The 57,671-nt window shown below is 56.1% G+C and carries 49 protein-coding genes and 1 riboswitch (2 of these 50 cut by a window edge); of the genes, 29 read left to right on the top strand and 20 right to left on the bottom strand.

What is annotated here, in order from left to right; all coding sequences use genetic code 11:
- The 3 genes in view from DC3_RS02765 to ribD are tightly spaced (at most 1 nt apart) and all read right to left on the bottom strand, a layout consistent with a single transcriptional unit that may run on beyond the window.
- Window positions 1-668, bottom strand: partial view of a bifunctional 3,4-dihydroxy-2-butanone-4-phosphate synthase/GTP cyclohydrolase II gene (locus DC3_RS02765; RefSeq protein ID WP_146882103.1) — the 5' portion only. It extends 517 nt beyond the left edge of the window; only the first 668 of its 1,185 coding nucleotides appear in the window; it begins with the start codon at window positions 666-668; its stop codon lies off the left edge, out of view.
- Window positions 665-1,291 carry a riboflavin synthase gene (locus DC3_RS02760; RefSeq protein WP_146882101.1) on the bottom strand — a complete coding sequence of 209 codons (627 nt, stop codon included), beginning with the start codon at window positions 1,289-1,291 and terminating at the stop codon, window positions 665-667. Before DC3_RS02760 ends, DC3_RS02765 begins: the two co-directional genes overlap by 4 nt.
- 1 nt (window position 1,292) lies before the next feature.
- Complete coding sequence (gene ribD, locus DC3_RS02755) at window positions 1,293-2,390, bottom strand: bifunctional diaminohydroxyphosphoribosylaminopyrimidine deaminase/5-amino-6-(5-phosphoribosylamino)uracil reductase RibD (protein ID WP_246130518.1); 1,098 nt, start codon at window positions 2,388-2,390, stop codon at window positions 1,293-1,295.
- Between the two features lie 4 nt (window positions 2,391-2,394).
- Window positions 2,395-2,550: riboswitch (FMN riboswitch) on the bottom strand.
- Between the two features lie 189 nt (window positions 2,551-2,739).
- Between ribD and DC3_RS02750 the strand changes: the two genes are divergently transcribed.
- A complete protein-coding gene (locus DC3_RS02750; protein ID WP_246130517.1) occupies window positions 2,740-3,231 on the top strand; it encodes a P-loop nucleotide/nucleoside kinase family protein in 492 nt (163 codons plus the stop codon).
- Here the strand turns inward: DC3_RS02750 and DC3_RS02745 are convergent.
- Window positions 3,218-4,015 carry an alpha/beta fold hydrolase gene (locus DC3_RS02745; protein ID WP_146882099.1) on the bottom strand — a complete coding sequence of 266 codons (798 nt, stop codon included), beginning with the start codon at window positions 4,013-4,015 and terminating at the stop codon, window positions 3,218-3,220. The two genes, DC3_RS02750 and DC3_RS02745, sit on opposite strands and share 14 nt — an antisense overlap.
- A 45-nt stretch (window positions 4,016-4,060) precedes the next feature.
- On the opposite strand from DC3_RS02745, the gene DC3_RS02740 reads away from it, so the two are divergent.
- Both DC3_RS02740 and DC3_RS02735 read left to right on the top strand, forming a co-directional pair.
- Window positions 4,061-4,705, top strand: a complete 645-nt coding sequence (locus tag DC3_RS02740) for a helix-turn-helix domain-containing protein (RefSeq protein ID WP_146882097.1) — start codon at window positions 4,061-4,063, stop codon at window positions 4,703-4,705.
- Between the two features lie 101 nt (window positions 4,706-4,806).
- Window positions 4,807-6,378: a GAF and HD-GYP domain-containing protein gene (locus DC3_RS02735; RefSeq protein WP_146882095.1), complete on the top strand. Its 1,572-nt coding sequence runs from the start codon at window positions 4,807-4,809 to the stop codon at window positions 6,376-6,378.
- 25 nt (window positions 6,379-6,403) lie between these two features.
- Here DC3_RS02735 and DC3_RS02730 read toward each other — a convergent pair whose 3' ends face one another.
- Window positions 6,404-7,051 (bottom strand): hypothetical protein, encoded by a 648-nt coding sequence (locus DC3_RS02730; RefSeq protein ID WP_146882093.1) that lies wholly within the window; start codon window positions 7,049-7,051, stop codon window positions 6,404-6,406.
- Window positions 7,052-7,332: 281 nt separating this feature from the next.
- On the opposite strand from DC3_RS02730, the gene sufC reads away from it, so the two are divergent.
- The 12 genes from sufC (at window position 7,333) to DC3_RS02670 (ending at window position 22,120) form a co-directional block, all read left to right on the top strand.
- Window positions 7,333-8,088: a Fe-S cluster assembly ATPase SufC gene (sufC, locus tag DC3_RS02725; RefSeq protein WP_146882091.1), complete on the top strand. Its 756-nt coding sequence runs from the start codon at window positions 7,333-7,335 to the stop codon at window positions 8,086-8,088.
- 4 nt (window positions 8,089-8,092) lie between these two features.
- Entirely contained in the window at window positions 8,093-8,521 is a 429-nt protein-coding gene (locus tag DC3_RS02720) for a hypothetical protein (protein ID WP_146882089.1), read from the top strand.
- A 13-nt stretch (window positions 8,522-8,534) separates the two neighbouring features.
- Window positions 8,535-9,125 (top strand): NADPH-dependent FMN reductase, encoded by a 591-nt coding sequence (locus tag DC3_RS02715; RefSeq protein WP_146882087.1) that lies wholly within the window; start codon window positions 8,535-8,537, stop codon window positions 9,123-9,125.
- 33 nt (window positions 9,126-9,158) lie between these two features.
- A complete protein-coding gene (sufB, locus tag DC3_RS02710) occupies window positions 9,159-10,559 on the top strand; it encodes a Fe-S cluster assembly protein SufB (RefSeq protein ID WP_146882085.1) in 1,401 nt (466 codons plus the stop codon).
- Window positions 10,560-10,562: 3 nt separating this feature from the next.
- Window positions 10,563-11,075 (top strand): hypothetical protein, encoded by a 513-nt coding sequence (locus tag DC3_RS02705; RefSeq protein ID WP_146882084.1) that lies wholly within the window; start codon window positions 10,563-10,565, stop codon window positions 11,073-11,075.
- A gap of 16 nt (window positions 11,076-11,091) precedes the next feature.
- The gene (gene sufD, locus DC3_RS02700) at window positions 11,092-12,435 is read left to right on the top strand and encodes a Fe-S cluster assembly protein SufD (RefSeq protein WP_146882082.1); all 1,344 of its coding nucleotides are present in this window, start codon (window positions 11,092-11,094) and stop codon (window positions 12,433-12,435) included.
- Between the two features lie 455 nt (window positions 12,436-12,890).
- The gene (locus tag DC3_RS02695) at window positions 12,891-15,188 is read left to right on the top strand and encodes a glycosyl hydrolase family 18 protein (protein ID WP_146882080.1); all 2,298 of its coding nucleotides are present in this window, start codon (window positions 12,891-12,893) and stop codon (window positions 15,186-15,188) included.
- A 109-nt stretch (window positions 15,189-15,297) separates the two neighbouring features.
- Entirely contained in the window at window positions 15,298-17,277 is a 1,980-nt protein-coding gene (locus tag DC3_RS29665) for an Ig-like domain-containing protein (RefSeq protein WP_146882078.1), read from the top strand.
- A 52-nt stretch (window positions 17,278-17,329) separates the two neighbouring features.
- On the top strand, window positions 17,330-19,465 hold the full coding sequence (locus DC3_RS02685; RefSeq protein ID WP_146882076.1) for an Ig-like domain-containing protein: 2,136 nt from the start codon (window positions 17,330-17,332) through the stop codon (window positions 19,463-19,465).
- A 109-nt stretch (window positions 19,466-19,574) separates the two neighbouring features.
- Window positions 19,575-20,633, top strand: a complete 1,059-nt coding sequence (locus DC3_RS02680) for a family 10 glycosylhydrolase (RefSeq protein ID WP_146882074.1) — start codon at window positions 19,575-19,577, stop codon at window positions 20,631-20,633.
- Between the two features lie 37 nt (window positions 20,634-20,670).
- The gene (locus DC3_RS02675; protein WP_146882072.1) at window positions 20,671-20,976 is read left to right on the top strand and encodes a Rieske (2Fe-2S) protein; all 306 of its coding nucleotides are present in this window, start codon (window positions 20,671-20,673) and stop codon (window positions 20,974-20,976) included.
- Window positions 20,977-21,274: 298 nt separating this feature from the next.
- Window positions 21,275-22,120 (top strand): alpha/beta hydrolase, encoded by an 846-nt coding sequence (locus DC3_RS02670; protein WP_146882070.1) that lies wholly within the window; start codon window positions 21,275-21,277, stop codon window positions 22,118-22,120.
- 85 nt (window positions 22,121-22,205) lie between these two features.
- Here the strand turns inward: DC3_RS02670 and DC3_RS02665 are convergent, their stop codons facing one another.
- A complete protein-coding gene (locus DC3_RS02665; RefSeq protein WP_146882068.1) occupies window positions 22,206-23,963 on the bottom strand; it encodes a DEAD/DEAH box helicase in 1,758 nt (585 codons plus the stop codon).
- 114 nt (window positions 23,964-24,077) lie between these two features.
- Window positions 24,078-24,416 (bottom strand): winged helix-turn-helix transcriptional regulator, encoded by a 339-nt coding sequence (locus DC3_RS02660; protein ID WP_146882066.1) that lies wholly within the window; start codon window positions 24,414-24,416, stop codon window positions 24,078-24,080.
- 84 nt (window positions 24,417-24,500) lie between these two features.
- Between DC3_RS02660 and DC3_RS02655 the strand changes: the two genes are divergently transcribed.
- A complete protein-coding gene (locus tag DC3_RS02655) occupies window positions 24,501-25,118 on the top strand; it encodes a nitroreductase family protein (RefSeq protein WP_371863430.1) in 618 nt (205 codons plus the stop codon).
- Window positions 25,119-25,181: 63 nt separating this feature from the next.
- Here the strand turns inward: DC3_RS02655 and DC3_RS02650 are convergent, their stop codons facing one another.
- Window positions 25,182-26,066 (bottom strand): metal ABC transporter substrate-binding protein, encoded by an 885-nt coding sequence (locus tag DC3_RS02650; RefSeq protein ID WP_146882062.1) that lies wholly within the window; start codon window positions 26,064-26,066, stop codon window positions 25,182-25,184.
- 95 nt (window positions 26,067-26,161) lie between these two features.
- Window positions 26,162-26,977, bottom strand: a complete 816-nt coding sequence (locus tag DC3_RS02645) for a serine protease (protein ID WP_246130516.1) — start codon at window positions 26,975-26,977, stop codon at window positions 26,162-26,164.
- A gap of 295 nt (window positions 26,978-27,272) precedes the next feature.
- On the opposite strand from DC3_RS02645, the gene DC3_RS02640 reads away from it, so the two are divergent.
- Together DC3_RS02640 and DC3_RS02635 are read left to right on the top strand one after the other, a co-directional pair.
- Window positions 27,273-28,448, top strand: a complete 1,176-nt coding sequence (locus DC3_RS02640) for a glycoside hydrolase family 18 protein (protein WP_186815783.1) — start codon at window positions 27,273-27,275, stop codon at window positions 28,446-28,448.
- 223 nt (window positions 28,449-28,671) lie between these two features.
- Window positions 28,672-29,259: a hypothetical protein gene (locus tag DC3_RS02635; protein WP_146882058.1), complete on the top strand. Its 588-nt coding sequence runs from the start codon at window positions 28,672-28,674 to the stop codon at window positions 29,257-29,259.
- A gap of 153 nt (window positions 29,260-29,412) precedes the next feature.
- Here the strand turns inward: DC3_RS02635 and DC3_RS02630 are convergent, their stop codons facing one another.
- The 4 genes from DC3_RS02630 to DC3_RS02615 form a co-directional block, all read right to left on the bottom strand.
- Window positions 29,413-29,886, bottom strand: a complete 474-nt coding sequence (locus tag DC3_RS02630) for an SRPBCC family protein (RefSeq protein WP_146882056.1) — start codon at window positions 29,884-29,886, stop codon at window positions 29,413-29,415.
- 228 nt (window positions 29,887-30,114) lie between these two features.
- Window positions 30,115-31,020, bottom strand: a complete 906-nt coding sequence (gene sucD / locus DC3_RS02625) for a succinate--CoA ligase subunit alpha (protein ID WP_146882055.1) — start codon at window positions 31,018-31,020, stop codon at window positions 30,115-30,117.
- Window positions 31,017-32,270, bottom strand: coding sequence for an ADP-forming succinate--CoA ligase subunit beta (gene sucC / locus DC3_RS02620; protein WP_146882053.1), 1,254 nt, complete (start codon window positions 32,268-32,270; stop codon window positions 31,017-31,019). Before sucC ends, sucD begins: the two co-directional genes overlap by 4 nt.
- A 272-nt stretch (window positions 32,271-32,542) precedes the next feature.
- Entirely contained in the window at window positions 32,543-33,859 is a 1,317-nt protein-coding gene (locus DC3_RS02615) for a VWA domain-containing protein (RefSeq protein ID WP_146882051.1), read from the bottom strand.
- 91 nt (window positions 33,860-33,950) lie between these two features.
- On the opposite strand from DC3_RS02615, the gene DC3_RS02610 reads away from it, so the two are divergent.
- The 3 genes from DC3_RS02610 (at window position 33,951) to DC3_RS02600 (ending at window position 37,268) form a co-directional block, all read left to right on the top strand.
- A complete protein-coding gene (locus DC3_RS02610; RefSeq protein ID WP_146882049.1) occupies window positions 33,951-34,619 on the top strand; it encodes a VOC family protein in 669 nt (222 codons plus the stop codon).
- A 95-nt stretch (window positions 34,620-34,714) separates the two neighbouring features.
- Complete coding sequence (locus tag DC3_RS02605; protein WP_186815782.1) at window positions 34,715-36,766, top strand: ABC-F family ATP-binding cassette domain-containing protein; 2,052 nt, start codon at window positions 34,715-34,717, stop codon at window positions 36,764-36,766.
- A gap of 274 nt (window positions 36,767-37,040) precedes the next feature.
- Window positions 37,041-37,268, top strand: coding sequence for a hypothetical protein (locus tag DC3_RS02600; protein ID WP_146882045.1), 228 nt, complete (start codon window positions 37,041-37,043; stop codon window positions 37,266-37,268).
- Between the two features lie 44 nt (window positions 37,269-37,312).
- On the opposite strand, the gene DC3_RS02595 is transcribed toward DC3_RS02600, so the two are convergent.
- A complete protein-coding gene (locus tag DC3_RS02595; protein ID WP_146882481.1) occupies window positions 37,313-37,738 on the bottom strand; it encodes a secondary thiamine-phosphate synthase enzyme YjbQ in 426 nt (141 codons plus the stop codon).
- A gap of 81 nt (window positions 37,739-37,819) precedes the next feature.
- Here DC3_RS02595 and DC3_RS02590 point away from each other — a divergent pair, with 81 nt between their 5' ends.
- The 5 genes from DC3_RS02590 (at window position 37,820) to aceF (ending at window position 45,276) form a co-directional block, all read left to right on the top strand.
- The gene (locus tag DC3_RS02590; RefSeq protein WP_146882043.1) at window positions 37,820-38,458 is read left to right on the top strand and encodes a MerR family transcriptional regulator; all 639 of its coding nucleotides are present in this window, start codon (window positions 37,820-37,822) and stop codon (window positions 38,456-38,458) included.
- Between the two features lie 66 nt (window positions 38,459-38,524).
- Window positions 38,525-39,757, top strand: a complete 1,233-nt coding sequence (locus DC3_RS02585; RefSeq protein ID WP_146882041.1) for a vWA domain-containing protein — start codon at window positions 38,525-38,527, stop codon at window positions 39,755-39,757.
- 202 nt (window positions 39,758-39,959) lie between these two features.
- On the top strand, window positions 39,960-40,427 hold the full coding sequence (locus DC3_RS02580) for a hypothetical protein (protein ID WP_146882039.1): 468 nt from the start codon (window positions 39,960-39,962) through the stop codon (window positions 40,425-40,427).
- Between the two features lie 337 nt (window positions 40,428-40,764).
- Window positions 40,765-43,473, top strand: a complete 2,709-nt coding sequence (gene aceE / locus DC3_RS02575; RefSeq protein WP_146882038.1) for a pyruvate dehydrogenase (acetyl-transferring), homodimeric type — start codon at window positions 40,765-40,767, stop codon at window positions 43,471-43,473.
- Between the two features lie 102 nt (window positions 43,474-43,575).
- Entirely contained in the window at window positions 43,576-45,276 is a 1,701-nt protein-coding gene (aceF, locus tag DC3_RS02570; protein ID WP_146882037.1) for a dihydrolipoyllysine-residue acetyltransferase, read from the top strand.
- A gap of 92 nt (window positions 45,277-45,368) precedes the next feature.
- Here aceF and DC3_RS02565 read toward each other — a convergent pair whose 3' ends face one another.
- Genes DC3_RS02565 through DC3_RS02555 form a run of 3 tightly spaced genes read right to left on the bottom strand, consistent with a single transcriptional unit; the run spans window position 45,369 to window position 46,447 of the window.
- Entirely contained in the window at window positions 45,369-45,695 is a 327-nt protein-coding gene (locus DC3_RS02565) for a Fur family transcriptional regulator (RefSeq protein ID WP_307724731.1), read from the bottom strand.
- A 46-nt stretch (window positions 45,696-45,741) separates the two neighbouring features.
- Window positions 45,742-46,131, bottom strand: coding sequence for a hypothetical protein (locus tag DC3_RS02560; RefSeq protein ID WP_146882035.1), 390 nt, complete (start codon window positions 46,129-46,131; stop codon window positions 45,742-45,744).
- Entirely contained in the window at window positions 46,115-46,447 is a 333-nt protein-coding gene (locus DC3_RS02555; RefSeq protein ID WP_146882034.1) for a phage holin family protein, read from the bottom strand. The genes DC3_RS02560 and DC3_RS02555 overlap by 17 nt, the downstream gene beginning before the upstream one ends.
- A 150-nt stretch (window positions 46,448-46,597) precedes the next feature.
- On the opposite strand from DC3_RS02555, the gene DC3_RS02550 reads away from it, so the two are divergent.
- From DC3_RS02550 to DC3_RS02540, 3 genes are all read left to right on the top strand, one after another.
- Window positions 46,598-47,233, top strand: a complete 636-nt coding sequence (locus tag DC3_RS02550; RefSeq protein WP_186815781.1) for a class I SAM-dependent methyltransferase — start codon at window positions 46,598-46,600, stop codon at window positions 47,231-47,233.
- A gap of 65 nt (window positions 47,234-47,298) precedes the next feature.
- A complete protein-coding gene (locus DC3_RS02545; protein WP_146882032.1) occupies window positions 47,299-48,198 on the top strand; it encodes a phytoene/squalene synthase family protein in 900 nt (299 codons plus the stop codon).
- Between the two features lie 58 nt (window positions 48,199-48,256).
- Window positions 48,257-49,732 carry a phytoene desaturase gene (locus DC3_RS02540; RefSeq protein WP_146882031.1) on the top strand — a complete coding sequence of 492 codons (1,476 nt, stop codon included), beginning with the start codon at window positions 48,257-48,259 and terminating at the stop codon, window positions 49,730-49,732.
- A 158-nt stretch (window positions 49,733-49,890) separates the two neighbouring features.
- Here DC3_RS02540 and DC3_RS02535 read toward each other — a convergent pair whose 3' ends face one another.
- The 3 genes from DC3_RS02535 to DC3_RS02525 all read right to left on the bottom strand — a co-directional run.
- Window positions 49,891-51,357, bottom strand: a complete 1,467-nt coding sequence (locus tag DC3_RS02535; RefSeq protein WP_146882030.1) for a hypothetical protein — start codon at window positions 51,355-51,357, stop codon at window positions 49,891-49,893.
- On the bottom strand, window positions 51,354-51,983 hold the full coding sequence (locus DC3_RS02530) for an ATP-binding cassette domain-containing protein (RefSeq protein WP_146882029.1): 630 nt from the start codon (window positions 51,981-51,983) through the stop codon (window positions 51,354-51,356). Before DC3_RS02530 ends, DC3_RS02535 begins: the two co-directional genes overlap by 4 nt.
- 126 nt (window positions 51,984-52,109) lie before the next feature.
- On the bottom strand, window positions 52,110-57,671 hold the 3' portion of the coding sequence (locus DC3_RS02525) for a translocation/assembly module TamB domain-containing protein (protein WP_146882028.1). 5,310 nt of this gene lie beyond the right edge of the window; 5,562 of the gene's 10,872 nt are visible here — the last part of the coding sequence; its start codon lies off the right edge, out of view; it ends in the stop codon at window positions 52,110-52,112.

Here is a 57,671-nt window from a genome sequence, read left to right as displayed (position 1 = left end):
CCCACGATCTCGAATTCGCCGTAATCTGTGGGCAATTTGGCCCTCGCCCGTTCCAGCACGAAAGGCTCACGCCTCAGGCGGTACTCGATCAGGTCTGCAATGGTCCCGACCTTCAGGCCGTTCTCTTCTGCAAATTTGATCAGGTCTGGGAGGCGACTCATCTCGCCATCCTCGTTCATGATCTCGCAGATGACCCCTGCAGGTTTCAGGCCTGCCAGACGGGCCAGGTCCACTGCAGCCTCGGTGTGTCCTGCCCGTCTCAGGACTCCTCCGGGCTTGGAGATCAAGGGGAAGATGTGCCCCGGACGGCGGAAATCTTCAGGTTTTGATGCATCATCGAGCAATGCCAGAATCGTGTTGGACCTGTCTCTGGCACTGATTCCGGTGCTGTTTGAGGTGTGGTCGATGCTCACGGTGAAAGCCGTACCATTGGGATCGCTGTTCTTGCTGACCATCGGCAGCAGGTCCAGCCTGGAAGCCATTTCCGGGGTGATGGACACGCAGATCAGACCGCAGGCCTTGTGGGCCATGAAATTGATCATTTCGGGGGTGGCGAACTCTGCTGCGACCACCACATCCCCTTCGTTTTCGCGGTTTTCATCGTCGACCAGAACCACCGGGCGGCCTTCTCTGATGTCCTGAATGAGTTCGTGAATGGGGGAGATCACTTTGCACCTCCGACCAGCGTCAGGCGCTCGAGGTATTTGGCCAGCACGTCGTATTCCAGATTCACCAGATCTCCTGCTTTGATGCCTTTCAGGCTGGTCACCTCCAGGGTGTGGGGAATGATCCACAGGGTGAATTCGTTGGTGTTCAGATCATCAGAGCTTCCTGCGGGTCCTCCCACATCCACCACGGTCAGGCTCACCCCATTGACAGTGATGCTGCCCTTGGGAATCAGATAGCGGGCAAAGCTGTCTGGGACACGCACCTTGATGATGTAGGCTCCCGGCTGAACCTGCACGTCCAGCACTTCACCCACTCCATCCACATGCCCCGTCACCACATGCCCACCGAAGCGGCCACTGGCTGGCATGGCCCGTTCCAGATTCACAGTGTCTCCTGGGTTCCAGAGCGGAGCCGTTTTGTTGACACTCTCCTGCGAGAGTTCCACTTCAAAGCTTCTGTCATCCCAGCGAATGACGGTCAGGCAGGCCCCATTGCAACTGATGCTTTCCCCGAGGCCCAGGTCGCTCCACATCTGCTGTGGCTGAATCGTGATTTTCAGGTGTCCATCAAACCAATCTGCTCCGGTCACGGTGCCAGTCTGTTCCACAATTCCAGTAAACATGTCAATCAGCCTCCACTTGAGGGATGGGGTGGATGCGTGCACTCAGCAACACGTCCTTGCCCACCTGTTCGGTCTTCAGTTCCTGCACGTCCAGCAAGCCTTCCAGTTCGGTCCATAGGGAAGGTCTTCCAGTGCCCATGATTCTGGGGGCAATGAACACGAGCAGGTCGTCGATCAGGTCTGCTTTCAGAAAAGCACTGGCAAGGTCAGGCCCACCTTCCAGCAGCAGCGTGTTGATGCCCTGTTTGCCCAGTTCCTGCAGCACATCAGGCAGATGGGTCGTGCGAATGACCTTCAGGAAATCAGGGTATTCCTGCTGGCTTTCAGTCACCACAATGGCTCCGGGCCGCATGGCTTTTGCAGACAGGGGAACCCTGCCTGAGCGGTCGAAAATCACCGGAATGGGATCACGGGTTCCCGTGACGCCCTCCAGTCGGGTGGTCAGCAAGGGGTTATCGGACAGCACGGTGTTGCTGCCCACTGCGATGGCATCCATCTGGTTCCTGAGTTCATGCACCCGACGTTTTGCGTCCTGACCTGTGAGCCAGAGCTGCCTGCCGTTCTGGGAAGCCATCTTTCCATCCAGCGACTGGGCGTACTTGTACGTGACCCTGGGCCTTCCGTGCGTGATGCGGGTGCGAAATCCAGCCTGCTGCACGATTGCCTGATCCTGCAGCACACCCACATCCACCTGAATGCCAGCATCAAGCAGCTTCTGCACGCCTTTTCCAGCCACAAGTGGATTTGGGTCCAGCGCAGCAATCACCACCCGCTGGACTTTCGCGGCAATCAGGGCATCAGCACAGGGAGGTGTGCGTCCGTGGTGAGAGCAGGGTTCCAGCGTGACATACGCGGTGGCCCCTTCTGCCCGAAAACCGGCGTCTCGAAGGGCAAAGACCTCTGCGTGAGGTTCGCCTGCTTTTGGATGAAACCCTCTGCCGATCACATGATCGTCCTTGACGATCACACAACCCACTGGAGGATTGGGACTGGTTCGACCCAGGGCCTGGGCCGCCAGTGACAGAGCCTCCTGCATCAGGAGGGTGTCCTGTGAAAAAATCTTCTGGTACAGCATGGTCTTCCCAGCATGCGGGGGCATGTGGGATCTCCTTCTCTCATCCGGACTGTGACCGTCGGCGCTGGAGTCTCACCAGGCTCGGGCCTCGCGATGTGGATTGCAAGGCTTCGCAGGCTGCAGGTCCCCATCTCAGGGACCTTTCACTGCCGGTGGGGAATTTCACCCCGCCCCGAAGGATGAGAGCAGTTTACCTGAGTTGTCCGCTTTCAGTGAAGGGAACCAGCTCACTTTTCCAGCATTTGTCCAGAAATGGGGATTTCCCTGAATGGGGTGCAATTCATGCCCATTGTTTTTCTGGACAGCATGCAGGCCTGAAAAAGGGTCAGGCCGTGGCTTCACACAGAAGTGTACTTGTCTGAGGAACACGGTCATGATGAACTGGACTGACATGAGCACCCAGCCCACCCTGTATCTGATGTGTGGCCTTCCCGGAGCAGGGAAGACCACCCGAGCCAGAGAAATTGAGCAAACTGCCCCTGCCTTGCGCCTGACCCCTGATGAGTGGATGGTGCCTCTGTTTGGAGAGCAGCACAGCACCCCTGAACTGCTCAGAGCCAGAGACACCATCGAAGGCCTGTTGTTCGAACTGGCAGAACGTGCATTGAAACTGGGCATCAACGTGGTGGTCGATTATGGGGTCTGGTCCAGAACAGAGCGTGAAACCTTCAGGGCGAGGGCAAGGGCAGCAGGAGCAAAAACAGAATTGATCTATCTGGATGTGCCCATCGAAGAACTCAAAGCCAGGGTGGAGGCCAGAAACCGGAATCTGGATGGCAAGGTGTATCCGATCACAAAAGAGGAAATGGACCTGTGGGCCACCTGGTTTGAGAGGCCTGCCCCTGAGGAACTCATTCCAGACTGAGCCGCCCTGGATTTCCAGAGAGGGGTCGGATTTCGGGGTTTGACAGGACTTCTTTTGTTCTGAACCAGTGTTCCAGCACCTCCCTGAAAAGTTGGGGTTTCTGGGCAAACCACACGTGATGCCCCCCTGAGATTTCACCTCCCAGAGCCTGGGGCAGGTGTTGCTGGATGGCTTTTGCACTTTTGCGGTTGACTTCCACTTCTTTGCTGCCTGCCACGGCCAAAACTGGCACAGTGCAGGTTTTCAGTCCCTCTGAGAGCCTGAAGTTTGAAGCCTCTTTCATGATCTGCCTGAAGGCCTTTTTCGTCATGCTTTTCTGGTCCTTGAAAAAAGCTGCCCGGTGATGGGGAGGCACCTGCATGGCCCTGGCTGCAAGTGCCAGCATCATAGGGGTCTGGTTCAGGGGCAAGGACCATTCCATCACTGGAAAGAGCAAGGCCATGCTGCCCATTGGCAGGACGGTGCTTCCACTGACCACCACAGACAGAAAACGCTCAGGAGCCAGTTCCAGCATTTTCAGGGTCACAGCACCTCCCAGCGAATGCCCAACCAGATGAACTCTCCTTCCCTGAAACCGCTGCTGGAGCTGCCTGAGCAGGTCATGCGCGGTATGTTCAATGGTGAAATCAGGCTGGAACGTCCCGTAATCCGGGGTGAAAGCCTCCATCCAGGGGAGACCAGAGATCAGGTCCTGCCACATCCAGGAGGTGATGCCTGCTCCATGCAGAAACACCACAGGAATGGAGGCTGGGAAAGGATTTCTTTCAAGAGAAGAACCGTTCATGAATTCAAGTATTGAAGTAAGCTACATGAAATGACAGGTGAAAATTTGGATAGAACGCTGACCCTGCACCGTCAGGAGGCCGCAGATGCCCTGCTCAAACCTGAAACCCAGCGTCTGCTGGCCCCTTTTGTTCAGCAGCCCATGACTGCCCATGAAGCAGCAGAAATGCTGGGCATGGAAACCAACGCTCTGCTTTATCCCATAAAGAGGCTCACAGCTCTGGGCCTTCTGGAAGTGACAGAGCACAGACGGCGTGCAGGACGGCCCATGAAAGTGTACCGGGCCACAGCTCAGGTCTACTTTGTTCCTTTCGCTTCCACCAGTGAAGTCACCCTGGCCTCTTATCTGGGCGCTGCAGAAGAGCAGGTCAGCGCATTCATGCGGCACCAGATGGAACATCTGCTTTTGCAGCACCATCAGGACTGGGGGCTCCGGTTCGTTCCTGGCCCCACCGGACAGTTGCATGCCCGACTTGCCCTGAATGCCGAGACAGATCTGGACCTCCAGCCCGAAACGGCTGTGATGCTCAATTTCGTCCATCCCTACCTGCAACTGGACCACCAGGACGCGCTCAACCTGCAACAGGAAGTTCTGGAGGTCTTTCAGCGGTACACTCAGATCAGGGGAGCCCAGCGTTACGTCTGGCGGCTGGGATTGTTGCCTGTGGTTAACCCGGATGTTCAGATTTGATGACCGTTTGAACCCGGCACAGGCTTTGTCAGGGTAAGCAAGTGGTCAGGGCTTTTTCGGTACACTGTCCTCCAGCAGAAGTTTGGAGAGGGGAGAGGTTGATGCTGTCAAATCCGGTGGTGCTCCGTGCAGATGGAGAGGTGATGCAGGCACCCGCAGGCTGGACCCTTCCAGCGGATCTTGAAGCGTGGGTCAATGCCTTCCGGGAAGGCACCCAGTTGCAGGCCACACATGGCCTGTGGAAACTCTACCGCCTGATTGATCAGTCTGTGCTGCTGGTGCAGGACCAGGAGATGATGGAACGCTGGAACCGATTTCTGCAGGAGATCTTCCAGTACACCAGTGAATCCGAGATTCTGGACTGCACGGCCCGCTTCCTGCAGGAGGGCCTGCGTTTTACCCTGATGGACAGCCAGATCATTTCTCCGCTGTACACTGAGACCCTTGACCCTTCCAGAACTTTCTCTGTTGCTCTTGATGAACAGCGCACCCAGGTGTGGGAAATGCAGGGGGAACACTGGAGCCTGCTGCCCGAACTCTCGGAGCACATCAGCAAGGCCCTGTACCGCCAGCATGTCTTCCAGCGCTACCTGAACGCCCTGTATTACTTCCAGGAGTTGCAGGTCAGCATCACCGACCATCTGGAATGGCACGAAACCCTCAAACTGGTGCTGTACTACACCCGTGAAGCCCTGCAGGCAGATGCCGCCGTATTTTTCCTCTACGACAAGGGCACTGAGACCCTGGAACTCATCGACACCATTGGGCACCGCACCCCCACAGACTACGGGTACCGCATCCACCGCACTTACGGTCTTGCCGGAATTGTGCTCAAAGAAATGAAAACCCAGGTCATCAACCACCTGGACCCGGACAGTTTCGATCTTCCTTCAAAGGAGTTTCTTTTGAGAGAAGGATTCACCGGCTATGTGGGCACACCTTTGACGGTCAAAGGGGAACTGCTGGGCATTCTGGAGGTCTTTCACAGGGGCACCCTCAGACCCAACGCATGGTGGCTGTCCTTCTTTGAACTGCTCGCCTCCCATCTGGCGATTTCGGTGTACCAGCAGGCCCTGATGCGGGAACTCAGGCACACCAACCAGCAACTGATTCGCACCTATGACGCCACACTTGAAGGCTGGGTGCGGGCACTGGACCTCAGGGACAAGGAAACCGAGGGCCACTCCAAAAGGGTGATGGAAAGCAGCATGCGCCTCGCAAAGCACATGGGGATTGAAGGTCAGGACCTTGAGCACATCCGCAGAGGTGCTTTGCTCCACGACATCGGCAAACTGGGCATCCCCGATGAGATCCTGCACAAACCAGGGAAACTCACCAGCCATGAATTCGAGATCATCAAGCAGCATCCGGTCTGGGCGCATGCCATGCTGCGAGACATTGAGTACCTGCAAAAAGACCTCGACATTCCGTATTACCACCACGAAAAATGGGACGGCACAGGTTATCCCTTTGGCCTCGAAGGCGAGCAGATCCCACTGGCAGCCCGGATTTTCTCTGTGGTGGATGTGTGGGACGCCATGACCAGTGACCGCCCCTACCGCAAAGGCATGCCAGAAGAGGACGTGATGAAACACATCCAGAACCAGTCGGGGCGGCATTTTGATCCTCAGGTGGTGCAGGCTTTCGTGGAGATGATGGGAAAGAAACCTTAAGGGATGGATTTCTGAGTGATCTGGATCATGTGATTTTGGAATCCATCCAGAACGCCTGACTTGCCTTTGAATGCCAGATCTGCAAGTAGGGTTCTGCATCTCTGAGGGTTCCCACTTTCAGCTCCACAGGTGGAATGCTGTACATTTCATCGTCTGGCCACATGACATGCCAGGGGTTCAGAACCGCCACGATCCCTTCTTCCTGCCACCAGAACCAGGGTTCAAAGCCCACCAGATCGTTGTACATGTCTTCCAGGTCTGCAGGGAGTTTCCAGTGGTCCATTCGGCTGAGCCCCATGCTTTGGAGCCACCTTTCCACATCACTGGAACCATGAAGGCAGATGGCCTGAATGGGTGGCAGGCTGGTTCGAGGAACCATGTATAAGGGTTCAGGCTCCAGCAGAGGATAAGAATCGGTGCAGACCTGATACAGCGCTTCATCATCAGGACCTTCATGCTGGAATGCGGTGAGGCCCCGTTGTGCAGATGGAACAGCCTGTGAAAGCAATGTCAGAATGTGTTGGGTGTTTTGTTGATCTGAGAATGAGGAAGGATATTTAAATTGGCCGCCCCAGTATCCAACAATGCCTGAAGGGGTTTCTGTGGTGGTCAGCAGATGGGCTTCTCGCCTGAGGTGTTTTGCTTCTTTGTTAAACAGGTTTTCAAGATCCATGTTCTTACAGTTTATCCAACACTGCACCTCCATGACCGGTTAAACCACAGAACTCCTGTCCCCATCCCAGTACCTGAACCTTTTTCTCCATCGTGCTTGCAGGACATTTTGCGTCTCGCAGAAGGTCTAGAATCTACAGTAAATCACTCGACTTTGAGGGGTTGGACCCGTACAATGGACTCTGGTATTAGGAATGACTCGCAATAAGCGAGATCCTGACAGACCCGGGACACCCACAGACAAAGCCCAGTGGGACAGCAAATCAATGGAGGCACCACCACATGACCCATCAACTCGAAATCCGTGACTTACACGTCTCTGTCGGCGACAAGAAAATCCTCAACGGCGTGAACCTCATTGTTCCCAAAGGCGAACTGCACGCCATCATGGGGCCCAACGGCAACGGCAAAAGCACCCTTGCCAAAGTCCTGATCGGGGACCCCGAGTACACCGTCGAGTCCGGCGAGATCCTGCTGGACGGCGAGAACATCCTGGAAATGGAACCCGACGAGCGTGCCCGCAAAGGCCTGTTCCTGGCGTTCCAGTACCCCGTGGAAATCCCCGGTGTGACCATCGCCAACTTCCTGCGTCTGGCCATGCAGGCCCGCAAGGCGGAAGGGGAAGAAGTGGGCTTCATGGAGTTCTACCAGAAATTGACCCACGCCCTCGAAGTGCTTGAATGGCCCGAGAGCGTCGTGGAGCGTTACCTCAACGAAGGCTTCTCCGGCGGTGAGAAGAAGCGCAACGAGATTCTGCAGATGCTGATGCTCGAACCCGAGTACATCATCATGGATGAAACCGACTCCGGTCTCGACGTGGACGCCCTCAAAATCGTGGCCAAAGGTGTGAACAGCATGCGCGGCGAAAACCTCGGTGGCCTGATCATCACCCACTACCAGCGTCTGCTGGATTACATCGTCCCTGACAAGGTTCACGTGATTGTGAATGGCCGCGTTGTGGAATCCGGTGGCCCTGAGCTTGCCAAGAAGCTCGACACCGAAGGCTACGACTGGGTCAAAGAGCTGGCAGGCGCGTAAACCCATGAGTCTTGCACTGTTCATCGTTCCGGAAAGCGAATTGAAGGTGGATGCGTTCATTGATGGCAAGGCCCTTGCCCATGCCATCGAAGATCTGCAGGACCTGAGTGAGCGTCTGGGTGTCACTCCACTGGAGGAATTCATGGACCACACAGAGGCCCTCGATTTGCTGGAGGACCCCGATGAAGACGACCTGAACGAGGATGACTTTGCAGCAGAGGAACAGATGGCTTCTGAAGACCGGGAATGGTTCGATGCTGCAGAAGCCCTCAGAACAGTCAGTGCATTGCTTGAGGCCCTGAAGTCCAGTCCTGAGCAGTCTTTTGGTGGGTTTACTGCAGAAGACGTTCAGGAAGATCTTCAGGATCTGCAAAAAGTGTTGCAAGCCTGCCAGAGCGAAGGTGTGCGTTTTCACCTGGCGCTGGATTTCTGAACAGGGGCATGTGATGGCAAGAGTGATCCTCATCTCCACCAGTCTTGATCCAGAGAGCAAAGGAAGAATGCTTGCTCGCTGGATGCAGGAACATGCTTCTGGCACCCTGGATTTTGAATGGCTGGATTACGGGGACCACCCGCTTCCCGATTTCGACAACGACCAGATTTTCAACCACCCGAACACCCATTTCTGGCGCGAGAAGATTCTGGGCGCAGAGGGGATCATCCTGATGTTTCCGGTGTACAACTGGAGCATCTGTGCGAACCTCAAGAAACTGATCGAAACGGTGGGCACCCATTATCCAGAACTGGGACGCACTGCGGTGTGGTTTGACAAGATCATCACCTTTGTGAGCGTCGGAGGACTGCACCACAGTTACATGTCCTATTCTTCTGCCGCGATGTCCCTCATGCTGGATTTCAAGTGCATCATCAATCCGTACATGGTGTATGCCAGAAGTGCGGACATCGAGCACGGAGACATTCTGGAGACCGCTGGAGGCCATGAGCTGAAAGCCCGCATCCGTAAGACCCTGACCGTGAAAAAAGAACTGCTGGACAGGCTGGCAAATCGACAGTATCAGTCTACGTGGGAAGTCTAGCGTCAAAGGCTCTGCCCACACAGGAGGACAGCAATGTCTGAAGAAATTGCAAGCATCAACAACACTTACGAGTTCGGCTGGTCCAACCCCGAGCGGTACGCCGTCAAGGCACCCAAGGGCCTGAGCCGCGAAGTCGTGGAAATGATCTCCAAAGCCAAAGACGAGCCCGAGTGGATGCTCGAATTCCGTCTGAAAGCCCTGGACATCTACTACTCCAAGCCCATGCCCACCTGGGGTGCAGACCTCTCCGGCCTGGACATGGACGAAATCTACTACTACATCAAGCCCGAAGGCATCAACGCCCGCAGCTGGGACGATGTGCCCGAAGACGTGAAACAGACTTTCGAGCGTCTGGGTATCCCCGAAGCCGAGCGTGCCGCTCTGGCCGGTGTGGGCGCACAGTACGAATCCGAGATGGTCTACCACAACCTGAAAGAGGAGTGGGAAAAACTCGGGGTGGTTTTCGTGTCCATCGAAGACGGCCTGAAGGATTACCCGGACCTCTTCCGCGAGTACTTCGCCACCGTGATTCCCCCCGAAGACAACAAGTTTGCTGCCCTGAACAGCGCTGTGTGGTCCGGTGGTTCCTTCGTGTACATCCCCAAAGGTGTGAAGGTGGACATTCCCCTGCAGACCTACTTCCGCATCAATGCAGAGAGCGCCGGTCAGTTCGAGCGCACCCTGATCATCTGCGACGAAGGGGCACAGGCCCACTACATCGAGGGCTGCACTGCACCCAGTTACAGCCGCGACAGCTTCCACTCTGGTGTGATTGAAATCGTGGTGCGTGAAGGCGGACGTTTCCGCTACTCCACCATCCAGAACTGGAGCCACAACGTCTACAACCTGGTGACCCAGCGTGCCTCCGTCTACAAAGACGGCATGATGGAATGGGTGGACGGCAACCTCGGGTCCAAAGTCACCATGAAGTACCCTGCCTGCTACCTGCTCGAAGAGGGTGCCCGTGGTGAAGTGCTCTCCATCGCCATGGCCGGTCGCGGTCAGCACCAGGACGCCGGAGCCAAGATCGTGCACTTCGCCCCCAACACCTCCGGGACCATCATCTCCAAGTCCATCTCCAAGGACTCTGGCCGTTCCAGTTACCGGGGTCTGGTGAAGATCTACGAAGGTGCCCACGGCTCCAAATCCAATGTGGAGTGTGACGCTCTGCTGCTTGATGAAGAAGCCCGTACCGACACCTACCCCTACATCGAAATTCAGGAGAAGGAAGCTTCTGTCGGTCACGAAGCCACCGTTTCCAAGATCAACGACGAGCAGATCCTGTACCTGCAGTCCCGTGGCCTCTCGGAAGATGAAGCTGCAGGCCTGATTGTGCGTGGTTTCATTGAGCCTGTGGCCAAGGAACTGCCCCTGGAGTACGCCGTCGAGCTGAACCGTCTGATTGAGCTGGAAATGGAAGGCTCGGTCGGTTAAACCATGAAACGTCTCTATGCTGGTGTGTTGCTCTGCTTTGCCCTGACCGGGTGTTTCCCTGCCAATGTGATGGATTCCACCCCCATTGCGGTGGGAGAAAACCTGAGCAAGCCCTTGCCTGTAGAGGCTTTCGTGATGGGTGAGTTCACGGGATCGCTGGGAGGTCGTTTCAAGGACCTCCTGGCCACCCGTCTGGAGTCCCACAAGTTCAAATTGCTCTGGGACACCGGTAAACCAGCAGGGGATTATCTGCTGGTGGCCAATGTGGAGTCCTCTCCTGTTGAGCCTGGACGCACCCCCTACATCACCGCCGTGACCCTGCGGGTGGTTCAGCGCAGCACTGGAGAGACCCTCTGGCGCTACAACTACCAGAGACGCACTGGGGTTTTCTTTGGGCAGAACATTGACGAGGAGACCACCCGTGACATCGTGGCTGCCCTGGAGAAGAATTTTTATTCTCCGGCCCGTCGTGCAGAAGAACCGCCCGTGACCTTTGACAACAGCACCGCCCCCTGAATTTCGAGGAGCAGAGATGACCCAGATTTTAAACCGCACTGGTGAGCCCGAGTGGCTCTCACAAAAAAGAGTGGAGGCTTTTGGCCTCTACGAAAGCCTCCCTGTCCCAAACCGCAAGGTGGAGGCCTGGAAGTACACCGATGTGTCTTACATCGACCTGCAAAGCCTGAAGCCTGCACAGGTGGTGCAGCCTGTCAGCAGTGCTGAAGAGCTGCCTGAACTGGTCAAAGCCCGTCTGAGCAGCACCGACGTGGCCGGATACCTGGTGTTCAATGGTCCCGATGTGGTCTACAAGCACGTTCCTGAAGAACTGGCTTCAAAAGGCGTGGTCTTCACCGACCTGAAGAGCGCCCTGGAGACCCACCCGGATCTGGTGCGCAAGTACCTGTACAGCATCGTGCCTGCCGAGGTGCCCGACGACACCACCATTGCCGCTCCTGGCACCACCCCCAGCAAGTCCCCCGATCCTTCCGAAGGCAAATTCAGTGCCCTGAACGCTGCCGTCTGGACGAACGGTGCTTTCGTGTATGTGCCCCGTGGTGTGGAAGTGGACCTGCCCCTGGGTTCCTTCCGTGTGATGGAGGAGAGCGGAGCCTACACCGCCACCCGCACCCTGGTGGTGGCAGAAGCCAACTCCAAGGTGACCTTCATCGACGAACAGGACAGCCATGAGCTTTCTGACGCCTACGCTTTCGGGGCTGTGGAACTGATCGTGCGTGATGGAGCCAACCTGCGTTACGTGAGTGTGCAGAACTGGGGTAGAGGGGTCACCCACATCCAGCGCCAGCGTGGCGATGTGGACCGTGACGCCACCCTCAACAGCCTGGTGGTCACCATGGGTGCAGACCTGTCCCGCACCGAAATGCAGTCCTACCTGCGTGGTCAGGGCTCGAGCAGTGAAATGCTGGGCCTGTACTTCGCCAGCGAAGACCAGCACTTTGACCACTACACCCTGCAGCACCACGCGGCTCCTCATGCCCACTCTGACCTGCTCTACAAAGCTGTGAACAGCCACGAGTCCAGAGGGGTGTTTTCTGGAATGATCAAGGTGGATCTGGGGGCACAGAAGACCGACGCCTACCAGAAGCACCGCACCCTGATGCTGTCCAGCGAAGCCCGCAACGACAGCATCCCCCAGCTGGAAATCAACGCCAACGATGTGCGTTGCTCCCACGGTTCCACCACCGGACCTGTGGACCACGAGCAGCTCTTCTACCTGCTTTCCCGTGGGATTCCCCGTGCCAGTGCAGAGAAGATGCTGGTGACCGCTTTCCTGGAGGATGTGCTGTCCAGGCTCCCTCTGGAGAATGTGGTCAAATACATCGAAGGCATCATTGCTGAAAAAGTCGGCGCAGTCTAAACCACTTTGCCTTTAAAGGGTCAGCTTCGGCTGGCCTTTTTCTTTTTTGGAGCACCAGAGCGCATTTCCGGGCTGTCACAAAAAACACAATTCTGGTGAGTTGTGCTCGTTTTCAATTTTTGAACCTGTTTCATTTTGATCGATTTGAGCATTTGATGGGACCACTTGCTGCGCTGGTGCTGAAGTGGTCCGGGTGGATAGGACCACATCTGGAATTGGTATCTAAGTGGTAGCATGATACCACCATTGGGGAAATCCTGTATCAGTGCGGAAACCGCTTTTCAAATCGATATTTACAGGTAAAGTTGTGAGACATGTCACCTATATACCGGTAAAATTCGTCTAGACAAAAATGAAATTGGTAGTAAAGTGGTTATGTATAGTTTTGTTACACAACCTTTCAACTTGCTGCTGTTCATGTGTGCGGGAAACCGCACGCAAGGAGGTTTTTTACTGTGAAGAAGTCACTGCTCATTACCGGTCTTCTGGTCATGGGAGCTGTCACCTTTGTTGGCTGCTCCAGCGATACCGCCCCTGTTCAACAGAACCTTCAGGTCAGCCAGCAGGCTGCAGTCCTGTCCGCGACCTTCACGACCAGCAGCGCCTGGGACAGTGGCTTTAACGGAGTGATCACCCTGAAGAACACCGGGGACACTGCGGTGAGCACCTGGAGCCTCAACTTCAAGTTCAACGGCAACGCTGGCATTAGTGGTGCACCCTGGGGTGCGGGTGGGAATGCCGTCAAGAACGCCGATGGCTCTTACACCATCACCCCCAACAGCTGGGGGGGCGGAAACATCCCCGCTGGGGGCAGCGTGACAGTGTCCTACTCTGGGACGGGCGTGTTCAGTGGTGTGACCGCCTGCACCATCAGTGGGCAGTCCTGCTCCGGAACCCCCAGTGATACGGTGGCTCCCACAGTGTCTGCGACGGTGGCCCCTTCCACGCTGACGGCAGCCGGAACAGCGAAAGTGACAGCGACAGCGAGTGACAATGTGGGGGTGACGAAAGTGGAGTTTTTCCGCAACGGGACGCTGGTTGCCACGGACACCACTGCACCCTACGAGTACAGCCAGAGCTTTTCTTCGAGCAGCCAGAACGGCACTTATGCGTTTACTGCGAAAGCATTTGATGCTGCTGGGAACAACAAGACCTCCACTGCCACCAACCTCACGGTGAACATTCCGGGTACTGGAGACACCATTGCTCCCACAGTCAGTCTGGCCGCCAGTCCCACCAGCCTGACTGCTGCCGGAAACGTGAACCTGACCGCCACGGCAAGCGACAACGTGGGCGTGACCAAGGTGGAATTTTACCGGGGCACCACCCTGATTGCCACGGACACCACTGCACCTTACACTTACGCCGATTCCTTCAGCAGCAGTGCCCAGAACGGCACCTACAGTTACACGGCGAAAGCCTTTGATGCTGCTGGCAACAACAAGACCAGCACTGCAGTCACCGCCACTGTCAACATTCCTGTGCAGCCTGGTGGAAACTACCGCCGTGTGGCCTACTTCTCCCAGTGGGGCATCTATGGCCGTGGTTACCTGGTCAAGAACATTGAGACCAGTGGCACTGCACCCACCCTCACGCACATCAACTACGCTTTCGGAAACGTCTACGCACAGCCCGATGGAACCTACAAGTGCGGCATCGTGACCCGTGCAGAGAGTGGAAACCAGGACGGTGGCGACGGATTTGCCGATTATCAGAAGGGCTTCAGTGCTGCAGAGTCCGTGGACGGCGTTGCAGACGTCTGGGACCAGAAGCTCAAAGGCAACTTCAACCAGCTGAAAAAACTCAAGACCAAGTACCCCAACCTGAAAGTGCTGATCTCCCTGGGTGGATGGACCTGGAGCAAGTGGTTCTCCAACGCTGCATCCACCGACGCACTGCGCAAAACCCTGGTTTCCAGCTGCATTGATGTCTACATCAAGGGCAACCTGCCCGTTGACGCTGGTTCTGCCACGGGCGGAGCAGGTGTGGGTGCAGGGGTCTTTGACGGGATCGACATCGACTGGGAATACCCCGGTGGTGGCGGTCTCCCCACCAACACGGTCAGCGCAGCCGACAAGCAGAACTTCACACTGCTGCTCAAAGAATTCCGCACCCAGCTTGATGCTCTGGGCGCCACAAACGGCAAGAAGTACCAGCTCACCATCGCCGCCCCCGGTGGAGCAGACAAAGTGGCCAACCAGGAGCCTGCCCTCTACAAGGACTACCTGGATTTCATCAACATCATGACCTACGACTTCCGTGGAGCCTGGGACGCCACCGGACCCACCAACTTCCACAGCAACCTCTACACCGATCCCAGCGGTCCTGGCACCGCCCCCGCCAAGAACTACAGTGTGGACAGCATTGTCAACACCTTCCTGAGCGCAGGCGTTCCTGCCAACAAACTGGTCGTGGGCATCCCCTTCTATGGACGTGGCTGGACCGGCGTCCCCAACGTCAACAACGGCCTCTACCAGAGCGCCACTGGAGCAGCACGCGGCACCTACGAAGCAGGCATCGAGGACTACAAGGTGCTCAAGAACTTCGCTGGCACCAAGTTCCGTCACCCGGTCACCAAACAGATGTGGGTGTACGACGGCAGCACCTTCTGGAGCTACGACGATGAGCAGGTCATCCAGGAGAAAGCCAACTACATCAAGTCCAAAGGTCTGGGCGGCAGCATGGTCTGGTCCCTTGATGGCGATGACTCCACCGGAACCCTGGCCAAGGCCATCTACAACAACCTGAAGTAATTCCCTCTGGCTAAACATTGGCCCTCCACCGTCAGGGTGAGCACCCTCACCTCATCCTGACGGTTCTTCATTCTGACCCCCTTTCAGACCGCCAAAGAAAGGAGTGACCATGAAAAAACAACTGAAACACATGGGCATTTTGCTGCTCACCCTGTCTATGGCCGCTTGCAGTCAGACAGACCTGACCGGCCTGACCCAGCCTGTCACCATCAGCCAGCAGGCTGCAGTCCTGTCCGCGACCTTCACAACCAGCAGCGTGTGGGACAGTGGGTTTAACGGAGTGATCACCCTGAAGAACACCGGGGACACTGCGGTGAGCACCTGGAGCCTGAACTTCAAATTCAACGGCAATGCAGGCCTCTCGGGAACCCCCTGGGGTGCCGGTGGGAATGCCGTCAAGAACGCTGATGGTTCCTACACCATCACCCCCAACAGCTGGGGGGGCGGAAACATCCCCGCAGGGGGAAGTGTGACAGTGTCCTACTCTGGGACGGGCGTGTTCAGCGGCGTGACCGCCTGCACCATCAACGGAGCAAGCTGTTCTGGGGCTGTGCCAGACGTGAATCCTCCATCTGCCACCTTGAGTCTGACCCCGAGCAACCTGACTGCTCCCGGCAGCATCAACCTGAGCGCAACCGCTACAGACAATGTGGGCGTCACAAAGGTGGAGTTTTATCAGGGAACCACCCTGATTGCCACGGACACCACCGCTCCTTACACCCATGCTGATCCTTTTACCAGCAGCAGCCAGAATGGCACCTACAGCTACACTGCAAAGGCTTTTGACGCTGCAGGGAACAACAAGACCAGCACGGCTGTCACCGCCACCGTTAACATTCCAGGCTCTGGCGACACCACCGCTCCCACCGTGAGCACCGTGGTCAGTCCAAGCACCCTGACGGCCCCTGGCACGGTCAAAGTCACTGCCAATGCCACCGACAACGTGGGCGTCAGCAAAGTGGAGTTCTACCGCAACGGGGTGCTCTTCAACACCGACACCACCGCCCCCTATGAAGCCACCCAGTCCTATTCCAGCAGCAGCGAAAATGGCACCTACACCTACACTGCAAAAGCGTTCGATGCTGCAGGAAACAACAAGCTGAGTTCAGGTGCAGTGCTCACAGTGAACATTCCGGTGCAGCCCTCTACCGGCACCGAGTACGCGCCCTACTTCTACACCTGGGGATGGGGCAACACCACCGATTACCTGTTCAGTTCCCTGCAGGACATGAAAGCAAAAACGGGCCTGAATGGGGCAACCCTGGCCTTTGTGATTGCCGCTCCCGGTTCCTGCAGCATCACCACCGATGGGGCTGTGAACCGCATCGAAGGGGACATGAAAAACGACATTGCTGCCTTCAGGGCAGGAGGAGGCTTGCTGAAGGTGTCTTTTGGTGGAGCCAACGGGACCTATCTGGAGAGCGACACCGCATGCCGCACGGTGGATGACCTGTACAACGCCCTCAAGGGTTTTGTGGACCGCACCGGACTCACCGATCTGGATTTTGATGTCGAGCAGGGCCATGAGATGTCGGATGCCATCAACAGCAAACGTGCCCAGGCCCTTGCACGTCTGCAGGCCGCCAACCCCAGTGTCAAAGTCTCCTTTACCCTGGCCTCCACCCCGGTGGACCGCTGGAACACCCCCGGAGGGCTTTCCACAGCCAGCCTGAACGTGGTGAAATCTGCCGTCTCCGCAGGGGTGAAGATCAACAAGGTCAACCTGATGACCATGGATTTCGGCAGCTATTACTCCAGTGGCCGCACCATGGCCGATGCCAGCATCTCTGCGGTCAGCGAGACCTTCAAACAATTGAAAGTGATTTATCCCAGCAGGACCGACGCCGAAATCTGGAAGATGCTCGGAGCCACCCCGATGATCGGACAGAACGACATAGCCTCCGAAATCTTCACCCTGCAGGATGCCCGTGACCTGACCGCATGGGCCAGAAGCAAAGGGCTCGGTCTGGTGTCCTTCTGGGCCATCCAGCGCGATCAGGTGTGCAAGAACGGGGCTGGACTGGCGATCTGCAGCATGCAGAACACTGCCCCGTACCAGTACCACAACATTTTCAAAGGTGTCCTCTAAACCAACTTTCAGAGGGCCTCTGGCCCTCAACAGATTTCAAGGAGTGTGAACGATGAACATCAAAGCATTTCAGGGATCGGCTTTACTGCTTCTGACACTGGGACTTGCTGCATGCAGCCAGACGGACCTGCAAGGTGCGGCACCGGTGGGTGTGGTGAACAAACAGGCTGCAGTCCTGTCCGCGACTTTCACGACCAGCAGCGCCTGGGACAGTGGTTTCACCGGGGTGATCACGCTGAAGAACACCGGGGACACTGCGGTCAGCACCTGGAGCCTGAACTTCAAATTCAACGGCAACGCAGGCCTCTCGGGAACCCCCTGGGGTGCCGGTGGGAATGCCGTCAAGAACGCCGACGGTTCTTACACCATCACTCCCAACAGCTGGGGGGGCGGAAACATCCCCGCTGGGGGTAGCGTGACAGTGTCCTACTCTGGGACGGGCGTGTTCAGTGGTGTGACCGCCTGCACCATCAACGGAGCCAGCTGCTCCGGAACCCCCAGTGATACGGTGGCTCCCACAGTGTCTGCGACGGTGGCTCCTGCGACTTTGACGGCAGCTGGGACCGCGAAAGTGACAGCGACAGCGAGTGACAATGTGGGGGTGACGAAAGTGGAGTTTTTCCGCAACGGGACGCTGGTTGCCACGGACACCACTGCACCCTACGAGTACAGCCAGAGCTTTTCTTCGAGCAGCCAGAATGGGACGTATGCGTTTACTGCGAAAGCATTTGATGCTGCTGGGAACAACAAAACTTCTACAGCCACCAACCTGACAGTGAACATTCCTGGTACAGGCGACACTGTGGCCCCCACAGTCAGTGTGTCTGCCAGCCCCACCAACCTCACTGCCGCTGGGAACGTCACCGTTACTGCCAATGCCACAGACAATGTGGGCGTCAGCAAGGTGGAGTTCTATCGCAATGGTGCTCTCGTCGGAACAGACACCACCTCTCCCTACCAGTACAGCCAGAGCTTTGCCGCTGGACAGAATGGCACCTACAGTTACACTGCCAAAGCTTTTGACGCCGCCGGAAACAACACCACTTCCAGCGCGGCCAATGTCACGGTGAACATCCCCGTCCAGCCTGCCAGTCGCATCTATGTGGGATATGCAGGCACCTGGAACACCAGCCTGAATGATCTGGTTCCTGCCAACATCCCCAGCTACTACACTCACGTCAACATTTCCTTTGCCAACCCCAAACTGACCTACAAGAAGGGGGATTACCTGGTCAATGGCTTCAGTGACACCAACACAGGCCTCCAATTTGTGGAAGGTGCTGCTGCGAACCCCTGGAGCCCTCCGGTCAAGATGACCCCCGAGAACGCCAAAAAACTCATTGCCAACATCGATGCCCTGCAGGCCAGAGGAACCAAAGTGTACCTGTCGGTGGGGGGATGGACCTACTCCAACGACCAGCATGGCTGGGACAGCTACAACCCCAGCGGCCTGATTGACCTTGCCCAGGACCTGGGCGTGGACGGCGTGGATCTGGACTGGGAAGCACCCACAGGAACCTGCTCTGGTGATGCCACCAATTTCTCCTGCCCTGGAGATGCCAAGGCCATCGACATCCTCAACCGCACCCACGACACCATCCGTGCCAGAGGGCTGAGCATGGGCATCTCCATTGCCGCATGGTCCACCGGAGCCTACTACGTGAAAGGCACCCAGTGGGAAGAGGGCAAAGTGCAGTGGGGTTCACCTTACGGCGGCACCATGTACAACCTGGTCAAACAGCAGGGCAGCAAGCTGAGCCACATCAACCTGATGTCCTACGATGCAGGCACCTACTTTGATCCCCGTGAATCCTTTGAATCCTACCGGGCCATTTACAGTGGACCCATCGCCATGGGCATCGAACCTGCGCCAGAAGGTGCGGGTGGAGCCACCCTCAAACTGTACAAAGAGGCAGGGGTGGATTACGGAGCCACCTGGCGCAACTTCATGTACGACGGCCTGAACGATGCCAGCAAGGCCTACAACGTCGAGACCCTCGCCAACTACGTGAAGACCAACGGCAAACCCGGAGACGGCATGATGATCTGGCAGATCTGGAAAGAGCGTGTGCATGCCACCCCACCTGCCGGTGCTGCTGGGGTGAACTCTGCAGGTCAGCTGATCTGCCAGATCCTGCAAATCACCAGCAACTGCAACCAGTCTGTCCCCACCCTTCCCAAACTCTAAATTCCTCTTCCTCCCAACACCCCGGAGCGGCAACTCCGGGGGTTTCTCTTGTGCAGATGTTTACCAATGTGTCACCTGAACACCAGAAAAGCCTGCTAAGGTGAAAGGCATGAAGTGGTGGCGTTATTTCCTTCTTGTGGCATGCACTTTCACATCTCTGGCCTTTGCTCAGGACCCCACGGAGGGTGGCGTTCTGGACCCTGAAACCCCTGAGAACATCACCATTCCAGACCTGCCTGCAGCCAATGTGCGGCATGGCGTGATGGGGGTGTGGGTGCGCCCTGATCCCAGACAGGACACCTATACACTTATGGATTCTTTAAAGAAGGAAGGGTTCACCGATGTTTTTGTGGAGGCTTTTTATCACGGCATGACCATTTATCCGTCTGCCATTGCCCCCATGCGCCCAGAGCTGACCGGACGCGACCTCCTCAATGAGTATGTGGAGGCTGCTGCGCGCACTGGATTGCGGCTTCATGCCTGGCTGGAAGTCTTTTACTGGGCTCCTCCAAAGCAGTACGGGGTCAGTGGAGGCCTGCTGGAAGAGCACCCCGAGTGGGAAACCCTGAATTCAAAAGGGGTCCGCAGCAGTGACACGGGCCTTCACATGGGTTTCGCCGATCCGGCCATTTATGAGGTGCGCAAGACCGTTTATGACCTGAGCACCGAACTCGCTGAGAATTACCCAAATGTCGGTTTGCACCTCGATTACCTGAGGTACCCCTCCAAAGATGATTTTGGTTACAACCCCGTTGCGGTCAAAATCTTCCAGGACCAGACCGGAACGAAAGCAGGGGTCACCAACATGAAATGGTATGCCTTCCGACAGGATGTGCTGGCCCAGGCGGCAGCAGGCATGAGCCGTGCTTACCACCAGGCCGGAGGGCAGGGTCTGGTGACCGCAGCAGTGAATGCCTATTATCCCCTCTACAAGCCCGAAACCCAGCAAGTCTGGACGAAATGGCAGGGGGTGGATGTGTTCATCCCGATGGCTTACAGCACCAACCTCACCGCACTGAAAGTGCTCGGGTACACCCTGCGCACCAGAAGCAAAAAACCCATCTGGATGGGGTTGCAGGTCGGCCCTGAATACCCGGGCCTCACCAGTCAGATGAATGTGCTCAGGCCTCAGGGATTCAGCAACTTTGTGGTGTTTGGTCGCAGGTGACAGTGTGAGGACGCAGGAGCATGCTATTTTGAGAACCATGCGTGTTTTGGTTGGCAAAATCAGTGACCTTCCCGAAGGTTCTCAGAAAAGCGTGCGTGTGGGCCGCCAGAGTGTGCTGGTGGTCAACCATCAGGACCAGTTCTATGCCCTCAGGAATGTCTGCACCCATGAAAGTGTGCCCCTTGAAGGCGGGCGGGTGGAAGACGGCCAGATCACCTGTGAGGCCCACGGTGCCCGATTTGAGCTTGCCACAGGCAAGGCCACAAAAATGCCTGCCGTCAAAGCCGTCAGGCTCTACAAGGCTGTGGTGGATGGGGAAGACCTGTACGTTGAGGAACTCTGAACCTCAGGGAACAACACAGCAACCAGACTCGGGGAAACCCGAGTTTCTTTTTGCCATTTTTACAGGCGTTCAAGCAGGCCAGACAGAATGTGCCAGCTGACAGCAAAGGAAACCACCAGTACCGTCAGGTACCCGGCAATCTGCAGCCTGTCTTTTTTCTTCGGTTGCAACATGAGGCCCTCCAGAGGACGCTACGAGAGAACCCGCATGAAAGTTCCCTGAGATCGTGACGTGGTGGGATGTGCTCACCATCGGCTTTTCTCAAAAACTGGATGTTACAGTAAATGCAGGTGATGTGATGAACCCCCTACAATTTCCTGAGCATCTGCAATTGATTGAAAATATTCATTTCAGCAATCATGGCGTTTTGTTGGATCTTCTGGAACCACGAGAAATTTCGAGTGCTCCCAGGCCTGCCATCATTCACATTCATGGTGGAGCCTGGGAAATGTTTGGAAAGTGGCCTGTTTCAAATGTTTTTCTGGCAGAAGCAGGGTTTTTGACCATCAGCATTGATTACCGACTTGCTCCTGCTTTCAGATTTCCGGCCCAGATTCAAGATTGCAAAACCGCTGTGCGCTGGTTGCGGGCCCATGCAGAACAGCTGTACATCGATCCAGACCGGATTGGTGTGTGGGGCATCAGTGCAGGAGCCCACCTCGCAGCGTTGCTGGGCACCACTGCAGACCGCCCAGAGCTCGAAGGCAGCAATGCAGGCTGGAAAGGTCACAGTTCCAGGGTGCAGGCAGTGGTCAATGTCTCAGGGGTCACTGATTTTTTTGATCCGGGTTACCCGATCAACACCCTGAAACTCTTCGGTGGGCCCGTGAAGGAGCATCCTGATCTGGCCCATCTTGCCAGTCCCGTCCGTCATGTCACTGCAGACAGTGCTGCATTTTTGCACCTGCATGGTGAAAGAGACCAGCACGTTTTTCCCTCTCAGGCGATGCGGATGCACCAGGCGCTTCTGGAAGCAGGGGCTCAGAGTCAGCTGGAATGGCTCTCTGGTGACCACTTCATCAATGAAACCCATCAGAACACCCTGGAAGCCCACATCCTCAAGTTCTTTCAGCAGCAATTGATGCCCGCCTCTTCCCTGACCCCATTTGTTCACAAAAATTTTCTGGCAATGGATAAACATTGATTTGAAGCAGCAACAAAAAAACCCCCGGAAATTCCGGGGGTTTCTGGACTTTAGAAATGGCTTCTGACAGAGGATCTTTTAAAGATCAGTAGCGCTTGCGGCTCTGGTAAGGACGTTTGCCGCCCTCACGGTTGCCAGCGTACACACCTTCACGGTCGCTGTTGCCCCGGTAGCCGCCGCGATCTCCACCACGGTCGCTGCCGCCCTCACGGTTGCCACGGTATCCGCCGCGATCTCCGCCACCACGGTATCCACCACGGTCACCCTGACGGGGGCCACGGTCGTCGCGCTGGGGGGTTTCGAGCAGTTCGGGGAGTTCTTCGGTCTTCACAACCTGAACTTTTTCTTCCAGGGGGCTCAGGGCCAGCAGGTCTTCCACACGGTCGGTGGGGATGTCTGCCACTGCGCCACCTTCAAAGAGACGCACTTTGCCCAGGGCGCGGGATTCGATGTTGAGACCACGTGCGATCAGAGCAACAGCTCTGGGAACAGTCATTCGGGGAGCACGGAGAGTGACGGTCACGAAGTCTTCTTCACCACTCAGCAGGCTGACGCTGCGAGGGGCTTCGGTCACACCGGCAATGCGGGCCAGTGCTTTGGCCAGGGCTTCCACGCCGAGTTGGGCGATGAGCTCTTCGGCCTGTCCCAGGAACATGCTGCTGATTTCATCGGGAACATTTTTGACCATGTTCGCAACGTTGCGCATGTTGGAAGCGTACACCTCGGCCTGGGTTGGGGGTTCGATTTTCTCGAAGCGGGCTCCGGTGGCGTTCTCCAACTGGCGGATGGCGTACTGCTCTTTGGGAGCGTACATCACGATGGCGACACCATTGCGTCCTGCACGGCCCGTGCGGCCAGAGCGGTGCACGTAGGACTCGTGATCCTGGGGCACGTGGTATTGCACAACAACGTCCACTTCGGGAATGTCCAGACCACGTGCGGCCACGTCGGTGGCGACCAGCACGCGGGTGCGTCCGCTGCGGAAGGCAGCCAAGGCGCGTTCACGCTGGGCCTGGGCGAGGTCGCCGTGCAGGCCTTCGGCTTCGATGCCACGGCCAATCAGCTCAAGGGCGAGTTCATCGGCTTCACGCTTGGTGCGGGTGAAGACAATGGCACGCTCGGGGTTGTAGACGCTCAGCAGGTCCACCAGCACGCGGGTGCGGCTGCGGCCCACTTTGACGGCCAGGTGTTTCACGGTCTGGGCGGCTTTGGGGGCGTCTTCACCGATCAGGTCCACCGTCACGGGGTTGCGCATGTACGCACGGGCGAGACGGATCACTGAGGGGGTGAGGGTGGCGCTGAACAGCAAAGTCTGGCGGTCTTCGGGGGCGTGGCGCAGAATGGTTTCCACCGCTTCTGCGAAGCCCACGTTGAGCATTTCGTCTGCTTCGTCGAGCACAGCGAACTGCACTTCATCCAGAAGGAGGGTTTTGCGCTCCAGGTGATCGATGATGCGTCCAGGGGTGCCCACCACGATGTCCACACCACGGGTCAGGGCTTTTTCCTGCAGCACGTAGCTGGAACCACCATAGATGGTGGTGATGGAGAGGTGAGGTGCGCTCTGGTTGAATTCTTCGGCGATTTGTTTGGCCAGTTCCCGGGTGGGGGCCAGAACCAGTGCTCTGGGAGCACGGCCATAATCTTTGCTGGGGGCCAAGCCTTCAATGATGGGAAGTGCGAAGGCCAGGGTTTTGCCCGTTCCGGTGCGAGCGCGTCCGATCACGTCTTTCCCGTTGAGGGTGTGAGGGAGGCTTTCGGCCTGGATGGGGCTGGGGGTAACGATGCCACGCGCGGCAAGACGAGAAACAACCTCGGCGTGGAGGTCAAAATCACTAAACTGCATTTGTAACCCTTTCTTGGGTAAGTGCTCCCCCAAGAAAGTCCTGTCCAGAGGTGGCTTACCCACTGGTCTGATACAGTGTAACTTTTAAAACGTTACATCTTCAGACCAACCGTTCTATTTTACACTCTCTGCCTTCTGTTTGCAAGTGGACAGGTGGTTGCGGGCCCATTCATCAATGGCATTCACCACACCCTGGAGTTCCACACCAGCAGGAGTGAGGCTGTAACTGGAGCGTGGGGGCATCAGGGACAACACTTCTTTCTTGACCAACCCCAGGCCTTCCAGGCTCTCCAGGCGGTGGGTCAGGGTGGCGGGGTTGCAGCCACCGACGGCACGGGAGAGTTCGTTGAAGCCACTCGGACCTTGCAAGAGGGTGCGGATGATGTGAAGCGTCCACTTCTCCTGCAAGATCTGGATGGCGTGGTGTACGGGACAAAAACCATCTTCACTCATACCATCAGTATAGCGCACTTTGGGGAATGCAATATAAGTCACATAACAATTTAAAAAACATACTACTATGAACTTATGAGCGATTTGAACAATACCCTGACCCGCACCCTCACCGTCAAAGAAGCCATCGAGACCCGTCACAGCATTCGCAAGTTCGAACCCACCATGCCCAAAGAAGACCTGCTGGAAATCCTGCGTCTGGCCAGCCTCGCCCCCAGTGCATGGAACGCCCAGACCTGGCGTTTCGTGGTCGTCGAAACCCCCGAAGTGAAAGAAAAACTTCAGGCCGCTGCTTACGGTCAGACCCAGGTCACCTCTGCCCCCTACACCATCGTGATCTACAGCGACATGGAAGACGTGCTCGCCACTGCTGAAGAAACCTCTCACCCCGCATACGGTGAGGAAGGCAAGGCCCGCCAGCGCCAGACCTTTGAGGGCGCTTTCGGTTCCCAGTCTGTGGAAGCCCGCGCTGCATGGGCCAACACCCAGGCCAACATTGTGCTGGGTTACCTCCTGATTGCCACCCGTGGCCTCGGATACGACAGCGTGCCCATGCTGGGATTTGAGCCTGGCAAAGTCAAGGAACTGCTCGGCCTGCCTGCCCATGTGCAGATTGCTGCCATCCTGCCTGTCGGTAAAGCCGCTCAGGAAGGCCATCCCCACCACCGTCACAGCGTCGAGCGCATCACCCGCTTCGCCTGATTGAAACCGATTTGAACTGTAAAAAGAGCATCCCATGGGATGCTCTTTTTTGTTGCTGAATTATTACTTCAGGGCTTTGAGCAGGGTGTCCCTGTTGTACCGCATCATGCCATAGTAGTCGCTGCTCAGTTTGCTTCCTTCAGGGTCAAGAACAAAGAGCTTCACGCCAGCGCTTTCAGCAATGGTTTTTGCTGCAGTTTCGGGAAGCTGAGGTTCTGCAAAGACCGCTTTGACCTTCTTGCTGCGGATCAGTTTGACCACATCTGTGACGTAGCGGGCACTGGGCTCTTTTCCGGGGAAGGGCTCAATGGCCGCAGCCACTTTCAGTCCGTAAGCCCGTGCAAAATAGTTGAAAGCCCCATGAAAGGTGACGATGTTCTGTCCTTTGACCTGACCCAGGGTGGACTTCAACTCCGCATGCAGTTTCAGCAGCTTCTGGTTTTCAGCTTTCGCCCGTTGCTGGTAGTAAGCAGCGTTTTTGGGGTCGACTCTGGCAAGCTCCGCGCCTGCGCGGGTGGCGGCAAGTGCCATCAGGCTGGCATCCAGAAAAATGTGAGGATCGGTGCCTTCATGGCCGTGCTCATCGTGATGTTCTTCTTCGGTTTCTCCGGCGTGCTCTTCAGCCAGGATGGGTTTAAACTTCAGCACCTCACCAAACTCCAGCACTTTTGCCTTTGTTCCGCTGTTCTTGATGACCCCGGTCAGCCATTCATCGAGGCCCAGACCATTCATGAAAACCAGCTGGGCTCTTGAAAGTGTTTTGATGTCGGCAGGCGCAGGAGAAAAGGTTTCAGGGCTGGCTCCAACAGGCACCATGCGGGTGACCTCTGCCCGGTCTCCAGCAATGTTCTTGATGATGCTGTAGTAGGGCTGGATGGTCACCACCACGTTTGTTTTGGCATGGGCACTTGCACCCAGAGCGATCAGAAAAAGAACGGCACGTTTCATACCGATTAATGATACTTGATTATCAAGTGATCAGATGAGAGAAAAGCACAAACTCCCATCTGTTGATGGGAGTTTGCAGATCCGAGAACCAGAATTTACTGTGCGGAGACACCGGAAATGCTCTGAATCCAGCTGGCGTACTTGCCCACACGGGTATAGACACCTTCACCTCTGCATTCCTCAGGTCCATAGCTCACGATGCCCAGAATGTAGTTGCGGTTGTTGTAACGGCGGGCCAGAGGACCACCGCTGTCCCCATTGCAGGAATCCTTGCCCTGGTAGTAAGGTCCACAGATGGTGTTGGCAGGGGTGCCTCCACACTGGGACCCATCTGGAGTGATGGGAATGGTCACTTCGCGAAGCTGGTTGGAAGAGGAGCCGTACTCGGTGATGCCCCATCCAGACACGGTGGCCATCTGACCTGATTGAACCAGCGTGGAATCCACTGTGCTGCTGGGAATGGCCCCTGGGGATGCGTACTGGTGGGTCACATTGGCAGACAGTTTCAGCAGAGCAATGTCATACCCGTAGCCCACATTGGAATAACTGGGGTGGATGTAGATGTTCGAAACACTGACGGTTTGACCTTCGCTGGAGTTTGCAAGGTTGTACACCCCTGCACGGACCTTGATGCCAGAGGCACTGAAGCCCTTCACGCAGTGGGCTGCAGTCATCACCCAGTTGCTGGCAATCAGGCTTCCTCCACACCAGTTGCGGGTGAGGTAACTGGAGCGCTGTACAGCCACCATGTAAGGACGGCTGCCCACAGCACTGACCGTCCCATAGACGATCTGGGGGGCCACTTCATTGTTGCTGTTTTCTGCGGCGGCTTCGGGTGTGCCCACAGAACCACAGGCTGTGAGGGCAGTGGCAGCAAGAGCGAGGGCCATGAGTGAACGCAGTTTGATCACAACATTTCTCCTTTGACAGCACCTTTGATCAGGTCTGCACATGAATTTTTGAGTGAGTGCAATCTAACACGGTGTATACAATTTTTGAAACCCGGGGGAAGCCCTTATACACGATTGAACCAGACGCTGATCCAGCCTGAAACCCCTTCCAATGTGTAACACTTTTGCAAAAAAGCACTGGCGAAACTCCGCAAGTGGTATCACATCCAGACAGCCATCAGCATTTGTGGCCCAAACCATCAAACTGTCAGATTGCTGCTTTGCATGTCAAAGCCAGCCATGTTCAGATGCAGGCATGACACATCTTCAAAAACCTGTGGTGATCGCCTATTACGCCAGCTGGAAAGCCCCTGTTTACCCTGTGCAGCAGATTCCAGCAGATCAACTGACCCACATCTATTACGCATTTGCCCATGTGTCTGCAGATGGATTGTGTGTTCTGGGAGATCCACAACTTGATCTGCACCAGGAATCAGGGGTCCAGTTCGGAGCAGGGGAGGGGAGCCTCAGAGGCAATTTTGCCGCCCTGAAACACCTCAAGGAACAGCATCCACACCTGAAGATCCTGATCTCCATTGGAGGATGGGGAGCTTCTCAGCACTTCAGTCCCATGGCCCAGACTGCAGAAAGCCGTGCCCGGTTCATCGATTCAGCCATCAGCCAGTTTTTGCTGGGGAGTTTCCCAGACATCCACCCAGAAAATGCCATCGGAATATTTGATGGATTTGACCTGGACTGGGAGTATCCCACTGAAGGAGGTCTGGAAGGCAACCTGCACCATCCAGAGGATGCACAGAACTTCACTTTGCTGATGCAGGAATTTCGAGTGGCCCTCGACCTTCTGTCGCAGGACACAGGCCAGCACTATGAACTTTCCATTGCAGTTGCAGCAGCACCAAAACGCATCACAAATGACCTGCACCTGAAAGACCTGTCAGAGATTCTGGAACGCATCAACCTGATGACCTATGACTTCACAGGAGAGGTGGGTCCTGTAACCACCTTTCACAACAACCTCTTCGCTGTAGAGGGTGCACCTTTCGACCTGCAGTACAGCACCCACCTGACCGTTCAGACTGCTTTGAGACTGGGTGTAGTTCCTGAGAAACTGGTGCTTGGCTTGCCCTTCTATGGCCGGATGTGGAGAGGGGTGAACCGGGACAACAACGGACTGTACCAGCCCAATCCCGGCGAATTCTCTGATGTGGATCTCAGCTACAGAAACCTGATCGACAAATATCTTGTCCCAGAAAGTGGCTTTGAGCCTTTCTACCATCTTGAAGCCGAAGTGCCCTACCTGTTCAACCCAGACAGTGGAGAATTCATCACATACGAGAATCCCCGATCCATTCGCTCAAAAGTGTTTTACGGCAAGGCACGTGGCCTACAAGGAGTGATGTTCTGGGAGCTGGCGCAGGACAATGGGGAACTTCTCAACACCATCCACCAGATGCTGGACAAGCAGGACTGAAAATCAATGATGCCTCTGAGACTTAATCTTTGGTAAAGGGTTCCTAAAACGGATGTGAACGGCAGTCTAATGGAAAAACCTGCCCGATGGGGCAAACTGAGGCCATAAGGTTTTGACCTGACTTCATGGCTGGAGCCCTGAATCAGCAGTACAAATCTGAAAACAAGCATAGATTTGTGCTGCTGAAGTGGATGCTGCCAGCAATTGAACCTGGAGGATGCTCATGAAAAAGTGGCTTTTACCCCTGTTTGGAACACTTGCCCTCGCTGCTTGCAGCAACGCTTTGATTCTGACTTTGACCAGCAGCATGGACATCAGAACCGAGTACCGAACCGCAGGTGGCGAGTACGTCGGCTGTGACAATGTTGAACCCCTGAACAGCAATACACCTTCCATCACAACGACCCTGGTGGCTCTGAGATTCAATACCAACGCCGATCTGGATTCCGCAGAACTTGGACTTTACAGCACAACCCTTGGGAAGGTGGACCCTGGCTTCAAGACTTCAGTTCCAGCCAATCAACTGAACAGCAATGCCACATCATACTCTTTTGTGTTCAAGGCAGACACCAGCAACAACAACCCACTTCCTGCCCAGGTGGGCAAACAGGGAATTGTGGTGGTTCCCAAAGGGGAGGACAAGATCAAGATTGTCTCGGTGGGAAATCAACAGCCTCTGGGAGCGTTTAAGGGATGGGTGCAGGCCACCGCCGATGGAACCAGAGCCACATTTGTCTCAACCAATTCCTTCAAGGTTTACAACCGTTGCTCGATTGAACAAATCACCACTGAAGACATCGCTTTCAATTGATTGTGAATTACAAAGGAGCACTGGTTGACCAGTGCTCCTTTGTGGTGCGCTTGATCTTGCAGTTGACTTTCCAGAAAAGTCAGCCTGGGAGGCGGGCCGATCCTGCCTCCAAATGAAAAAGCCCTGCAAATTTGCAGGGCTTTTTCATGATGTTCAACGGACAGTCTGTGGATTGCCGCTACCTGTACCTTCTTTAAAAGGAGAGTACTGCCCTTCGAGCAGTTGAATGAGCACCTCCATCTGCTTAAGGGTGGCCCGTGTGATGGGCTCTTTCTTGCCCTTTTGCATCATCTTGGCGAATGGTGCACCCGTGAAAGACAGTTCCTGCTGGAATTTCAATTCAGTGCCATTCTGTTTGAGGTCCCGTTTGACAATCAGGTCCACCCCTTTGACAAAGGGGATTTGCAGCACGAAGCTCTCAAGCATTTCGCACTTGATGACCGTAAACGTTCTCGAAGTGCCATCTTTGTAATTCAGGGTTCCGGTGACCCCCTGACGGAAAGGACCGGACAGCTCTGCAGAAGCAAGGTCGGTGTCCCAGGTGGGCCAGTGTTTTGCCTGGGTCCAGAGCTGCCAGAGGGCTTCTTTTGACGCCTGGGTTTGTGCTTCATAGGTGCAGATGTGCATGGTCGGTTCCCTCCCGGACTCAGATGCCGTATGGATTAAGGCAAGCTTATAAAATGGGGTCTTTCCAGAACATTACAACAGGCTGTAATGACTGGGTGAGACTGCTGAAGACCAGTGGCGATCAGTCAGGATGCACAGTGATATGAAGTCTGGTTTCAATTTACTCTGAAAGCTCTTTCAATGCAAAAGAAGACAGGGGGACTCCCTGTCTTCTGTGAGCGTTATAGCTTATTTGTTGAGAACCTGTTTGACCAGATCGATGATCTGGGGCATGGTGTCTGCCACAGGCACGTTGGCATCCGCAAAAGCTGCGAGTTTAGACTCGGGGGTTCCCACGTTGCCCATGATGATGGCTCCGGCGTGACCCATGCGCTTGCCTTTGGGGGCACTGCGCCCACTGATGAAAGCCACCACGGGCTTCTTCATGTGGTTCTTGATGTACTCTGCAGCGGCTTCCTCGTCAGCTCCACCGATTTCACCAATCACCACAACAGCGTCGGTCTCGGGGTCGGCTTCGAAGAGGGGCAGCACATCAGCGAAAGTGGTTCCGATGATGGGGTCCCCACCGATGCCCACAGTGGTGCTGGTGCCCAGACCGGCGTCACCGAGCAGTTTGGCTGCTTCGTAGGTGAGGGTTCCGGAACGGGAGATCAGACCAATGCGGCCTTTTTCGCTGTAGATCTTGTTGGGCATGATGCCGATCTTGGACTCGCCACTGGAGACCAGACCGGGGCAGTTTCCACCGATCAGACGGATGCCCTTGCCACCTTCAGCGAGGCTCACAGCGTTCAGCTGCTTGACTTCCTGCACGGCACGCATCATGTCGATGGTGGGCACGCCCTCGGTGATCAGGACGATCAGGGGCACGCCAGCGTGGGCAGATTCCAGCACAGCATCGGCAGCACCGGCGGGGGGCACGAAGATGATGGAGCAGTCGATCTGGTGGTTGGCCTGGGCGTCACGGACGCTGTTGTACACAGGCAGACCTTCGTGGGTCAGACCGCCCTTGCCAGGGGTCACACCTGCAACCACCTGGGTGCCGAATTCGCGCATGGCTTTGGTGTGGTTGGCCCCTTCGCGGCCAGTCATGCCCACCACAAGCACCTGGGTGTTCTTGTCAATCAGGATACTCATTTGTTGGCCTCCTGGGCGGCAGCTTCTGCAGCCTGGAACATGTCGGGGTACATCTGGATCAGGTCGCTGTTGACTTCGGCCAGGAGTGATTTGGCTTCTTCCTCGGCGGTACCGGCAATGCGCATGCGTACGGGCTTGGTGAGGATGCCATCTTTCAGGGCCTGAATCACGCCTTTGGCCACCTCATCAGCGCGGGTGATGCCCCCGAAGATGTTGATGAAGATGGCTTTCACGTCGGTGTCCTTGGAGACCAGTTTCACAGCGTTGTACACGATGTCGGCGCGGGCGCCACCACCGATGTCCAGGAAGTTCGCAGGTTTGGCCCCGGCGCGGTTCACCACGTCCAGGGAGGTCATCACGATGCCTGCACCGTTTCCAAGCACGCCCACGTTGCCTTCGAGTTTCACGTAGGCGAAACCGTAGTTGCTGGCTTCAATTTCCAGGGGGTGTTCGGCTTCCAGTTCGCGCCAGTCGGCGAGGTCCTTGTGGCGGTACATGGCGTTGTCGTCCACGTCGAACTTGGTGTCGAGGGCAAGCGGAATTCCGTCTTCGCCGACGAACAGGGGGTTGATTTCCACCAGGTTGGCATCGAGTTCGAAAGCAGCCTTGCTCATCTTGACCATCATGTCGGCCAGTTTGTTGAGGTTGCCTTCAAAGCCTGCCTTGAGGGCAATTTCGCGGGCCTCGTAAGGGCGCAGGCCGGCAACGGGGTCCACGCGGTGCTTGATGATGGCTTCGGGCTTCTCGACAGCGAGTTCCTCGATTTCCATGCCACCCTCGGCGCAGGCCATCAGGGTGTAGGACTGCACGTTGCGGTCCACGATCATGCCGACGTAGTATTCTTTGCCTTTGTCGATGTCCACGGCTTTGGTGACGAGCACCTTCTTCACGGTCAGACCCTTGATGTCCATGCCGAGAATTTTCTGGCCGTTTTCATACGCTTTGTCAGGGGTGGGGCTGAACTTCACACCACCGGCTTTGCCACGTCCGCCGACGTGGACCTGGGCCTTGACGACCACAGCCTGACCGTATTCCTGAGCAATCTGGCGAACTTCGTCGGGCGTGTAGGCGACTTTGCCGTCCTGCACGTTGACGCCGAAACGCCGCAGCAGTTCTTTACCTTGGTATTCGTGGAGTTTCAAAATGTTCCTCCTTAGGGCCTTGACCCAAGTGCGCTTGTTCCATCCCGGAGTATACAGTGAAAAGTTAACCCCGGTTAACCACGTTACTCGGGATGTGACAGTCTGCATGTATACTTCCACCTGACACGTCGATCTTGCTGTCACTGCATCAGGACAACATCGCCAGTGGTTTACGCATGAGGTTCACCGTTTATCTGCACAGGTGAACGACAGGTAAACCACCTGTCCATTCGGGTTCTTTGTCCCTTTCATGGCAGTGAAATCGTGTGGGCGATGGCCCCCATTCTCTTAACATTTTGATGTCATCAGGTCTGTGAGGTTTGCAGGAGTTGTAAATGTGAAGGGGCGAGGCACGCCTCGCCCCTTCAGGACAAAATTTTCTACCTGAGAATCCCTTTTTCTTTTGCTGCCCTCAGCCATGCAGGCAATTCATTCAGCATCCGTTCGAACAACTGGTCATCCGAGATGTGCCTGAGGTCATCCACCGCGAAGAAATCTGCATTGTCCACCACGCGTCCTGGGAGGTCATCCAGCTTCTCGAGTACCCCGTAATTCTGTCCGGCCACCCCGATGAACTGCCAGAAGATCGGGTGATGGGAGCAGTCTTTCAGGATGCGAGTGATCTCCTCGGTTTTGTAGATCCCACCATCGGTGATGAAGACCACCAGCACAGGCTGGGTGGAATTCTTGTGGCGGTCCACCAGCGTGCGCATGATGGGGGGTTCGTTGTTGCCCACCCCCAGACCCTTGAAGATCTGCAGAAAAGCCCCTTTGACGTTGTTCTTCACGTAATTGTGGATGCTGTCCAGGGTGACATCTGGAGTCTGTTTGTGGTTGTCGGAGTAGAACCAGGTTTCCAGGGCACCATCATCGTCCAGACGCATGGCGACCACACCCACCCGGTCCACCACGGCCTGCACGGTGCCATTCTGGTAACTCGAGGTCATGCTGCCCGAGGCGTCCATCACCATCACCACTTTGACCACCACATCTGCGATCTGCTTTTTCTCCAGAATCACATTGACGGTTTTGACCAGACTGACCAGACCGGGAGCCTTCTCCTGGACTTTCTTCTCCAGAATCACTCCCTTGTTGAGGTTCACAGCAGGTTTCGCTGGCTGAGATGCAGGAGGGGTTGGAGCAGGTGGAGTGGGTGGGGGAGAGGCAGGCTCATCCGCTTCCTGACCTCCATAATTTTTCAGCAGGGCACTGAGGCCCCCGGCGAACCCCTGACCCAGGGCCAGAACACGCCAGACATCTTTGAGGTAGATCTCAGCCACAATGACAGCTTTCTCCTGCCCGAAATTCTGCCCTGCAAAGTTGAAGCGGGCTTTTTCCTGCCCCCCTTCCAGAATGCGGAAATGGCCCCCCTGAATCTGGGACATCACGCCATTGCCATCGATGGTGACAGCAAAAACCAGTTTCCTGATGCTGGAAGGGAGGCGAGAGAGGTCCACCTGAAACTGTTCCAGATCCCCCTGCTGGCTGCCCAGGAGTTTGAGGGCACCTTCTGGAGAGCTTTTCTGGTTGTAAAACACAAAATAGCGGTCATCTGACAGCTGGTCATTCTGATCCACCCCGAAGCAGGACACATCAAAGGTCATTCCTGCCCCCTGAATCCCAATGCCGATGGTGAGGTTCAGGCTGGAGGTGAACTGGGGCAACTGAGCACGTTGTCCCTGGGTGAGTTGAGTCATGAAATCCTCCTTACGTCTTTACTACGCATGAAGTGACCGCAACGTTTCCTGATCACAGAAACCTTCCTGTCAGACGCTATAGTCTGTGATCATGCGCATTCACACCCTCACCCTTTACACCGCAAAGCTGCAGGAGATGGCCGCATTTTATGCCCGTCTGGGATTTTCTGTTCATCAGGAGGAACATGCTTTTTCCCTGACTGCAGGTGCATCCACCTTGCGATTTGTTGCAAGAGAAGGCTTTTCTGGAGGTTATCATTTTGCTTTCAATGCCCCTGAGCACCTCATGCAGCAGGTTTTTGAGGACCTGAGGCAGAAGGTGGATCTGTGCTACATCCGGGAAGACCAGTCTTACTTTGCCGACTTTCAAAACTGGAATGCCCATGCGCTGTATTTTCTGGACCCGGATGGCAACATTGTGGAGTACATCGGACGCCACAACCTGAACCATCAGGATGCTGAAAACTTGCTGCCTTTGTCCATCAGCGAAATTGGGCTGGTGACCCGGGATGTTTCTGCCCTGATTGAGTGCCTGAAGGCACAGGTGGGGGTGGATCATTTCAGACCTGCACTGGCAGATTTTGCTCCGCTTGGAACCGATGAAGGGCTCTTTATTGTGAGCCGAAATGGCAGGCCCTGGTACCCTGTGGGTCATCCCGCAAAGTTGCTTCCCCTGGTGGTGGAGGTGGAAACCTCAGGTGGTCGTTTCAGGATGGAGGTTGAAGAAGATCCGCTTGATGGGCAAATCCAGCAGCTCTGATGCACCAATGATCCGCCAGTCAGCGGAGGTTACAGGGCGTGACGCTAGGCTTCATGTCGGGTCCAGGGTTCGAGCCCTTCCGGTACCATGAAAGCATGGGAACACTGCTTCAGCTCACAGATCTGCATTATGAAACCGAACGGAAGCTGCTGTTCGAGATTCCTGCACTCAGCATTTCATCTGGTGACAAAATTGCCCTGATGGGCCTCAATGGTTCTGGTAAAACCACCTTGTTTAACCTACTGACAGGCCGCCTGAAACCCCAGAGTGGCGTGATGTGGCAAACTGAGGGCCTCAAAATCACTTATCTGGAACAGAATCCAACCCTGCCCGAACAGCTCACCGTGATGGAAGCTGTTCGGGTTTTCAATCCGCATGTGGTGCAGGAGCAGGAACTGAGAAGTCTGGAAACCCAGCTGACCGAAAAACCCGAGCTTCTGGACCGCTGGGATGAACTTCACCAGCAGTACGAGCGTGAAGGCGGGTACACCTACGAGCACCGTGCAAAGAGCATCCTCTTTGTCCTGAGTCTGGGAGACAAACTGGACCAGCCACTGGGAACCCTCTCAGGAGGCGAAAAGACCCGTTTTGCGCTGGCCCTGAGCCTGCTGGATACGGGAGACCTGCTCTTGCTGGATGAACCCACCAACCACCTGGACATCCGCATGCGGGAATGGCTGGAGCACCGAATCAAACGCAGCAAACAGGCAGTGATTGTGGTCTCGCACGACCGCACCCTGCTGGATCAGGTGGCACAGAAGAGCTGGTACATCGACCAGCAGACTGTTCAGGTGTATCCGGGAGGGTTCAGCAAGACCCGCATGGAACGGGCCATCCAGCGCAAGACCCTGCAAAGGCTTCACCAGCAGACCTTGCAGGAGAAAATGCGCCTGACCGAGGTGGCAGATCAACAGAGCATGTGGGGAGCCAAACCCAACCCCATCCGCAGCAGGGTGGAGCACATCTCTGAGATTGACGCTCCACAGAAAGAACGCGAAATCCAGATGTTTTTCAGTGCTGGAGATGCCAGAGCACCAATGCTTTTGTGGGGCCGCAATCTGGCGATGCGGTACGGAGAGCGTGACGTCCTGAAGCAGGCCGACCTGAAGGTGCGCAAGGGGGACCGCATCATGCTGGTGGCCCCCAATGGCACCGGGAAGACCACACTGATGGAAATCCTGCTGGGCAAGCGGTACGCCACAGATCCCCAGGCAGAAGTGCGGTACTACACCACCCGTTTCAACTATCTGGATCAGGAACACCACGGACTGCTGGAAGAAGAGACCCTGAAAGAACAGCTGACCAGGGTGTACCAAGAGCGTACGGCCCGTACACTGCTGGGACAGTACGGCCTGGGCTGGGCGTGGGAAAAAACCCCTGCAGAACTCTCAGGAGGGGAGCGGGTCCGGGCAGGTCTGGCCCTGATTGCCCACTCCAAAGCAGATTTGCTCTTTCTGGACGAACCCACCAACCACCTGGACATTGAAACCCTGGAATCCCTGGAAAGGGCTTTAAACAGTTTTCAGGGGGCCTGCATCATCATCACCCACGACCGGATGTTTGCCCAGAACGTTGGGAACCGCTTCTGGACCATTGAGGAGGGTGTGCTGAAGGAATACAGCAGCCTGACCCGCACAGGGCCTCTGGACCCTTTCAGAGAACTGGCGGGAGATCCTCCTCCTCCACCTCCGCCTCCATCTCTGGATGAACGTGTTGTGGAGATGGAAGACCGCATGCAGGAGATCTCGAAACTGCTGCTGACCGAACTGACACAGCGAGAAGAAGGCAGGCTGCACTCCGAGCAGCATCAATTGCAGCAGATGCTGTACGAACTGTACGCCGAGAAGTACAGGCAGCCCAATTATGACCATCTGATTGTGGATTCGGGCTTGAAAATCATCTCGGACAGGCAAGAGGCAGGAATCACCTTCACTGCGCTCAATGCTCCTGGGTGTCCAGGTTTGATTTTTCAGGATGCAAAGCTGGAGTTTACTGCAGATTCAGCAGAACTCTGGTTCAGAAAGAGCCTGATCAGGGCAGCTCTCATCCTGTTGTTCGAGAGGTACAGGGAGACGAGGGTGAAGCTGCCAGAAGGTCAAGAGTATGCTCGCAAGGATTATTTGAGGGACAATTATATTCAGAATTGAAACCAGATGGTCCAGGCTGTTGTAAAGATTAAAAATAAAAATGAGAATAATGTTGATCGCTTGTCGGGGAAAATTTGCTCAGGGTGTCCAGATGGTAAGGCTTGATTGGATGAGATCTCGTCAATCACTACAATCTGAGTTTCCATGCTTTTTCTTTTGCTCCGCTCAATGAATATTGATTTTCAAAATTCATCTGAAATGCTCTAAAGTCAATTTATGCTCCATGGACGTTTTCTGGTCCAGCTGAGCTGTTGATGTTCGAAAGGAGACAAACATGATTGAAGGTCAAAAAGCCCCTCTGTGGGCCAATGCCACTGGTGGCAACCAGAATTCCCCAGGTCAGAAAATTCCTGACGGTGAGCCCCTCGACAACGTTGATGACAACAACCGTGATGGAGGGCAACCTCCAGTCGAAGGCACCCGTGGGGGAAGTGATGAAGCAGGAGGAAGCCGCCGGACCCAGGGCGAAGACCAGGGCAAGAGCGGTCTGGGCGGACAATAACACCGATTGATGCAAGGAGGACAGTTTAGGCTGTCCTCTTTGTTTTATTTGCCCTGACCAAATGCTGTGATCACCAGTCTTCTGGAGCCTCCACGTTCGCGGTGCTCCCCAAGATAAATGCCCTGCCAGGTGCCCAGGGCAAGTCTGCCGTCCTGAATGGGGATGTTCAGGCTGGCTCCAAGCTGACTGCTTTTGATGTGGGCAGGCATGTCATCTGGCCCCTCGTCATCATGTTCGAAATAGGGGGTGCTGTCTGGGACAGACCGATTGAAGTAGCGTTCGAAATCCCGTCTCACGTCTGGTGAGGCGTTTTCGTTGATGGTCAGGCTTGCTGAGGTGTGCTGGATGAAGACATTCAGCATGCCTGTTTTGACCTGGCTGATTTCGGGAATGGCTTGCAGGACTTCACGGGTGATCAGGTGAAAGCCCCGCGTTTTGGCTGGAAGAGTGAGGGTGTGTTGGAACCACAGCATGACCTGAGTATACGCTGACAGCTTAAGCTGAAAATACCATATTGACAATTTAAACTGTTAGAGTGACAATGAAGTCACATGGTGAACCTGCAAGCCTACCGCAGTGACAGCTGGAGCCTGGATGCTTTTGCAGAACGGGTCAACAAACTCCTGCCAGAGTTTCTGCCAACCGACAAGATGAACACCCGCATGCAGGACACGGTGAACCCCAGACTGATCCGCCACTACACCACGCTGGGTCTGCTGGACACCCCCGACCGTGAAGGACGCGAGGCCAGATACACCTACCGCCATCTCTTACAGCTTCTGTTGTTAAGGAAGATGCTGGCCGCGGGTTTCGCCACGGGGATCATCGCTCCCATCACCCAGGAAAAAAGCATTGAAGAACTCGAAGAACTGCTGCTGGGAAAAGAAGAGGTTGAGAGGCATCCAATGGAATTCTTCCGCAAGAGAGCAGTGGCGGAAATCGAAGAAGCGCCCCCCTTTCCTGCAGCACCTCCTGCAGCTTCAATGCCTGCACCTGCACCCAGCCTTCCAGACTTTCTGCAGTATGGCGATGACAGAGAACGCAAGAAAAAACGCAAAGCAGAAACCTACACCAGGGTGCCCATCTCTGAGGGCATCGAACTTCACCTCTCTGAAGATTTTCAACCCATCAAAAATACAACCCTCCTCCAGAAGATCCTCAGAAAAATCCAGCAGGCGTTAGAAGACTGAGCCTACCTCCTCCCGACCTCCCGACCTCTGGAGGTGTGGGTCCCCCATTCCCTGAAGGAGACACCCATGCTGAAACTTGAACTGCTTCCCATCAAAGCTGCCCTGCCCGAAAACACCCCCATCACCCTGGATGTGGTGCTGAAACTGACCCCCCCAGAGCAGGTGAAGGACCAGAAACGCTCCAGACTCAATGTGTCTCTGGTGCTGGACCGAAGTGGGAGCATGTCTGGCAAGGGCATTGAAAATGCCAGAAAAGCTGCCACCGAATGCCTGAGCCACTTTCAGGACGGAGACCGTGCCTCTGTGGTGATCTTTGACGACCAGATTGATGTGCTGGCCCCAAGCACCCTGATCACCCAGCCCAGCAGAATGCAACTGCAGCAACGCATCCGCACCGTGACTGCAAGGGGCAGCACCGACCTCCATGGAGGCTGGTTCAAAGGAGGCTTCCTGGTCAGTGAGCATTACCAGAAAGCCATGCTGAATCGCGTGATGCTGCTGTCAGACGGTCAGGCCAATGTGGGCATCACCGACCGCACCCAGATCAACAAAGAGGTGCTTGAACTTTCCGAACACGGCGTCAGCACCAGCACCTTCGGGATGGGAGATGACTACGACGAGGACCTCCTGATGGGCATGGCTGAAGCAGGTGGAGGCAACTATTACTATGTCAGCGACCCTGAAGGCCTCCCTGCGATTTTTGAGCAGGAACTTAAAGGTCTGGAAAGCACGTTTGGCAGAAGGGTCAGTCTGGGCATCACCACCCACTCAGGTGTGACCTTAGACGACGTGCTGAACAGGTACAGCACGGTCAACACCGGCAGGTACAAACTTCCCAACCTCAGATATGGGCAGGCCTCTGAAAGTGCTCTGAGGCTGAAGGTTCCTGAGTTGCAGGCAGGCCAGACTGAAGTGCCACTGATCACTGTGCGGGTGGCTTTCGACAGGGGAGAGGAGCGGGTGGTGCTGAAGCAAACGCTGAAACTTGGTGTGGTGCCAGCCGAAAAATACGAGGCCCTGCCCGAGAACATGGCGGTCAAAGAATACGTCACGTTGCTGGAAGTCACTCTGTTGCAGGAGGAAACCGTGGTTGGTGTGGCTGCAGGCTCTGTTGCTTACGATGCCGACCAGTTCGGACAGTACGCTGCAGCACTGAGTGCCCTTCCAGCTTCTCCAAGGGTGCAAGAACAGATTGATTCTCTGAATGCCGTGGCAGAACAGATTGAACGTGGAGACCTGCAAAAAGCCCGAAAGGAAAGCACGTTCAGAGCCTTTGCCCGCAAAAAGAACCAGCAGTAGCCCAGAGCCGAGCGATCAGTGCGACGCGGGCCGCCCCGCAAGCACGTTTTCAGATCAAGAGAGGGCCACGAGCAAATGATGCTTCAGCCAGATCAGGCATGGAACTGGAATGCGTTTGCATCAGCCTTTCAGATGCCCTCGGCTCTTGGCCCTCGGCCCTCGGCAGCTGTCAGCTTCCCCTGCCATTCCCATGCACCATTTCATGAATTCCTTTGCTATACTACCTAGCGTGACTGAAGAACTCATGACTGGTCGTTTTCACGGCGCCGCAGGATATGACGTGCGCTGTGCCCTGGACGGTGACTTTATCAAGGGTCGCGTTGGGGGAAAACTCGCAGGTAAAAGCTTTAACTTGGAGATCACTGAAACCGGTGTGCAGGGAACTGCCGCTGGCCTGAATGTGGAAGTGCATCTGCAGGATGGTGCCCTGGTGGGCAGCATCGGTGATCAGGAACTCACCCTCCGTGGCGTGGACCGTGTGACGGGCCGTCTCGGTGGTCCCATTGTGGGCTGGGATGTGGCTGCACAGCAGACCGGACACAAACTGGTGGGCCGTCTGGGTGGAACCGTGATCGGTAAAGATTTCGAGTTCAACCTTGGTGAAGCCCCAGGCTGGATTGGTGTGCTGGTTGCACTGGTGTCCTTCTACGTGTTTGAACAGGTTGCCTGAGGAGCTGCAAAGCTCCTCCTTCTCTATTGCAGGATGAAATGTCGGGACTTTCCGGCATTTTTTCTTTACAGCAAGGCTGTGTGATGGGCAGTGTACCTCTTGCAGTGAACGGTCAGATTTCGAACATCTCACAAAAAAATGCAAGGTTAAACTGTGGGCTGACTGCTTCCTGGACAGAAATAAGCCATTACATCTAGCCATCCCACCCCCTTCAGAAATTAGATCTAAGATTTAGCTCTATGCAGGAGAGGGTCCAGGCGGTTAAAGTAGATTTGTCTCAAAAGTGGTTTACTTGCAGTCCAGGTACACCACTAGCGAAGAAAGGGGTCAATGCATCATGGCAGATGTTACCAATGCGCGAGCCAGCCTCCCCACTGAGCAGCTCGCGAAACTCAACTCCGTGGAGTTGCAGGAATGGCTGGACTCCCTGGCGTACGTGCTTGCCAGCGCAGGCAATGAGCGTGCCCAGGAGATCCTCGAAGAACTCAAACAATTTGCTTACTTTCATGGCGTGAACATCCACCACAAACAAAACACGCCCTACATCAACACCATCCCCCCGCACCGCGAGCCCGAGTACCCCGGTGACATGGAGATGGAACGCCGCATCATGAACATCAACCGCTGGAACAGCGTCGCGATGGTGATCCGTGCGAACAAGAAGAGTGATGGCATTGGGGGGCACCTGTCCACCTACGCCTCTGCCGCCGAACTGCTGGAAGTCGGGTACAACCACTTCTTCCGTGGTCACGGTGCAGGCCAGGACCGTGACCTGATCTTCTTCCAGGGCCACTCCAGCCCTGGCATGTACGCCCGCAGCTTCCTGGAAGGCCGCTTCAACGAGAAGCAGATGGACCTGTTCCGCCGTGAACTGCAGGACGAACCTGGTCTCTCCAGCTACCCCCACCCCTGGCTGATGCCTGACTACTGGGAGTTCCCCACCGTCAGCATGGGCCTTGGCCCTCTGCAGGCCATCTACCAGGCCCGTTTCATGAAGTACCTGGAAAACCGTGGTCTGAAAGACAAAGGCAACGGCAAAGTCTGGGCCTTCCTGGGCGACGGAGAAATGGACGAACCGCAGTCCATCGGGGCCATCCGTTTCGCTGCCTACGAGAACCTCGACAATCTGGTGTTCGTGCTGAACGCCAACCTCCAGCGTCTGGACGGTCCTGTGCGTGCCAACTCCAAGGTCATTCAGGAGTTTGAGGCCCTGTTCCGTGGTGCAGGCTGGAACGTCATCAAGGTGATCTGGGACAGCAACTGGGACCGCCTGATCCAGAAGGACAAAACAGGAGCCCTGATCCGTCGCTTTGAACAGCTGGTGGACGGTGAATCCCAGCGTTACGCTGCATTCGGTGGCAAAGAGCTGCGAGAGCGTTTCTTCAACACCCCCGAACTGAAAGCATTGATCGAAGGCTGGTCGGATGAGGACCTGCAAAGCCTCAACCGTGGCGGTCACGACATGAAGAAGGTGTACACCGCCTACAAAGCGGCCACCGAGCACAAGGGCTCACCTTCCATCATCATTGCCCGCACCATCAAAGGATACGGCCTCGGTGAAAGTGCCCAGGCCAGAAACGTCGCACACCAGGTCAAGAAGCTCGACAACAAGAGCCTTCTGGGTCTGCGGGACTTCCTGGGTCTGCCCCTCACCGATGAGCAGGTCGAGCACCTCGAATACTACAACCCCGGTCCCGACAGCCCTGAGGTGAGGTACGCCCTGGAGCGCCGCAAGACCCTGGGTGGTCTGATTCCCCGACGTGAAGTGAAGGCCAAACCCCTCAACACCCCCAGCTTTGACTTCTTCAATGAGTTCTACGCTGGTTCCAATGGCCGCGAAGTGTCCACCACCATGGCCTTCGTGCAGGTGTTGAGCAAACTGATCCGCGACAAGGAAGTGGGTCAACTGGTCATCCCCATCATCCCCGACGAGGCCCGCACGTTCGGGATGGACGCTCTGGTGCCCAGGATCGGCATCTACAGCCCCAGAGGCCAGATGTACACCCCCGTGGACGCTGGCACCCTGATGGCCTACAAAGAGTCTGAAACCGGCCACATGCTGGAAGAAGGCATCACCGAAGACGGAGCCATGGCCAGCTTCATTGCAGCAGGCACCTCCTACGCCAACTTTGGTGTGCCCACCATTCCCTTCTATGTGTACTACTCCATGTTCGGGATGCAGCGCATCGGGGACCTGGTGTGGGCTGCCGGAGACCTGCGCTGCAAGGGCTTCATGATCGGGGCCACTGCAGGCCGAACCACCCTGAACGGGGAAGGTCTGCAGCACGAAGACGGCAACAGCCTCCTGCAGGCTTACGTGGTGCCCAACCTGAAAGTCTATGATCCTGCTTTCGCCTATGAAATCGCAGTGATCATTGAAGACGGTCTGAAGCGCATGTACCACGACATGGAAGACATCTTCTACTACATCACCGTGGAAAACGAGAACTACGTGCAGGCTGCCCTGCCCGACTACGAGCCCAGAGAGAAAGTCTTCGAGGGCATCATCAAGGGCATCTACCTGTTCAAGAAGAGCGGCGCAGAGAAGGCCAAACATCAGGCCCAGATTCTGGCCTCCGGTCCAGCGATCCTTGCTGCCCAGGAAGCCCAGGAACTCCTGAAAGCCTACGATGTGGACGCCTCCATCTGGTCTGTGACCAGCTACAAGGAACTGCACCAGGACGCTCTGGACGTTCAGCGTTACAACATGCTGCACCCCACCGCAGAGCCCCGCAAGTCTTATGTGGCCCAGCAACTTGAAAATGCCCCTGGTGTGCTCATCAGCGTGTCTGATTATGTGAAGCTCACGGCCGATGGCCTGAACGGACACCTCGACCGCAAAGTCTGGACCCTGGGCACCGACGGATTTGGTCGCAGTGAGAGCCGCGAAGCGCTCCGTGACTTCTTCGAAGTGGACGCCAAACACATCGTGGTGCAGACCCTCTATGCCCTTTTCAAAGAAGGCAAGGTCAAGGGTGAAGTGGTCGAGAAGGCCATCAAGGACTTCGGCATCAACCCGGACAGCCCCAACCCTGTGACCCGCTAAAACACACACCCACCCGAGACAACTTGAAAAGTCCCGGGTGGGTTCTTGCGGTAAAGTGGAAAAGGCATCTGTCATTCTGATCCTGTTGAAAGGAGTACATGCGTGGCTACTGAAGTGAAACTCCCCGAGGTGGGCGACAACATTGCGTCTGCTACCGTGGTCAATGTGCTGGTCAAAGTCGGCGACACCGTGGCGCTCAACCAGCCCATCATTGAAATTGAAACCGACAAGGCCGTTGTGGAAGTCCCCAGCGACGCTGCCGGAACCGTCAAAGAAATCAAAGTGAACACCGGAGACAACGTGCCCGTGGGCAACGTCATTCTGGTGCTCGAAGGCGAAGGTGCAGGTGGCGTCGCCGCTCCCTCCACCCAGACCGACCAGACCTCCAGCACGTCCCCCCAGGCTGAGCCTGAGAGTTCCCTGGTGCCCCAGCCTGCTGCGACGAGCGCTGCTCCTGCAGCTGGCGCAACTGAAGTGAAACTCCCCGAAGTGGGCGACAACATCAGCTCTGCCACTGTGGTGAACGTGCTGGTCAAAGCAGGGGACACCATCTCCAAAGACCAGCCCATTGTCGAGATTGAAACCGACAAAGCTGTGGTGGAAGTCCCCAGTGACGCTGCCGGCACCGTCAAAGAGATCCGTGTGAAAGCTGGCGACAGCGTTCCCGTGGGCGGCGTGCTGCTGGTTCTGGAAGGTGGTGCAGGTGGAGCAAGTGCTCCTGCTGCCCCCAAAGCGGAAGCCCCCAGACAGGAAGCTCCCAAAGCTCAACCCCAGCAGTCCAACCAGGGATCACCCACCCAGGCACCTGGCAGCCATGTGGCCCAGAACGAAGGTCCCAAAGCTGCACCTGCTCTGCTGGCCGTGAATGGCCGTCAGGTGGCCCACGCTGCTCCCAGCGTGCGCAGACTGGCCCGCGAACTCGGTGTGGACATCAACACCGTGGGTGGCACCGGCATCGCAGGCCGCATCTCTGAAGAAGATGTGCGCCGCACTGCTGGAAGCCCAACCGTTGCTGCTCCTGCTGCCGCTTCTCAGGCCCAGCCTGCTGCCCAGGCTGCACCTGCAGTTCAGGCACAGCCGCTTCCCGACTTCAGCAAGTGGGGCAACATCCGCAAGGAAGACTTCAACGGGGTCCGCAAGGCCACCGTGCGCAGCATGGCCAATGCCTGGGCCTCTGTCCCAATGGTCACCCACTTCGACAAGGCAGACATCACCGTCATGGAGCAGGTCCGCAAGTCCTTTGGGGCCCGTGTGGAAAAAGCCGGTGGCAAGCTGACCATGACTGCCATCCTGATGAAGGTCGTGGCCAATGCGCTGCGCAAGTTCCCCAAGTTTGCTGCAGCCATCGACGTTGCAAACGGTCAGGTCATCTTCCGCGACTACATCAACCTCGGAGTCGCTGTGGACACCCCCTCCGGTCTGCTCGTGCCCGTCATCAAAGACGTGGACCGCAAGAGCATCACCGAGATCAGCGTGGAACTCGGCGAAATCGCAGGCAAGGCCCGTGACCGCAAACTCAAACCCGACGAGATGGCCGGAGGAGTGTTCAACATCTCCAACCTCGGAGGCATTGGTGGTTATGGCTTCACCCCCATCGTCAACCCACCAGATGTGGCCATCCTCGGCGTGAGCCGCTCTGCTTTTGAGCCTGTCTGGAACAAGGACAAGGGCGAGTTCGAACCCCGCTTCCTGATGCCCCTCAGCCTCAGTTACGACCACCGCCTGATCGACGGTGCAGATGCCGCACGCTTTGTGCGTTACATCTGTGAGTCTCTTGAAGATCCTTTCCTGATCAGCCTGTAACGTCCAAAAAGAAAAGCACCTCTCCTGAATGCTCGGGAGAGGTGTTGTTTTGAGGATGCTGAGGCACAGGGGGATCTAAACGTGGCAGAAATCTAAGACGCCACTGACCCCCGACACTTCGGGCAGGTCCCGTACAACGTCAATTCATGGGCCTCCACCGTATACCCTCCAGGAAGCAAACTGCCTGTGGGAATGTTCAGGGGACAGAGGTCCAGATCCACCACCTCACCACATTTCAGGCACTGGAAGTGATGGTGGTGCCCGAGGTTGGCCTTCTCAAAGCGGTTCTCACCGCTGGGAAGGATCACGGTTTTGATCTGGTGGTCGTCTTGCAGCATGCGCAGGGTGCGGTACACCGTGGCGATGCCCAGTCTGGGGAGGCTTTTCTGGGCCTGATCCAGAATTTCCTGCACGCTCAAGGGGCCTCTGGCCTCCTCGATGACGTGCAGGATGGTGTCTCTTTGTTTAGTGTTTCTTCTGGGGCTGGTCATTGTTGGGTTTCTTGGTGCGTTCCAGGAGCTGGTCGGCAAGTTCTTCCAGTTTAGGAGCCAGCACCTTTTCCTGCAACACCTTGAGCAACATTCCACCCACAGCAGTGATGATCACGCCACTCAGAGCGCCTTTGCTTGCGGCAGCCTCTTTGGCCTGCTCCACGTTTTTGCCGCCAGCCACCTTGACCACTTTGGTCTTTTTGGTGCCTCTGCCAATCAGAATCCCCAGAACGAGTCCCGCTCCAACAGCAATCCCGAGTTTCTTCAGGGGGTCCTGTTGAAGCTGCACATGCAGGCTGGTGCTTTCTTGCAGGGTGTTCAGGCTGTCTTCGAGGTGCCTTTTGGCGTCATCCGTTTGTGTCATCGTCGGTCCCTCCAATTTTCTTGAGTGCAAACATCACCATGCCTCCGGTCAGCAGGAGGGCAAGCAGGAACATCACCAGTGAAGCACCCCAGGAGGGCAGCCACAGGTCCAGCAACTGGTAAAGTGCCATCAGCAGGAAAATCACTGCTGCAAGCAGCGGGAACAGGGCACCCAGCAGGATCACAATGCCCAGGCCGCGTCGTTTGATTTCTGCGCCAATATTCTGGAACACTTCACGGATCTCGGCCTTCACCACCTGGATGAAGGCGTTGATCACATCCATAAAAGCGCTCCCAATGGGTTTCCTCTCATTCATCGTCCTTAATCCTAACAGATCATGAGATGACGAGTTGTGTGTTTTCACCTGAAGACACCCCTGGGCAAAGTGTCATCTGGACCTCAATTCTATGGATTCAGGCGGTTTCTCTCACTGAGGTGCAGGTTCAGGACCTGCACAATGAAAGGCATGAAAGCCCAGCTGAATCTCGCCCAGAGCAGTAACTTCTGGACGCCCACGGTGATGGGGTATGACCTGTGGCGCAGGCGCTCACTGTCCCTGATGACAGGGGAGCCCTTTTCACTTGAGAAAGAATTCAGACAGTTTCTGGAATGGGTGGGTCCGGTCACAGGCCAGCAGTGGCTGGATGTTGGGACCAGCACAGGGAATTATGCAAAACTGCTGGTGCAGGCAGGGGCCGCTGTGACCGCCCTTGATCTCTCTGCAGGACATCTGAAACGCCTCCCCAGACATCCCAGACTTCATGCCTTGCAGGGCAACATGGAAGAGGAGCTTTTTGCTTCTGGATCTTTTGATGGTGTGGTGATTGCCGGAACCCTGAATGAGACTTTTTCTCCAGAGCAGATGTTGCTTAAGGCAGGGCAGGTGTTGAAAGAAAAAGGAGTCCTCTATTTGATGTACCTGTTGCCCTCTCAACACCTTGCAGGTCAGAGGTTACAGTCGCTGATTTCGCGAAGTGGCATACATTTCCTGGAGTCACAAACAATTGAAAGGTATCTGCGATTACACAACATGGCTTTGGAAAAGCAAAAACGCCATGCTATTGTGTGCTTCGAGCTTTATCGCAAAGCAGGTGGAGTGTAGCCCAGACAGATGTCTGACTGTTGTTTCGCGACTACCATGAACCATCTCATTCTGGAGTGGAGCCCATGATCAGAAATCACAACCCTGAATTGACTGCCCCACCGGCCCAGGCCCTGCAGGTGTGCCGCGACATCACCAGGCAACACTCCAAGACCTTCTATCTGGGAAGCACCTTCTTCCCACCCAAACAGCGGCAGGCCGTGTGGGCCGTTTATGCCACCTGTCGCACCGGCGATGATCTGGCAGATGAAACCCCCGCAGAGGATGCCCCCCATGCCCTTGAACAGTGGTGGGAGGACACCCGAAGTGCACTTCAGGGCCATCCCGGTGCAGACCACATCAGCCAGGCGCTCTCCTGGGCGGCCCACCATTACCCATTGCCCCATGAGGCCTTCCATGAACTGTATCTGGGCCTGAAAATGGACCTCGATCAGGTGGAATACCAGACCCTGGCAGACCTCGAACTGTACTGCCGCAGGGTGGCAGGCATTGTGGGCCTGATGGTTTCCCCCATTTGCGGGTATGTGGGAGGGGAGAAGACCCTGCAGAAAGCCCTCAAACTGGGCATGGCCATGCAGCTCACCAACATCCTCAGGGATGTGGGCGAAGACCTGTACCAGCGTGACCGCGTGTACCTTCCCGCAGACCTGCTGAACCAATATGGGGTGACCCGTGAGATGTTGCGACAAGGCAAGGTCACCCCCGAATACCATGCCCTGATGAAACACCTGATCCAGATGGCACGGGGCTGGTATCAGGAAGGCAGAAATGGCCTTCCCTGCCTGCAGGGCTCAGGGCGTCTGGCGGTTGCTGTTGCCGCCAGAGCTTACGAAGGCATCCTGGATGCCCTTGAACGCAACGGGTACGACAATTTCCAGCAAAGGGCACAGGTGAGTGGCTTGCGCAAGCTCCTGATGGTTCCCAGTGCCTGGTGGAGCCTGAGGCACCAGACCTCATCCACCTGAAGCGAAAGTACGGTGTACCATCAGATCCACAACCTTCCAGAGGGGTCAGAAGAAAAGCATGCCAAAAAACATCATTGTGATTGGAAGTGGCTTCGGCGGTCTCGCTGCAGCCATCCGCCTGCAGGCCAGAGGACACAAAGTCAAACTCTTCGAGAAACGGGACAAACTTGGGGGTCGTGCCTACGTCTACGAGCAAAATGGCTTCAAATTTGATGGGGGTCCCACCATTGTCACCGCCCCCTTCCTGTTCGATGAGATCTGGCAGGCTGCGGGCAAACGTCGGGAAGATGATGTCACTTTCGTGAAGTGTGATCCCTTCTACCGGATTTTTGACCACAACAAGCGGGTGTTCAATTACAACGACGACGAGATGTACATTCTGGAGCAGATCCACAACATCAACCCAGAAGACAAACGGGGTTACCTGAATTTCATTCACTCCACCCGGGCCATTTTTGACAAGGGCTTCACCGAGCTTGCTGACAAACCCTTCCTGAACTTTACAGACATGCTGAAGGTGGCTCCGGACCTCATTCGTCTGCAGAGCTACCTCAACGTGTACCCTTACGTCAGCAAGTTCATCAAAGATCCCTTCCTGAGGCAGTGTTTCAGCTTTCACCCCCTTTTGATCGGTGGCAACCCCTACGACTCGAGCAGCATCTACGCGATGATCCACTATCTCGAACGCAAGTGGGGTGTCTGGTACGCCATGGGAGGCACCGGGGCCATTGTGACCGCCATGGGCAAGCTTTTTGAGTCCATCGGGGGCGAGATTTTTCTCAACAGCGAAGTATCAGAAATCCTTGCGGAGGATGGAAGGGTGCAGGGCATCCGCCTGAAAGATGGCACCGAGCATCGGTCAGACGATGTGGTGTCCAACGCAGATGTGGCCTGGACCTACAAAAAGCTGATCCCGGAAGCCAAACGCAAGAAGTACACCGACTCAAAAGTGGACAGCCTGAAATACAGCATGAGCCTGTTCGTCATCTACTTTGGAACCAGAAAGCAGTACCGCGATCAGGGACTGGCCCACCACAACATCATTCTGGGACCCAGGTACAAGGGCCTGCTGGACGACATTTTCCACAAGAAGGTGGTTGCTCAGGATTTCTCCCTGTACCTGCACATGCCGAGCCTCACCGATCCTTCCATGGCTCCGGAAGGGGGAGAGTCCTTTTACGTGCTCTCTCCGGTGCCCCACCTGGGAAGTGGCACTGACTGGACCACCTTCGCAAAAGAGTACCGGGACCGCATCATGAAGTTCCTTGAAGACAATTACCTGCCTGGGCTGCAAGAGAACCTTGTGGCAGAGCATCACATTGATCCGTTGCACTTTCAGGATGAACTGAACAGCCATCTGGGTGCTGCCTTCAGTGTCGAACCTGTGCTGACCCAGAGTGCCTGGTTCAGGCCCCACAACCGCTCAGAGGACTTCTCAAACCTCTATTTCGTCGGGGCGGGAACCCATCCGGGAGCAGGGCTTCCCGGGGTGCTCAGCAGTGCCAAAATTGCAGAAGACCTGATCTGCGATTGAAGAGAGAGGAATGCAAAGAGTGCCAGAAGGCTGAAGCGGACCTGCCATAAGAAGCCAACAGTTTACAGTTCACAGTGAAAGAAGATTTCTTGCTGTGAACTGTAAACTTTTAACTGCTCAGTTAACGATTTGCCCGCTGGATTTTGGAAAGCACTCCCTCAGAGTTCCAGAGGCTCCACTGGAGGCTGTTCCAGCAGAGATCCATAAAAGATAAAGGCCAGAAGCACCTGTCCAGGGATCACAAAAGCATTCCATTCCAATTGCAGCAGGATCACGGCAGGAACCACCGCCAGCAGGCCAGCCCCGAATTTCAGGTAGGTGCTCTGGGTGCCCAGTCGGGTCCAGTTGTTCAGGGCTTCCAGGGCCAGCAGGTACAGGGGGGCGAGCGTCAGGGTCACCAGCATCACCGGGACGCTGATGTTCAGCAGCAGTGGGCCCAGAATGGACAGGATCAGGTAGACGACCACAGAAATCACAATTCCAGGCAAAATTTGCCCAATCGCACGGACTTCTCTGGGCACAGGCACCCATGTGGGCTGGGTGGTGCTCGGAACCAGACGGGGCAGAAAGAGCCCCATGGCGACAATGGGGATGGCTCCGACAATCAGGGCCTTGTCTGGCTGTGAGACCAGAAGGTCAACGGCGTAAGCGGTCAGAACCAGGCCGACCAGTGTCACCAGATGGTCGGTCCAGGATTGCCGGTAGAGGCCCAGGGTGGTTCTCCAGGCGATCATGCGCAGGGCCTGACGGTCTTTCGGAACAGGCACGGTGCGGGCATGGGTGTTGCTGGGCCGCAAGGTCATCTGCAATTTGCGTTTGGTGACCAGCAGATCCGGGGCGGCCTGTGCGGCCATGCTTCCCAGAGCAAAAATCAGCAGGGTGTCCACTGCACGGATTTCACTGAGGATGGTGCTGTGCTGCAGGAAGGAAGCAGGGTAATCTTCCTGCAGGTCCTGAACCACCTGCCAGATGGTGATGCCCAGCAGAACAGCCAGCAGCAGGCAGGGGAGGGGGCTGTACACCATCAGGGACCCCAGGAAACTCCACTCCGGGAACCACAGCGACACCAGGCTTCCCAGTACAAAGACACCGAGCAGCACAGGGAAGAGGGTGGCCCTTCTGTCTTCCTGCCAGCGGTACTTGAGCCATCCCAGGTGCTGCACCAGCAGGCCAAGCAGCACCCAGTTGAGCACTGCATAGGGGGTCACAAAGTTCAGCAACTTCCAGGAGGTCATGCTCCACAGCAATCCCACACCAATCAGCACGATGGTGTCCCGGATTCCTGCAAACCACATGGGATAAGTCAGGGTCTGAATCGGTTTTGCAGGACTGAACCCGAGTCGGATGGCGTCCCTCTGGCTGATGAAAAACGGGGGGACCACATTGGTCAATTTGATCAGGTACCACAGTCCCAGGATGCCCAGCACCACACCAGCACGGGTCTGCAGCGGAACATGCTGGGTCAGGAGTGTGGCGTCATCGAAAGCACCAAAGCCAAGGAGCCCCACACTGACCAGAATATAAATTGCCGTGGGCATGCCGATGGCTCTACTGAACCACGACCACCACACATCGAAGGCCCTTTTGAGGGTCTTGTTGCGGATGCCTTGAACACCCCTGGTCATAGGCTTCGGCTCACCACGCCATCCTGAACGCGGGCCACCTGGGCCTGAAGGATTTCCGTGGTTGCCGTCTGATGGGCACTGAGCAGCACCCCTGTTCCCTGCTGAGCTGCATCCCGGATGCCGTGCGACAGGGCTTCCTGGGCAGCCTGATCCAGGGCATTGTAAGGCTCATCCAGCAAGGTGAGTGGCAGGTTCAGACCAAGGGCCAGAGAAAGAGAGAGTTTTTGCCGCATTCCTCTGGAGTGCGTGGAGGGGAAATCCTTAAGCCTTTCTGTCAGGTGAAATCGCTCCAGCCAGTCCAGAATGGGTTGCTCTGGTTTCTCATAAAGGGCGGCCACATAGTGCACATGTTCCTGCAGGGTCAGGTCTTCATAGAGTGCAGGTTCATCTGGAACATAAACGAAGTTTTTGCGGCCTTCAATGGACCTGGGATTCTCTCCGGAAACCCTGACTTCCCCTTTGGAGGGGACCAGACCGATCATCCCCCTGAGCAGGGTGCTCTTGCCTGCCCCGTTGTGCCCGATCAGGTGCACAATTTCGCCTTTCTTGACCTCGAAGTCAGCATGTTCGATGATGACCCGGTTTTGCAATTTGACGCTGAAATCTCTGACTTTGAGTGGAAGCATTTGTGTCCCTTTCTGCATCACTGTACCGTGTTTTGTTCAGTTTCATCTGAAAGGGCATGGACAGCAGCCAAGAGTGGGTAGCATCTTTTGCTGCCTGCTCTGCTGATCCTGGACTTGCTCTGGTCGCTAGAAGCGCAGTTTGTACCCAAACTTCACGCTGAAGCCCCGATCTCCCTGGGTGTTTTGCTCTGTGCTGATCCCCAGTTCGATGGAATTCTGAGGATCAATGTTGTAGGCGAGCGAGAACTCTGGCTGTACGGTGTTGAAATCCAGACGGTTCAGAGGGCTGCTGAAGGTCAAGGACAGCCTGCCATCGAGCGCATTGTACTGCACTTCCACATTGCCATTGCCCAGCAAATCCACCTGGTACTGGATGTACCATTCGCGGCTGAGGTAGGTGCCCACCGTGAATTCCGCATTGAATTTCTGGTCCTCACCGATGGTGTAATTGCGGATGCGGAACACATCGATTCCCAGGGCTTCTTCGATGCTGCGCTCCACCTCACCCAGCAGGAACACCTGCAATGTGGTCCGGATGGCACTCTGGGTGAGTTCAGTGGGAAGATTGCGAATGTCCTTGGTGCCGAACACCAGCAGAGAGTACAGGCTGGCTTCATCCAGACATTTCGGCAGGTTGGAGTTGGGGTTGCGAACCGGGTCTGCGCACTGCCCCAGCACCTCCCGCTCCTCACGGATGTCGGTGACGGGCGCAAAGGTACGAAGTCTAGGGTCCTCTGGATCAGGTACGAAGGTGCCGGTGATGGTCATGATCACCCGGACGTTTCTGCCCTCATCCCGCACATTGCCGATGCCTTCCAGCCTGATGTTCGGGTACACTCCATCTGCTGCACTGAAGCGAATGCTTGTGGTGGATGGATTCAGGACAAATTCATTTTCGCGCAGGAACACGCTGCCCCGCTTGGGCAGGACATCTCCCTGCAACCTGGGGGTGTAGGCGTTGCCTGAGAGCACCAATTGGCCTCCGAATTCGGCACGGGCCAGGTTCTCATCGATGCGGATGTTGTTTTTGGCATCGATGGTGATGTCATCAAAGATCCAGTTTGCCAGTGCAGAGCGGTCCTGATCCTGGCGTTGTTGTGGGAACGTGGTGTACTCGGTTGGGAGGGGGCTTTCAAACACAAAGGTGTCGTCTTTCTCGGTCTTCTCCGTGACAGGTTTGCTGAGGGTGAATTGCAGTCTCTCCAGATCAATGTCTCCACTCAGACGGTAGAACCCGCCGCTCTGCACCAGATTCAGCACCCCGTTGACACTGGAATTTTCGATGTAGTAGTTTTCCAGGTCTGGCTGCACATCGTCCAGTTGAATGCGCACATTCAGGTCAGGGTACAGGTTTCCTGTGGCCTGGAATTTCCCTCCACGTGTCCCGGTGAGCAGCAGTTTCCATGTGTCTCCCTGCTGGTTCAAACGGATGCTGGTGCCCTCCAGTGTCCCGAAGTTCTTGATGTTCAGGTTGCCGTTGGCATCCAGCTGGGCATCCTGCAGGCGGTTGTCCTGCAAAGAAGCTTTGCCCTGCAGTTTGAGGGCGCTGGTCACAGTGCCCGTGGTGCCCACATCACTCTGCAGGGTCAGCTGGTTCTGTTGCAGGAGGGCCACCAGCTGATTCAGCTGAATGCCGATCCCTGCAAGTTCCCCCTGCAGGTTGTTCCCTTGCAGTTCAATGGTGGGCTGTTCGTACTGCCCTGTGGCTTTCAGGGAAAGGTTCCCTTTCAGGCTGGGCTTGTAATCCTTCAGGGAAGGAACCAGAGCAAGGAGTGGGGTGAAGGTGGTGTCTCTGAAATCCGCTGTGAGGTTCACATTGCCAGGGGCGTAGATGCCCTGAATCAGCAGGCTTCCTGCCCCTGCCAGTTGAATGCCCGGAATGGTGAGGGCTCCCTGTTCCAGTGAGAACTGTCCAGAGCCTGAAAGGGTCTGTCCGGCAGAGGTGACTTTGATGCTTTCTGCCACCACACTGAGCTTCAGTTGATCGAGCTCAGAGAGTTTGCCATCAATGCGGCCTGTTCCGGTGAGCAGCCCCTGGCCGGGCAGGCTGTCTGTGAAGGCCCCAATCAGGGCGTGGAGGGGGGTGTTGCGGAAATCAATGGTGCCCACCAGCACCCCATCGGTGCTGCTGCCCACGAAACTGGTGTCCCCAATGGACCCACGGAAGCGGGCATCTCCATTGCTGAAGGTGCCGTCCAGTCGGGTGCTGAGGATGGTTCTGGGCGGTTCATTGCCGTTGCTCTGTCCCCCAGGGGTGAGGCCCGCAATCTCCAGTGCTGCGGGTGTGCTTCCAGGGAGGCTCAGATCAGGAATGCGCACATTCACCGTGCTGGAGTCACTGGTGAATGTGGCTGTTCCATAAACCCTTCCTCTCGCATAAGGCAGCAGTTTCAATTTCTCCAGTGGGAAGGCACTGGCACTGGCGGTCACCAGATACCCTTCGTCCGAAGGCTGAATGCCCAGAGCTTCCAGGGCAGGGATCACATCGGCGAGCCCACCTTCGGCCTCCAGGTTGAGCACCCCATCATCCACCCGGGTCTGCAGGGTGCCAGCAAACTGGCTGTCTTTCACATCCACCTGTCCGGTGATGAAGCCTTTGAGGTCGCGGTAGGTGTACCCAAACTGGTTCACCAGAATCTGTCCCTGGACCTGGCCTTGTTGCAGTTGCAGGTTGGCTTTCAGGCTTCCGGGGTTGCTGGTGGTGTGCAGGTCTGCGGTCAGGGCACCCGTCCACTCTGCGCCTTTGCTCAGACTGAGGCTGGCCGTGCCCAGGGGGCCACGGTAACTGGCTGTGGCAGTGGGACTTTCCCCCAGCACAACACGGGCTGTGAGGTCCCCCTGGATTTTCTCTTCCAGCACAGGAATGGTGAAAGGAAGCCTGAGGCCTGTGGTTTGCAGGTCCAGGGTTCCGGTGGTCCCTTTGCCACTTCCTGTCAAACTGAAGGTGCCCTGGAACTCGTCGCCGTCGAGACTGCCCACTTCAAAGGTGGGGATGTTCAGCACCCAGCCCTCCTCGGTGTAACGGGCTGTTCCGGTGTGCACCCCATCATTGAACGTTGCTTCCACGCTCAAAGGATCGAGGGTGGCTGTGGCATTCACTGTGGTTTCAGCCTGTTTCAGGGTGGCTTCCAGGGTTTTGCCCGTGCCTGCCAGAGTGATGGAGATGGTGTCTTTCTGGAAGGCTGTGCTGCCACTGAACGTGCTCTCTGCAAAGGTGTAGGTCAGGCTGCCCCTGGCCTGAAGGTCTGGTGTGTCCACGAATTGCAAGGTGGCCTGGGTGGTGTCCAGCTTCAGGTCGGCCTGCAAACCGTAACCCTTCACCGTGGAATACAGGGTGGGGAGGTTCTGGCCTGCCAGACGGTAATCCAGTTTGCCTCCAGACAGCCAGGAAGGCAGCCCTGAAACTGTGCCCGTTCCACTCCATTGCCTGTCGGTCACAGAGGCCCTGCCTGTGGCTTCGTAGCCCTGGTATTTCACCTGGTGCCTGAGATCAAAATTGTAGCTCTGCAGCAGATTCTCCACGCTGAGATCTGTGAAATCGAGAGGCTGGGTTTGCTGGTACTGGCCTTCCACCTGCCCGGTGAAAGGACCGGTGGCATTGACCTTGAGGTTTCCTGTTTTGAGCCCTGCCGATCCTGAAAGGGTGATTTGATGGTCAAACCCATTCACGGTGAACCCGCTGAAATTGGCCTGTTCCTGCTGGTACACCAGGGTGGTCTGTCCACCCTGACTCAGGGCGACCTGTGGCTGGTCCACGGTCCCTTTGACCGTGAAGGCGCCATCTGCCGTCTGCACATCCTGATAATTCAGGCCAGCAAAGCTGCCCGTGGCACCGACCTGGGCCGTTGTCAGCGGACCTTGCAGGTGAGCGGTGAGCTGCACCTGTTGCGCACTGCCCTCCTGATAGGTCACCCCTGTAAGGGTGGTGTTCAGGTTGAGGTCTGGAGCGCTCAGGTCTCCTCGGGTGTTGCCATTCAATTTGAAGGTCTGCACCCGGGCATCCTGATAAACAAAGCCTGTCCCATCGGCCACCACCTGCAGGGTGGGTTTTGCCCATTCTCCCTGGTGGTCCGCAGTCAGGTTGATGCTCTGCAAATGGTAATCCTGATATTTGATGCCACCCAGTGTGCCTGTCAGCTTGAGGGTGGGTTTTGCCCATTCACCCTGGTATGCAGCCTGAATACTGGCCGATTGCAGCGCATCTCCCTGATACTGCACCCCACCGAGTTCGGCTTTGAGCTGGATGCTGGGTTTCTCCAGAGCTCCCCTGGAATCTGCAACGATGACAGCTTTCTCCAGGGCGTCTCCCTGGTACTTCAGGCCACCTACGGTGGTCTCCACATGGATGTCTGGTTCTGCCAGGGTTCCTTTGAGGTTTCCAGAGAGGACCGCAGATTCCAACTGGTCCCCTTTGAATTGCACCCCATTGATCTGCCCGGACAGGCTTCCCACCAGCTGGCGGGTGCTGGCCCGATAATCCGCATTGATGCGCAGGGTGGAACTTCGGGCCACAGCGTCCTGGTAGGTGAAACCACTCCCCTCGGCCACCAGATGCAGGTCCGGTTCGGGCCAGATGCCGCTGTAGTCTCCATCAATCTGGGCGGTCTGCAACTGGACGTCCTGATACCTGAGCCCTGTGAGGTCCCCTGTGAGGTGAAGGGTGGGATTCTGCCAGCTTCCCCGATGGTCCGCAACAATCTGGCCTGCTTCAAGACCCGTGTCCTGATACTGCAGGCCCTTGAGGTCTGCTTTCAGGTGGATGGTGGGGCTCTGGAAGTCTCCCTGATGGGTTCCAGAGAAGGTGACAGCGTCCAGGCTGTCCTGTCCGTACTTGACCCCTTTCAGCGTTCCTGACGCTTCCAGGGTGGGTTTCAGGTATGCCCCTCTGGAATGGACGGTGAGGTTCGCTGTCTGGACGGAGGCCTCCTGATACCTGGCTCCCTCCAACTGCGTGGTCAGCTGGATTTCGGGTGCTGCGTAAGGCCCGGTGAAACTGCCCTGAACGGTGGCCTGCGTCAGCCCGATGTCCTGATGCCTGATGCTGGAGAGGGTACCAGAGTAAGTGGCGCGGATGGCATCAAGGTCACCTGAGAAGTTGACCTGAAGCTGGGTGCTGCCAGAAGCATCCTTCAGCAACGGAACCGCATTGACCGTCACATCACCCGAGAATTTCGGGGGGAGTCCCTGAATGCTGACTGTTCCAGTGACCACATTGCTGTCTGACAGGCGGTAACTGCCGTCTCCATTTCCGGTCAGGGTGACGTAAGCGCCCTCTCGCAGGAGTTGCATCTGTCCGGTAAAAGCAGGGTAGGTTCCTTTGAGTGTCCCTCTGGCCAGAACACCTGCCCCCTGCACATCTGCATTCAGATCAAGCACCAGGGCATTCAGGTCCAGGTTCTTCACCTGCACTTCACCTGCCACTGTTCCTGTGGCGTCTCCAGTCAGGGTTGCCCGGGCACGGACCAGCAAATCCTGAAGCTGCCCGCTCACATCCAGTTGCGCTGTTCCCTGCAGATGGCTGAAACTTCCCGTGGCTTTCAGGTCAGGATTGCTGAAATCACCGGACACTGTTCCGCTCAGGTTCAGGGTGCCTTCGGCAATTTTAAAGTTCTGTACGTCAACCTCGATTCCTTCAGGGTATGCGCCGCTCACCCGCACTGGAGCATTCGCATAACTTCCCTGCAAGGC

The sequence above is a fragment of the Deinococcus cellulosilyticus NBRC 106333 = KACC 11606 genome (assembly GCF_007990775.1).
Taxonomy (GTDB): domain Bacteria; phylum Deinococcota; class Deinococci; order Deinococcales; family Deinococcaceae; genus Deinococcus_C; species Deinococcus_C cellulosilyticus.
The sequence above is the reverse complement of the archived record's forward strand: the minus strand, read 5'-3'. Positions and strand labels throughout refer to the sequence as shown.

What these genes read in the sequence shown, in the direction of transcription:
- DC3_RS02760 (WP_146882101.1), bottom strand. Translation starts at nt 1,291, where the DNA reads ATGTTTACTGGAATTGTGGAACAGACTGGCACCGTGACCGGAGCAGAT.
- ribD (WP_246130518.1), bottom strand. Translation starts at nt 2,390, where the DNA reads ATGCCCCCGCATGCTGGGAAGACCATGCTGTACCAGAAGATTTTTTCA.
- DC3_RS02750 (WP_246130517.1), top strand. Translation starts at nt 2,740, where the DNA reads ATGATGAACTGGACTGACATGAGCACCCAGCCCACCCTGTATCTGATG.
- DC3_RS02745 (WP_146882099.1), bottom strand. Translation starts at nt 4,015, where the DNA reads ATGAACGGTTCTTCTCTTGAAAGAAATCCTTTCCCAGCCTCCATTCCT.
- DC3_RS02735 (WP_146882095.1), top strand. Translation starts at nt 4,807, where the DNA reads ATGCTGTCAAATCCGGTGGTGCTCCGTGCAGATGGAGAGGTGATGCAG.
- DC3_RS02730 (WP_146882093.1), bottom strand. Translation starts at nt 7,051, where the DNA reads ATGGATCTTGAAAACCTGTTTAACAAAGAAGCAAAACACCTCAGGCGA.
- sufC (WP_146882091.1), top strand. Translation starts at nt 7,333, where the DNA reads ATGACCCATCAACTCGAAATCCGTGACTTACACGTCTCTGTCGGCGAC.
- DC3_RS02720 (WP_146882089.1), top strand. Translation starts at nt 8,093, where the DNA reads ATGAGTCTTGCACTGTTCATCGTTCCGGAAAGCGAATTGAAGGTGGAT.
- DC3_RS02715 (WP_146882087.1), top strand. Translation starts at nt 8,535, where the DNA reads ATGGCAAGAGTGATCCTCATCTCCACCAGTCTTGATCCAGAGAGCAAA.
- sufB (WP_146882085.1), top strand. Translation starts at nt 9,159, where the DNA reads ATGTCTGAAGAAATTGCAAGCATCAACAACACTTACGAGTTCGGCTGG.
- DC3_RS02705 (WP_146882084.1), top strand. Translation starts at nt 10,563, where the DNA reads ATGAAACGTCTCTATGCTGGTGTGTTGCTCTGCTTTGCCCTGACCGGG.
- sufD (WP_146882082.1), top strand. Translation starts at nt 11,092, where the DNA reads ATGACCCAGATTTTAAACCGCACTGGTGAGCCCGAGTGGCTCTCACAA.
- DC3_RS29665 (WP_146882078.1), top strand. Translation starts at nt 15,298, where the DNA reads ATGAAAAAACAACTGAAACACATGGGCATTTTGCTGCTCACCCTGTCT.
- DC3_RS02685 (WP_146882076.1), top strand. Translation starts at nt 17,330, where the DNA reads ATGAACATCAAAGCATTTCAGGGATCGGCTTTACTGCTTCTGACACTG.
- DC3_RS02680 (WP_146882074.1), top strand. Translation starts at nt 19,575, where the DNA reads ATGAAGTGGTGGCGTTATTTCCTTCTTGTGGCATGCACTTTCACATCT.
- DC3_RS02675 (WP_146882072.1), top strand. Translation starts at nt 20,671, where the DNA reads ATGCGTGTTTTGGTTGGCAAAATCAGTGACCTTCCCGAAGGTTCTCAG.
- DC3_RS02670 (WP_146882070.1), top strand. Translation starts at nt 21,275, where the DNA reads ATGAACCCCCTACAATTTCCTGAGCATCTGCAATTGATTGAAAATATT.
- DC3_RS02665 (WP_146882068.1), bottom strand. Translation starts at nt 23,963, where the DNA reads ATGCAGTTTAGTGATTTTGACCTCCACGCCGAGGTTGTTTCTCGTCTT.
- DC3_RS02660 (WP_146882066.1), bottom strand. Translation starts at nt 24,416, where the DNA reads ATGAGTGAAGATGGTTTTTGTCCCGTACACCACGCCATCCAGATCTTG.
- DC3_RS02650 (WP_146882062.1), bottom strand. Translation starts at nt 26,066, where the DNA reads ATGAAACGTGCCGTTCTTTTTCTGATCGCTCTGGGTGCAAGTGCCCAT.
- DC3_RS02640 (WP_186815783.1), top strand. Translation starts at nt 27,273, where the DNA reads ATGACACATCTTCAAAAACCTGTGGTGATCGCCTATTACGCCAGCTGG.
- DC3_RS02635 (WP_146882058.1), top strand. Translation starts at nt 28,672, where the DNA reads ATGAAAAAGTGGCTTTTACCCCTGTTTGGAACACTTGCCCTCGCTGCT.
- DC3_RS02630 (WP_146882056.1), bottom strand. Translation starts at nt 29,886, where the DNA reads ATGCACATCTGCACCTATGAAGCACAAACCCAGGCGTCAAAAGAAGCC.
- sucD (WP_146882055.1), bottom strand. Translation starts at nt 31,020, where the DNA reads ATGAGTATCCTGATTGACAAGAACACCCAGGTGCTTGTGGTGGGCATG.
- sucC (WP_146882053.1), bottom strand. Translation starts at nt 32,270, where the DNA reads ATGCAGACTGTCACATCCCGAGTAACGTGGTTAACCGGGGTTAACTTT.
- DC3_RS02615 (WP_146882051.1), bottom strand. Translation starts at nt 33,859, where the DNA reads ATGACTCAACTCACCCAGGGACAACGTGCTCAGTTGCCCCAGTTCACC.
- DC3_RS02610 (WP_146882049.1), top strand. Translation starts at nt 33,951, where the DNA reads ATGCGCATTCACACCCTCACCCTTTACACCGCAAAGCTGCAGGAGATG.
- DC3_RS02605 (WP_186815782.1), top strand. Translation starts at nt 34,715, where the DNA reads ATGGGAACACTGCTTCAGCTCACAGATCTGCATTATGAAACCGAACGG.
- DC3_RS02600 (WP_146882045.1), top strand. Translation starts at nt 37,041, where the DNA reads ATGATTGAAGGTCAAAAAGCCCCTCTGTGGGCCAATGCCACTGGTGGC.
- DC3_RS02590 (WP_146882043.1), top strand. Translation starts at nt 37,820, where the DNA reads ATGGTGAACCTGCAAGCCTACCGCAGTGACAGCTGGAGCCTGGATGCT.
- DC3_RS02585 (WP_146882041.1), top strand. Translation starts at nt 38,525, where the DNA reads ATGCTGAAACTTGAACTGCTTCCCATCAAAGCTGCCCTGCCCGAAAAC.
- DC3_RS02580 (WP_146882039.1), top strand. Translation starts at nt 39,960, where the DNA reads ATGAATTCCTTTGCTATACTACCTAGCGTGACTGAAGAACTCATGACT.
- aceE (WP_146882038.1), top strand. Translation starts at nt 40,765, where the DNA reads ATGGCAGATGTTACCAATGCGCGAGCCAGCCTCCCCACTGAGCAGCTC.
- DC3_RS02560 (WP_146882035.1), bottom strand. Translation starts at nt 46,131, where the DNA reads ATGACACAAACGGATGACGCCAAAAGGCACCTCGAAGACAGCCTGAAC.
- DC3_RS02555 (WP_146882034.1), bottom strand. Translation starts at nt 46,447, where the DNA reads ATGAATGAGAGGAAACCCATTGGGAGCGCTTTTATGGATGTGATCAAC.
- DC3_RS02550 (WP_186815781.1), top strand. Translation starts at nt 46,598, where the DNA reads ATGAAAGCCCAGCTGAATCTCGCCCAGAGCAGTAACTTCTGGACGCCC.
- DC3_RS02545 (WP_146882032.1), top strand. Translation starts at nt 47,299, where the DNA reads ATGATCAGAAATCACAACCCTGAATTGACTGCCCCACCGGCCCAGGCC.
- DC3_RS02540 (WP_146882031.1), top strand. Translation starts at nt 48,257, where the DNA reads ATGCCAAAAAACATCATTGTGATTGGAAGTGGCTTCGGCGGTCTCGCT.
- DC3_RS02535 (WP_146882030.1), bottom strand. Translation starts at nt 51,357, where the DNA reads ATGACCAGGGGTGTTCAAGGCATCCGCAACAAGACCCTCAAAAGGGCC.
- DC3_RS02530 (WP_146882029.1), bottom strand. Translation starts at nt 51,983, where the DNA reads ATGCTTCCACTCAAAGTCAGAGATTTCAGCGTCAAATTGCAAAACCGG.